We start from the raw sequence: 57671 nt of genomic DNA on the forward strand, positions 1-57671 counted from the left end.
TTCAGAAACCTACAGCATATTATTCAAAGTTATTCGAATAATCAGGGATAATTTATATTAGTTCTTTACAGAATTTTTTATTATATAGATTACTAATTTCTTTAAAGAAAATGCAATACAAAGATTTTATATAGAGTAACACATCAAAATAAATTAATATTGTTATAAAAAAGAAAAAGGTAATCTCCTTTTCTTTCTATAAAATCATCAATACTCTTTAAAATTATCTTTGATCTAGCGAAATGTATTTACTACCTATGTCTACATTTGCATATGCTGGTCTTAAAATCTTCTTATCACTAACAATTTGCTCTATTCTGTGTGCACACCATCCAGGTACTCTTGCAGCAGCAAAAATAGGTGTGTAAAGTTCCTCTGGAATATTTAGCATCTCGTATACAAATCCAGAATATAAATCTACATTGGCACATATAATAGCATCTTGTCCCTTTAATTCCTTAAATATTTCAATGGTCAAATCCTCAATATTTTTATATAGATTAAATTCATCAACTGCATCCTTTTCAATAGCAAGCTCCTCGGCTTTTTTCTTTAAAAGTACAGCCCTTGGATCAGATTTCGTATACACAGCATGACCCATACCATAAATCAAGCCTTCTTTATTAAATGCTTCTTTTCTTAGTATCTTTAATAAATAGTCCTTGAGTATACCTCTTTCTTTCCAGTTTGTAGCATTCTCTTTTATATCTTGAATCATTTCCCTTACTTTAATATTTGCACCTCCATGCTTTGGTCCCTTCAAGGCTCCAACAGCTGATGCAACAGCAGAATAAGTATCTGTTCCTGAGGAAGATACAACATGAGTAGCAAACGCAGAGTTATTACCCCCACCATGTTCTGCATGAATAACTAAACATAAATCTAGTGTTTCCGCCTCTACTTTTGTATATTTATTGTCCTGCCTAATCATAAATAATATATTTTCAGCTGTACCTATACCTTTTTGAGGAGAATGTATAAATAAGCTTTTTTTATCAAAATAATGAACTTTTGCTTGATACCCATATGATATTATTGTTGGAAATCTTGCTATAAGTTTTATGCTTTGTAGTAAGAGGTTTTTTACACTAGTATCATCCGGTTTATCATCATGAGAATATAGTACTAATATACTTCTCTGTAATTTATTCATGATATCCTTACTAGGAATTTTAAGAATCATATTTTCTGTATACCCCTCAGGTAGCATTCTCCATTCATCAAGTAATTCATTGAACTCATCAAGTTTAGTCTGTGTTGGGAGCTCTCCAAAAAGCAGTAAATATACACATTCTTCAAATCCATATCGTCTTTTCTCTTGAAATCCCTTAACTAAATCCGTAACCTTTATACCCCTATAAAATAACTCACCATCCATTGGAATTTTTTTATTATCTTCAAATTTATATCCCTGTACATTGCCAACTTTAGTCAACCCCACCTTAACACCAGTTCCATTACTATTTCTTAATCCTCTTTTAATATTAAACATATTATATAACTCCGGTTTTATTAAATTATTCTTCTCGGCTATTATGGTTAACTCATCAAATAATTTTGTAAAGGAGTCTTTAGTCAATTTTTTTACCCCCTTATTTAAAACAAATACGTGTTAACGTATTTGTTTTATGCTAGTTTCATTTTTAAATTCATCTTAAGTTTTCAATGATAGCATCAGTCATATCTGTAGTAGAAGCTGTTCCTCCTAAATCTTTTGTAAGATATTTACCTTCACTTATTGTTTTATGAACAGCATTTATTATCAAATTCGATTTTTCTTTTTCGCCTATATAATTTAGCATCATTGCACCAGAAAGAATTACTGCTATAGAATTTGCTAGATTTTTGCCCGCAATATCTGGTGCACTTCCATGAACTGCTTCAAATATGGCAATATCATTTCCAATGTTTGCTCCAGGTACAAGTCCTAAACCACCAATAAGTCCAGCACATAAATCAGATAAAATATCCCCATATAAATTTGTAGTTACAATCACTTCATATTTTGATGGATTCATCACTAATTGCATACACATATTATCAACAATAACTTCTTGTAATTCAATCTCAGGAAAGTCTATAGAAACCTCTCTTACACAATCCAAAAACAGTCCATCTGTAAGCTTCATAATATTAGCCTTATGAACTACAGCTACTTTACACTTATTGTTATTTTTTGCATATATAAAAGCTTCTCTTGCAATTCTCATAGATGCTTTTCTAGTTATTATTTTTATTGCCTCAGCAGTGTCGTTGTCCCTTTGATTTTCCACACCACTATAAAGTCCTTCAGTATTCTCTCTAAATATAACCAAATCTATATCATTAAACGGTGTAACTAATCCATTTATTTTTTTAACAGGTCTAATGTTAGCAAATAAGTCATATTTCTTTCTAAGCATTACATTAATGCTTCTAAATCCGCATCCAATAGGTGTAGTAATAGGTCCTTTTAGAACTATTTTATTTTTTTCTATGCTGCTATAAACTTCATCTGGGACTAGTACACCCCTCTTTTCATATACACTTGCTCCAGCATTTACAACATCCCATTTTATATTTACACCAGTTGCATCTATAATTTTCCTTGCTGAATCCGTAACCTCAGGTCCTATTCCATCTCCAGGTATGAGTGTTATATTATACATTTAATCACCTTCTTAGTTAGTTATTTAATCCTTTTGCATAATTTAAATATCCACCGCACTTTAAAATCTCTATATCTCTATCTGAACCTTTAAATATTAACTTGGTAGTAATTTTTTTAGTGTTATTAATTAAATTTAATTCTTCTTTATTATTAAGTGCTTCTATTATATTTTCTAGTTCTAAATCATCAAATTCATCAAATCTATCGTAGTCTTCTTTATCTTTAAAAACTAAAGGAATTATTCCCGAATTTATCAAATTAGCTTTATGAATTCTAGCAAACGACTTTGCTATCACTGCTTTTACACCAAGATAAAGAGGAACAAGTGCTGCATGTTCTCTACTTGAGCCTTGACCATAATTTTCACCACCAATGACAATTCCACCATCATTATTCTTTGCTCTTTCATCAAAATTATCTACAATAGTCCCAAAACAATGTTTAGATAGCTCAGGTATATTTGATCTAAAAGGTAGTAATTTAGCATTTGATGGCATTATATCGTCAGTGGTAATATTATCACCTGTTTTTAACAACACCTTTCCATTTATCATCTCGTTTAATCCTTGATTAACTGGGAATGGTTTAATATTTGGACCCATTATTACCTCTAAATTATCTCTATTTTCAGTTGGATATATAAAATAATTTTCATAAACATCAAATTTATCTGGTATATCAACCAAAGGCATTTGTCCAAAGTTAGATGGATCAGTTAAATATCCAGTTATAGCTGAAACAGCCGCTGTTTCAGGACTAACTAAGTAAACATCAGCATTTTTTGTACCACATCTACCTTTAAAATTTCTATTAAATGTTCTAAGTGATATTGCATTTGTCTTTGGTGCCTGTCCCATTCCAATACATGGACCACAAGCTGCTTCAAGTATTCTTGCTCCTGCACAGATCAAATCACCTAAAGCTCCGTTATCTGACATCATTTTAATTATATTGCTTGAGCCCGGTGAAATAACTAAACTTACGTCAGGATGAACTTTTTTACCCTTTAAAATTTTAGCAACCTTCATTAAATCAGTATATGAAGAATTAGTACAACTTCCAATTGCAACCTGATCAACTTTTAATTCATTTATGTCTTTTACACAAACAACATTATCAGGACTATGTGGCTTAGCAGTCATTGGTTTTATATCTTCTAAATTAATTATTATTTTTTTATCATATACTGCATTTTCATCTGCATATATTTCAGTAAAATCAGCTTCTCTATTTTGCTTTATTAAGAAATCTTTAGTTACAGCATCACTTGGAAAAATTGAAGTCGTTGCACCAAGTTCCGCTCCCATATTTGTAATTGTTGCTCTATCCGTTACTGATAGTTCTTTTACACCTTCACCAGAATATTCAACTATATATCCTACTCCACCTTTGACGCTTAATTCCTTTAATACATATAATATTACATCTTTTGCAGATACCCATGAATTCAATTTCCCTTTTAATTCAATGTTAAGTATCTTTGGAACCTTCAAATAGTAATACCCTTTTGCCATTGCTATTGCAACATCTAGCCCTCCTGATCCTATGCTTAGCATTCCAAGACCACCACACGTAGGAGTATGACTATCTGAACCAATTAACACATCTCCCGGTTTACCAAATCTCTCTAGGTGCAATTGGTGACATATGCCATTTCCCGGCTTAGAGAATACAATCCCATATTTTGCAGCCGCTGATTTAATAAATTCATGATCATCAGCATTCTCAAATCCAGATTGAAGTGTATTATGATCTATATATGCTACAGATAAATCAGTTTTGATGTTTTTTATCCCCATAGATTCTAATTGTAAATAAACCATTGTTCCTGTTGAGTCCTGTGTTAATGTCTGATTAACTTTAATTGAGACTTCTTTTCCTTCTTTCAATAATCCCTCTAATAGGTTTTTTTCTAGTATTTTATATACTAAGCTTTTTTTCATACAAACCTTCCTTTCATTTATTTGAACCCTTCCTTTGGTTATATTTTCCATTGTTATGAATTGTTTTTAATTTGTTACGTCATTTTAATTAGTTATTGTATACAATTATACTTGTATACTTATAGTATGTCAAGAGATTTTATTCATTAAATGACATGTGAAAATAACTATATTTTATATAGTAGAATATTAAATTATGCTTCAATATTTTTGCTATTATTTGTATAATATTATATAGATTTAATATTTTTTATTATCCTATAACAAAATTGTTTTAGTTACATATTAGCATTATTTATTAGTTTCATGAACTTTATAATTTTCATTTTCAGTTAGTCCTTTATAAAGAATAAAATTTAGTAACATAACTTTTTCCAAGTCACGTTGACGTAATTTATATATAATGAATTTAATTTTTGATATAGTATTATGATTTTGCATTTTATTAATCCCGTTATATTATTACTATTAATTTTTAGATATAAAATAGTGATATGCAACACGTTTTCTATTTCTTGCATCATAATCAGGTGCTTTTATGTTACTATATAATACAAAATATTAGACTATCAAATTATTAATAACTTAAAGAATAATACATGTTTAGCCATATATATTTATAATTTTTATATATGAAACTCCTACCCACTTTTATTCCTAGGAGTAGCAATACACACAAAATAAATTTGGATTCTCAGCTTAAAAAAAGCCCTAATTTAGAATTATTCTAAAATTAAGGGACTTTAAAGTTTATTCTTTAATTAAGGACTAAAAAATGCATAAGAATTAAGTCATGTTTATTATTTAAGTAGTTAGTAATTTTGACAAAATTAAGATCAAAATTAAAGATTGTATTTCTTAATTTTTCTGTACAATGTTGCTATTCCTATATCTAGCTTTTCAGCCACTATATATTTTCCATTCTTACTATCTTCATACTGCATTAAAGCGTTTTCTAATATTTCTTTTTCATATTCATCAAATTTCTTGATCTTTACTGTTTTTTTATTTCTACTAAATATATTAAGTGTCTTCTTAATCAGTGTTTCACTAATAATATTTTCATTTGTCTGATACACAATTCTCTCAATTATCTTCTTCAGTTCTTTTATATTGCTTTTCCACTGATACTTAAATAGTATTTCTAATCCATCTTCATTAATTTCTATATCTTTCTTATTTAAAAGATTTATAAATACATTAATATAATGTTTTACAAGCATATCAAAATCTTCTCTGCTTCTATCCTTGAGAGGTGGAATTGAAATATTCGTTGAATTTAATCTATAAAATAATTCTTCATTGAACTCTCTATTTAATGCTAATTTCTCTATATTTTTACTAGTCGTAGCAATAATTCTAACATCTATATCTTTTACAATAACACCTTTTTCTAATTCAATTTGTCCTGTATTTAAATAATTAAGTAAATCATTTTGTATATTTAAAGGCAACTCACATATTTCATCAAATACTATTGTGCCATTATTCGCCAACTGAAATTTTCCAATATTTTTTCCATTTTTGCTTATACCAAAAAGTTCTAGCAGATAATTGTCTCTAGATATTTCATTACAGTTCAAAACAAAGAAGTAATTATCTTTTCTGCTGCTAAAATTATGAATTGCATTTGCAAACATTTTCTTTCCAGTACCAATTTCACCTTTTATTAATATATTATTATCTGTAATTGCAATTTTTTTTGCTTCTCTTATTATGTTTTTTATTGTTTCGTCTTTACAAATAATTTCATCAAATGTAGCAAGAGATTTATTGTTAGACAATTCATTTATAACTTTGTATGCTACTTCTATTTTTTTTAATATTATTAGAGTTCCAAAAACATCATCATTCACTTTTGTATTAACACATGTAATTAACCCTTTGAATTCTACGTTATATTTATCTATTGTAATTATTTTATTAAATATATTTTTTCTGTTATATAAAAATCTTTCTATAACATTATGAGGTACTATATCTGTTATTTTTTTATTAATTATTGATGAATCTACATTAAAATATTCCTTGAATACATTATTCGAATATATAATCTTACCTTCATTATCTATAAAAGCTATTCCATCTGTAATAGTTTCAATAATTAACTCTTTTTCTTTATTTATTAATTCGATTTTCTTATAATCTTCGATATTTTTGAGCTTACTACTAATTAAATCTGCCATTTTTTCTAAAAAAGATACTATTCCATCTATATTTAATTTTATTCTCTCTTGAACATTTTTATCTTTAATAATAGTACCTATTGATCCAATAACTACATTTTCATAATAAATAGGTACTGCTATCATTCCTTGAATAATACAATCATTTAAATATTGACATTCACGACACTGCAACGACTGATTTATATCTATATATGAAGCAGCTTTCCCTGTAGCAATAACTTGTCCCACTACAGATTTTTCATCAACTATTATTTCACTGCTAACCATATGCTTATATGTGTTACCAATAATGTTACACTCATGATCAACTATAATAACATCTATGTCTAAAACATTCGCTATAGCTTCTGCTATACTTACAACAGTATCCTGTATCAATTCAAGTTTCATATCAACATACTTCCTTTCGATTTACTCAAGGCACTAAAATTAGCTAAGAGTTGATAATAGAAAATTCTACTTCTCAATATCAAAATTAGTATATATTTATGATAGAGCATAAACATATGCTCTATCATATCACATCAAAATATATTGGGCAAGTTCTTCTAATTGATAGTACATTGTTACAGCACCTGGATCTATATGACCAACACCTTTATCATTTCTGTAGAATGCTCTACCCTTTGCAGCTTCCATATCTTTCGTACTCTTCATTCCTTCTTCAGCTGATTTTACCATTTTGTTTATTGCAGTTTCAAATTTCTCTTTATTATCTAGAGATTCTTTATATGCTTTTACGCCGTGATACAACGTGTCTATCATAGTTTTATCTCCAGGTTTAGCATTTCCTCTTTCCATCATAGCATTTAAACCACTATTTAAAACCTCATAGATTTTTAGCTCATCTATTTCATCTACATCAATTAAGCTTTTATGAGCTGTTATAAACGCTACGCCATATAACACACCTGATGACCCTCCTATAGTTGACATAAGAGTCATACCAATTTTTTTTAATAAATCAGCCAAGTTTAATTTTAAAAGCTCATCTTCAATAGAAACTATTTTTTGATAGCCCATATTCATATTAGCCCAATGATCTCCGTCTCCCAATATTGCATCTAATTCAGTTATATAGTCTTTATTTTCTTCTATACGTTTAGCAATTCTTTTCAAAACTTCAACTACGTCTTTCGTATTTAATCCCTTTTTCATATTTACACCCTCAATCCCGGAGCTTTTGATTCAAAATCTAATAATTCTTTCAGTTCGTCATCAAGTTTAAGAAATGTTATCGAGCATCCACTCATTTCTAATGATGTCATGAAGTTTCCTACAAATGTTTTATAAAGCTTTATTCCTTTATCTTCAAGTATTTTGGTAACCTCATAATTTAGAATATACAATTCCATTAAAGGAGTTGCTCCTAAGCCGTTAATCATTAATGCAATTTCTGAACCTGAATAATCATAATCAGCTAATATTTTTTCAACCATAATTTCTGCATATTCTTTAGCTGTTTTTAAATTTGTTCTATCAACTCCAGGTTCACCATGAATACCCATTCCAATTTCAACTTCATTGTGATCTAAATTAAAACCCGGTTTGCCTATAGCAGGTAGAATACATGGAGTCATTGCCATTCCAATACTTCTAACATTTTTTATGGTTTTTTGAGCTGTTTCTTTTACTTCTTTTAATGAAGCTCCTTTTTCAGCTTTAGCCCCAGCTATTTTGTGCACAAAGACAGTTCCTGCAATTCCTCTTCTTCCTGTTGAATAAGTGCTATCTTCAACAGCAACATCATCTTTCACTACTACTGTTTCTACTTTTAAACCTTCCATTTCAGCTAAATCTTTAGCCATTGAAAAATTCATGATGTCTCCAGAATAATTTTTAATAACAAGAAGTACTCCTGCACCTGTATCAGCTTCTTGAATTCCTTTTAAAACTCTGTCAGGACTTGGAGATGCAAATACATTTCCACTAACAGCAGCATCAAGCATTCCATATCCAACATATCCTGCATGAGCGGGTTCATGACCACTTCCTCCACCTGAAACCAAACCTACTTTGTTAGTCTTTTTTTCTTTTCTTGCTATTACTTCAACTTCACTAAAATACACCACATCAGGATTAGATTTTTCTAAACCCATCAGCATTTCAGAAACAACATTGTCCGGATGGTTAATAATTTTTTTCATCATAAACACCTCTAGTAATAGATTATTTTTTTGTTATAATCATTCTACAGCATTTTCCACCTTTACTTAACAGCTCATCAAATTCAAGATTAAGATCAGGAGAAACACTTGCTAAACCGAAATCACCACATGAAGCATAATCACATAATGTACCTATTTCCTCTTCTGAACATCCCAACTTTTTCCATTGGTCAACTAATGGACAACTTGAAAATTCCATAACACTTTTGTCTTCGCCTTCTTCGATTATTTCCATTGAAAATGCTCCTATTGCAGGTCCACTGTGTATTTTATTTAATAATTCATCAGCAGTTTTACAGTTAGGACCAAATTTATTTCCTTTGTCTACACCAAAATCCCAAATTGCTTTTTCTGCTATTTTTTTTACATCTGCTCCCTCTTCTTTTGCATATTTAAGAACTAAATAAAACCACTTTGCTCTATCTTCTATTGCTGCACTTAAAATATCTATTACTTCTTGTTTAGTATATGTTTCTTTCATTGTTTCTTTCATTATCTTTTCCTCCATTCTTTTATTTTATTTATAAGCTTCCTAAATAAGCTTTTTTGATGTTTTCATCATTGAGCATATCTTTAGCATTACCTTTAATTGTTACTTTACCAGTTTCAATAACATATCCTCTATCAGCAATAGATAATGCCATATTTGCGTTTTGTTCTACCAATAGAACCGTCGTACCCTGCTCACTTATTGATTTGATTAAATCAAATATCATTAAAACAAGATTTGGTGAAAGTCCTAGTGACGGCTCATCTAACATAAGCAGTTTTGGTTCCGCCATTAAGGATCTGCCAATAGCAAGCATCTGCTGTTCTCCACCACTTAGTGTTTTTGCAGTTTGCTTTTTTCTCTCAAAGAGCCTTGGAAATAAATCGTAAACTCTATCAAAAGATTGTTTTATTCCTTCTTTATCATTTCTTATAAATGCTCCCAATTTTAAATTCTGTTCTACTGATAATTGCGGAAAAACCTCTCTACCTTCAGGCGATAAGCTTATTCCCATTTTAACAATATCAGAAGGAGTTTTGTTTGTTATATCATTATCTTCGTAAATAACTTTTCCCTTTGTTGACTTCAATAGTCCTGTTATAGAAGCTAAAGTAGTAGTTTTTCCTGCACCGTTACTACCAATCAAAGTAACAATTTCGCCTTGATTTACTTCTAAATCAATTCCCTTCAAAGCATGAATATTCCCATAATAAGTGTGTAAATTCTCAATCTTAAGCATCTAATTACACCTCTTTTCCTAGATATGCTTCAACAACCTTTGGATTGTTTGCAATATCTTGTGGCAAACCTTCAGCAATTTTCTTACCATAATCTATTACATATATTCTGTCGGAAATATTCATAACAACCTTCATATCATGCTCGATTAGAATAATCGTATATCCCTTATCTCTAAGTTCTTTAATGAAATTTAGCAAATTTTCAGATTCTTGTGGATTCATGCCTGCTGCTGGCTCATCGAGTAATATAATTTTTGCATTCGTTGCAATAGCTCTTGCTATTTCCAATCTTCTTTGATCTCCATATGGCAAATTCATAGCATAGTTGTTAATTTTATCTCCTAAACCTATAGATTTTAGTATTCTTATTGCCTCAATGGTTTTTTCAACTTCTTGTTTTTTATATTTCTTTGTCCTTAGTAAAATATCAAGAAAATTATAATTTGTTTTAATATGCATACCTATCAAAACATTTTCTATTACTCTTAACTCTTTAAATAATCTAATGTTTTGAAATGTCCTTGCAATACCATGACCTACAATTTCTTGCGGAGTTAAATCTTGAATTTCTTTATTATCAAAGATGATTTTTCCTGAAGTTGTTTTATAAACACCAGTTAGTAAGTTGAAAATCGTCGTTTTACCTGCTCCATTAGGGCCTATAATACTTATTATTTCACCTTTCTCTACTTTAAAGCTTACTGAATCAACAGCTTTTAAGCCACCGAAATGTTTTGATAAATCTTTTACTTCTAACAACGCCATATTATCAACCCTCTTTCATTATGCTATCTAAGTTAACACCTTCAGGCATTTTGTAATCTCTTTTACTTTGACCACCTAAAATTCCTTGAGGTCTGTACCTAATCATTAACACTAATATCAATCCAAACACTACAAATCTATATTCCTGTAAAAATCTTAGTGCTTCTGGGAAAGAAATCAGTAAAGCCGATCCTAAAAACATACCTCTAATTGTACCCATACCTCCAAAGATTACTATACTTATAATCATAATAGAAGTATCAAAAGTAAAAGTATTCGGATCAATGTATCTAATCATATGAGCATAAAAGCTACCACCTAATCCAGCAAAGAATGCTGATATAATAAATGCATATACTTTAAGATTAGTTGTTTTTATACCCATGAGTGTTGCAACCAATTCATCTTCTCTGATTGCCATCAAAGCTCTGCCCATTTTTGACCTAATTATTCTGTATATAATTACAGTTGTTATAAAAACTAATACCCATACTAGATAAAATAATCCTCCATTGAGCGACGTTAACTCAATTCCGAAAAATACCGGTCTTTGTATTTTTGTTATTCCTAAAGGTCCATTAGTTAAGCTTTCCCAGTTGAGTATGACCATTCTTATAACTTCTCCAAATCCTAATGTTGCAATTGTTAAATAAGTTCCAGATAACCTAAGAGTCGGGAGCCCTAATAATAGACCAAATATACCTGCTACCAGAGCACCTAATAAAGCTGTTATAAAAAAGTTAAGCCCAAAATTCAAGCTGATAAGCGCAGATGTATATGCACCAATAGCACAGAAACCAGCATGTCCAATTGAAACTTGACCAGTATAGCCTGTAATTAAATTCAAACTTAATGAAAGAATTACATACATACCAATCATGGTTAAAATTCTTACCATAAACATTGGAAGACCAATTTTGGGAATCAGAAACATTATTAGCAATGCTGCAGCATATACAGAATATTTTACTGTTTTTTTCTTTTCTATTACATTTATTAAACTATTTATATTTCCTATGATTTTATTCTTCATATTGCGCCCCTTTACTTATACTTTAGTAATATCTTTTTTACCAAATATACCTTTTGGTCTAATAATTAGAACCAAAATAAGGATTACGAACGCTACTGCATCTCTATATCCACCGCCAAAATATGATACTGCAAAACTTTCAGATAGTCCTACTACAAGCCCTCCAATAACAGAACCATATAATACTCCTATTCCTCCTAAAACAGCAGCCGAAAACGCTTTCAATCCTGCAATGAAACCCATATTTGGATAAACAACTTGATAATATCCACTGATCAGAGTTCCAGCAATTGCAGCTGATGCACCACCTAAGAAGAAAGTAAAAGAAACTATATAATTTACGTTTATCCCCATTAGATGAGCAGCTTTTGGATTTTGTTCTACAGCTCTCATAGCTAATCCTACTTTAGTCTTTTGTATTATAACTGTTAGAATAATTAGTAATAATAGAGAAACAAGAAAAATAAATAATTGAGTTGAATTCACACTGATACTTCCCAACTTTATAATTCCATAATTAAATATTTTAGGGAACCATTTACTTTGACTTCCAAATATTATCATCAATAAATTTTGTATTATATACGAAACACCAATAGTCGTTATTAACGCTGCAATTGGTTTTGATTTTTTTTCTCTTAAAGGCTTTAAACTAAGTTTGTCAATTAGTATTCCAAGAAAGCCAGTCGCAATTATACTAATTAGTAATGCAGGAAATATTCCCCATTGCATTGAAACTGCAACTACAAGAGCTATATGGGCACCAAATGCATAAACTGAGCCATGAGAAAAATTTACCAATCTTAATATACCGAAAACTAGTGAGTATCCTACAGCTATTAGTGCATAAACCATTCCCAAAGTTAATCCGTCAAATATCTGTTGAAACAGCAAAGTATCCCCACCCTTCGGTTTTTTCAATCATCCTATTTTGATACCTCAACGAAAGCACCGTTTTCAACTTTTAACCAAGCAAATGTTTTTTGTGCATCTCCTTTTTCATTAAATGTTGTTTGACCTGTTACTCCCGGATATGAAATTTTATATAATTCATCTTTAATAGCAGATCTATCTATTGAGCTAGTATTCTCAATTGCAGATAAGATAATGCCAGCTGAATCATATGCTTGAGCTGTTAAACTACTAGGTGCTGAACCATATTTAGCTTCATAAGCTTCAACAAAATTCTTAATGTTTTCATTTTCACTACCATGGAAGAATATTGCTGGTAAATAAACACCTTCAACATATTCTTTACCAAGATTAATTAATTCTTGACTATAAGCATTTGAAAATCCAACAAAGTTTATTTCAGGATTTACCGCTTTGTACTGAGTTGCAAAAGGAGCAAGAACATTATACATTCCAACCACTATTACAACATCCGGCTTAGCTTCATTAAATGCAGTAACAACTGGACTGAAATCAACTGTTCCATCAATTATTTCTTGATGCTCAACTACTTTTACACCTTCGTAATCATTTGCAATTTCCTTAACTATACCTGCAGTTGCTGTTCCCCAGTCAGTTTTTACTGATAATATACCAATATTTTTAGCATTTAGTGCTTTTACTGCAATTTCAATTGCTTCTTTAGCTTCTACATTTATTACTGTATTATTTCTGAAGATATAATCGCCTTCACTTGAATAATCCGGATGTGAAGCAGATGGAGATATTTCTACTATACCAGCTTCTTGATAAGTTGGAGAAGCCGCCATACAAACACCACTCGCAAAGTGACCAACAACTCCTGCTATATCAGAATCCCCAATGATTTTCTCTGCTATTGTAGCTGCTTCTTCACCATTGTTTTTGTCATCGTATACTACTACTTCAACTTTTTTATCAAGTACTCCACCTTTCGAATTCCATTGTTCAACCATTAATTCAACAGCATTTTTAAATCCAGTACCATATTCAGCAAAATCTCCTGTTAAAGGTGCAGCTATTGCTAATTTAACTACTTCACTTTCTTTTGGTGTACACCCGCTAAACAAAGATACTACCATTAAGACTGTAAGCAAAACAACAATTATTTTCTTCAAACTTCTCAGCTCCTTTTTAGATTTTTATTGGTATCTTATAGTATTTAATGAATATATATCAATACTACCATGATGATAACTAAATATATTTAATACTATAGTATCATTTTGATAATTTCGATATATTTTTATCTCATTTTAATAATATCATTAGATATTAGTCCTTGTAAAGGTTTTCTTGCTATCATTTTGATAATTTTTTCTTTAGATAATCTGTAATAATTATACTTATATTTTAATTTTAAATTTATTTATACAATATTCATTCCCTTATTATTGAAAAATATTTATATGAATTTCTATCTAAAGCTCTGTATTTGAGGAAACAAAATCTTCAATTATAAATATATTCAATGTATATTTTGCCCTCAACATAATGAAAATTATATTTATTCACTATTTTAAAGTTAATGATTTCCTATTATATAAAAAGGGGGTGTCTCAAAAAACATTTTGAAACAACCCCTCTCAAATTTCTTTTAATATTCTATCCAGATTATTTAGCGCATAAAGACCCCCACTTTTATAAGCTGACTTCTAATCAAGTGAAGTACATTCCCCTATGCTTTGCATAAAGCTAAGCATCAATGGCAAAAGAAACAACATAATATAACATTCCTTCTCAAAAGCGTCGAAGTAATTATATATTTTTTAAAATAAAGTCTTTTAGCATTTGCAATTGACACAATTCCAACAACCCAAAGGTAAGAATTATTAAATATTTTACATCAAACAGGTATGACATAATAACTAATATAGTCACACTAAACCACAATAAAATTTCATTATAATTCATCACAAATTTATTTTTCATAACAACTATTCACTTTCTAGAATAACATTATCCTTTACCATCTCAGCAATAAAATTACTAACATCCTTCTTTATAACTTCTTTATCTTCATCATATTGTTCTAATATTTTATTTGATAATTCATCAATAGTAATTTCTCCGTTTAAACTATTCCAAACTAATAATGCCAATTCATTCAATTCAAAACATTGATTACCTCCAAATAAAATGTTTCGTTTATTTATCGTTCTTACTCTATAAACAATATTTCGTTTATATAAAATATTTTTCATTTTACATCTCCCCATCTTGTCCAATTTTGTTTATTATTTCATTTGAAAAATCAATTATTTTTTCAGCATTAATTCTAAGACTCTTTTCATTGTCTAGCTTTTCTTCAAAATATAAATTTTTAAACTTTCTATATACTTTACAAGCTTCTTCATCATGCTCTGCCAAATTTTTGAGTTTTATTGGAATCCATTTATCTCTATCAAGAGACGTTTTCATATAAAAGATATATGCTTTCATTGTTTCAAGTAATATACTTCTTGCTACGTTAACAGCAACTTCAAATTGTTTATTTTCAATATTACCTATCACATCTTCATAATTTATGTCAACATTATTAATTGATATCCTGGTCATAAGCTTAAAATAATTTTTTTGATTAAAACCAGTTTTAACTTCATTAAATCCATCTTCATTCCAAATAGGAATACCATTTAAAAATCTATGTATAAATGAAGTGAATTTGAATAAATCAAAGCCTTTAGGCATTTTTAAAATATTAAATGTTCTTATATTATCACTAAAATTATATATATTAAGTTGATTCATTAAATCCAATACAACTGGTTTTGAATATATTTCAATATCGATGCTTACTCCATATAGTCTTTTAAATTGAGTTTTTATATGAGCTCTATCATAGTCTAATAGTGATTTATTAATTTCATTTATATTACCTGATAATATAAATACATCTATATCTGATAATTTGTTGCCCATTCCTTTTGAAAGCTTATTATTCATCCCTTCTATTAATGACCCGCTCAAAAAAATAATATCTTCCTTTTTATAATTTAATATTTTTAAAATATCTTTTTTCTCAATTGTAATATTTCTTTGTTTGATTTCAATAATATCCTCCATAAAATCACCTCTTTTTTTGATATTTCAAGAACAGACAAACAATAAAGTTTGTCTGTTCAAAATAAAAGTTACCTCATAATGCATACGTCTGATGCTAAAGCTGCTGGAAGCGTTATTCTTTGAGCTTTTGGAGCTTCATATTTTTTCATAATTTCACCTCCTCATTTATATTGTATTATCAAAGATATTAATAATCTTTGATGCTACCCATTTACTAATTTCAGTATATAAAATTTACTCTCTTATGCTGCATATAAATCTAATCATTACTTATACTTTGACATTGTAATGATAGCTGTTCACAATAAGGATATGGTGATAATATATCTCCGCCAATAGAAGCAGATATTGATCTGCATGAACCTCTGCATTTTTCCCAGAATTCACAGGTTGAACAAATTCCTTTGAATTGTTCTTGTTTTAATTCTCTAATAGTTATAAAGTGTTTACTGTTCCATAACTCCTCTAAAGAATTTTCTTTAATGTTTCCTGCAATAAAATCTCTTCTAGCAAATGTAAGTGGAGCACAAGAAGTAACATCTCCATTTGGCATTATTTCACATCTTGATACTCCCCAACCACAACCTTTTTGGTATTTTCCTGAAAGCCTAGGAGGTAACTCTATTGTAAGATGTGAGTATTTTTGAAGTAATCTCTCCTTAAGTTTAAGTAGTTCATCAACCTTAAACAGCGGTAATTCTTTTGCGTTTCCTGTCCTACTATGTCCTAAAAATACACGGTTAATTATACCTAGGCTTTGAGTAAAATCAAAAATTTGTTCTACATTACCAACATTAATTTGTGTAATTACAGTTTGAGCTTTTACTTTGAAACCATGCTTAACTAATAGTTTAAGCTTATCTTTTACTATGTCTGCACTCAGATTATCACGCATTTTTTCTCCATCATAACTAACCTTAAAAGATATTTTATCAGGTTTAGGAATCTTTATAAGCATATTTTCATCTATTAATGTCCCATTAGTTTCTATTGACACTTTCAAATCAAGTTCCATACAAAATGCAATTAAATCATATATATTTTCATGAACTAATGGCTCTCCTCCAGTAAAAGTAACTATTTCACATCCTAAATCTACAGCTTGAGTAATAATTGATTTTACTGTTTGAAAATCCAGCTCATATTTTTCAGTAAACCAATCTGCTGCATAACAATGGAGACAATTCAAATTGCACCTAGAAGTTAAACGAACATGCAAATCTTTAATTTCATACAATATTATTTCCCCCTCTTTTATCTCCATCGGTTTGGAGATATTTTTTGGCTTTCAGCATCAATAAGTTTATTAGTAATTTCCTCAAGCTTATCTTCTAAATAAAGATCTGCTATTTTAATCATTGCTTTTTCTGCTATTTTATATCTTGTATTGCAGTATTCATCATTAATAAATATTTCATTATTATTATAAAACGCAGCACTTCCCTTACATCCTCCTGCGCAAAGTCCTAATATCCAGCAACTTTTACAAGGTTCATAATTTGCTTTACTTGATTCAATGCACTTATTTATTAATTCTTTATCAATATTTTCTTTATATATATTGCCTATCTTATACTGCTCGTTATAAACAAAGTGTGTACAAGGGTATATATCACCTTCTGGAGTAATTGATGCAAACCTACCAAAATCGCAGAAATTTTTCTTTACCTTTCTTTGAATAAGATTTAGGAGCATTTCACTGAAGAATTTACTTTCTATCCTCATATCACCAAACTTCTTCTCAACAAAATAATCAAAACAATCACATAATGTGCTAATTGCTATATTTTCAGATTCTTCATCTATTTTATACTCCAAATTATCTGTCATTACAGGTCTATACGAAATATCTTCAATACCTAATTCTTCATATATATATTTAAAAATTTTGAACAAATCTATATTTTTCTTTGTGTAAACAATCCTTGCACATAAATAATTAGCTGATTTTTTAAACTTTGGAATGTTTGATAAAACTGTTTCGAAGCTTCCTGTTCCATCTGGGTAGGTTCTTTGAAGATCGTGATAATCTTTTGGACCATCTATAGTTACCATCACGTGAAATTTATGTTTTTTTAACATATTTTCTATCTCATCATTCATTATAGTTGCATTAGTAACACAACCATATTCAAAATTAATATTTGGGAATTCTTCTTCTATATAGTTAATCATACTTTCAATTGTCTTATAATTTAAAAATGGCTCTCCACCAAAGAATTCAATGGTTAATTTCTTTATTTCTGGGTCTAAGCTCAAAACATATTCTATAGCTTTAACAGCAGTCTCAAAGGACATTAATTGTGATTTACCACCATAATTTCCTCCCTCTGCATAACAATAACCACACCTTAAATTGCAATCATGTGATATATGGAGAAATATTTTGCGTAATTTATTATTACTAGAATCTTGTTTACATGCTTGGCTGCTCTCACTTTTATAGATTATTAATCCATTGTTCAATAAGCTAGCTAATTGCTCCAAAGGTATATTATAATTTTTATCATTCTTCAACTGTTCTAAAATACTCAAGGTTTTTTGATCAACTAAAAGCAACTTTAAAGAATCCTTTTGAAAAATTATTTTCATGTCTGATTTGTAATCAATAACACTAAATTCAGGCACTGATATATCTGAATTTACATTTATTTCATCACGTTCTTTTCCAATAAAATTAATTGGTTTAATATACAAATTATTCATAATATCACATTCCCCATTCAAATTTGTTTAGCAATTCTTTCCCAACTAAAAGCATCCATGTGTCCAAAGTGCCCCTTTATAACTGTGTCAGCATATATTGGCTTCTTTAATTGAAGTTCTTTTATCACACTATATATTCTAAGATCAAAATTGTTTTTAACTATCTCAATCATTTTTGTTATTGGAATTTTCTCAGTTCCAAAACAGTTGATAGAAATGTCTATTGGTCTTGATACCCCAATTGCATATAATATTTCTACTTCACATTCTTGTGCGTAGCCAAAGTGAACCAAATGCTTTGCTATCCATCGACATAAATATGCACCTGAACGGTCACATTTACTTGGATCTTTTCCAGAAAAAGCACCACCACCATGTCTTGCACGTCCACCATATGTGTCAACCATCAACTTACGTCCTGTTAGTCCTGTATCTGCCATTGGACCTCCTATAGAAAACCTGCCTGATGGATTAATAAAAATTTTAGTATCTGGAGTAATTAAATAGCTGTATTCATTTTCATTTATTACTAAATTCAATATTTCTTTTTCTATTTGTTCATTAGATACAGTTTCTATATGTTGAACTGATAAAACTATCTGTTCAATGCTTTTTGGTTTGCCATTTTCATATAATAATGTAACTAAAGATTTTGCTACTGGACGTAAATATTGTAAGATATTTTTATCGTGCAAATACTCAATCCTATTAATTAAACTTCTAGCTATCATATGTGCCAAAGGTATAAGCTCTTTAGTTTCATTGCAAGCATATCCAATTACTATCCCTTGATCTCCAGCACCAATCATATCTGCTTCTTCCTTTGCGTTTCCATTTCTAAATTCATAACTGTTTTTTATTGAGTTATCAATATCTCTTGATTGTTTATTCAAATTAAATATAATTTTAGAATCTTCTAAATTAAAACCTGATTCATCCCTGTCATATCCACATATCTTTAATGCATTTTTAATAGAACCCTCATAAGAAATTTGATTTGCTGATGAATTTATCTCTCCTGCTACAACTATTAGATTGTTACTTATAAGTGTCTCACATGCAATATGACAATTTGCATCAACTTTTATGAATTCATCAAGAAGGGTATCCGAAATTAAATCTGCAAGCTTGTCCGGATGTCCTTTAGATACATATTCAGCTGAATATAATCGCCTCATTACCTAACTCCTTTCCATTTATCTCAATAACTAAAAATCAAATGTTCACCAAAGGTATTATATTTTTGCAATGGAAGCTTTAAATTATCTTCATCTATATTTCCGTAAATAAGTTTTCTCATCTTCTTATCTGGTTTAAAATATGTTTGTTTTTCTAAGATATTTGCTCCTCTCGTGTACTCAAAGAGCTTCCATATACACCACTCTAGTGCATATTTACTGTGAAAACAAATTCTATAATCAGGAGCCATTATTTCATCATTTTGAAGAAAGGCATTATATACACAACCTCCACCACAAAGACTAATAGCCTCGCAATTAGAACATTGATTAAAACTAAACTGCGTCCTATGACTCCATTGATTAAATATATCTTTACTATTAATATCTTCATTTATATAAGTCTTATAATCTATGCAATATTCATTAACCGCGACAAAGTGTGAACAAGTCCCTATTCTTCCATTTGGATATACTCTTAAAGCACCTCCACATGTAGGACATTCCTTCAAACGATGTTTTTGCTCAACAAAAGGTCTAATCCTTCTCATTACTTGTGGAAGAGAAATTCCTTTTTGGCGTGCAACTTCAAAGGCTTTTAAACCTTGTTCAATATACTTGTTAAAAAAAATTTCCTTTGAATATTTATCATTAATTTCAAGTGGGTTTAATCCAACATTCAAGGGATCAAATTCCTCTATAAAGAAATCTATAATTTCTGGCAAATAATCAACATTATGTTCTCCTACAGCAGTAGAAATACCAAATTTTATTCCTTCATTCTTTAATAATTCACAGTTTTTCCTTATTTTCTTGTATGTTCCTTTTCCTGCTTTATTTACTCTGGCTTTATCATGTATTTCCTCCCATCCATCAATTGATATTATAGGAGTAATATCATATTGTTTTATAAACCTTACTACCCTATCGTTAATTAACGTACCATTTGTAAAAATTGTAATATCAGTCGGACTTAATTGGTTTTTCAAATCAATTTCTCGTATATATTTAGCCAGTTCTTCAACTAAATCTGAATTTTGTAGTACCTCTGTGCCAAATAACACAATAGTTTTACTTTCATTATCAATTTCACTTGTTAGAAATTTGTTTATGAGACCTTTACCAACAGTTTCATCCATTACTTGACCAACAAAATTCTTTGGAAGCTTATTAATATATCTACAATATTCACAAGCTAAATTACACTGTTCATTTATTATCATAAATAATGTTTTTATATTCGGCTTTAAATAGCTTTGTATTTTTTTTAATGCTTCTTTATAATAATCATTATTTGTTGTAAATTCTTTTGGAAGCTGCTTGCATATTTCCTCTGACGGTTTGTTACCTGATAACCAATTATTTTTTAAATATATCAAATCCATAGTTATTGAATTATACAAACAAGAATACTGACCTTTAGTAAAAATGTGAACATCCTTATTTATCATTTTGACACCTTCTAACCCTTTTAATTTTTCTATTAAAATTCTCAGCAATGACATTAAATTGTTTTACAATGTCATTATACTCAAACTGAAGATGGTTGTTTTTCATAAGCCATTCGCCCCCAACTACTACGTCTTTAATTGCTTGTGTACTACTGCTAAAAATTAAATTTTCAACTATATTAACCCTTGGCTGCAAATTTAATATATCACCATCAAATATTAAAAAATCAGCAAAATTACCTTCTTTAATACTTCCTATACTTTGATTTCCTAACACTGTAGCAGCATCTGTTGAAATTAAATCTAATAATTTTTGAGCGGATAAGCTATATTCATATTTTTGACGAACTAGAAAATAAGCAATTCTAGCATTTATAAGTAAGTCGTATGAATTATTTGTTGCTATCCCATCTGTCCCAATGCATATATCAATTTTATTTTCTAGCAACAATGGTATATTAGGTATATCAGAGCCAAGCTTAACATTAGATACAGGACAAACAACTACTTTTGATCCACGTTTAGCTATCAACTTTGCATCTGATTCATTTATATAAGTACAGTGAACTAATAAAGTTCTATCAGTTAATACACCATAATAATCCAATAATTCAATCGGTGTTTTTTGAGTTTTATTTTTGATCCATTGTACTTCTTCCTTACTTTCAGAAACATGTATTGTAAAAAGACATCTTGGGTAATCATTAAGTAACTTTTTAACTACATGTAATAGCTCCCAGTCAATCATATATAATGAATGTGCAAATATAACAGGATGAATGTAATCATAATCAGCTGTATTTAAAAGTTTTAATATTTTATCTACAAAACTCTTATACTCTTTTTTTAAACTCTTTGTTTTCATAGCTAATGACCCTGTATACAATCTCATCTTATATTTATGTGCATAACTGTCACAGCTAGATGCACAAACTGAGGTTATCCCTGAACTTATTATGTTTAAAAGGCCGTATTGTAAAGCAACAGCTTTGTCGTTTTTTAGTTCTTCTTGACTTCTACTATTTTTTATAATTTCATTACATTTTAAATATTCTTTTAGATTCATTCCCTCTATGCTTCCACGAAGAGTTGAAGCTTGTAGATGTGTATGACAGTTAATAAACCCTGGCAATACTATATCATTTTTTAAATCAATTACTTCAACGCTATCGCTGTTATTTATCTTTTTTTCTTTTCCAACATACGATATAATACTATCGTCAATTACCATCATACCTGGTTTATAAATCTCTCTTTTCTCATTTTGAGTTATAATACATCCATTTTTTAATATTTTTTTCATAAAATTAACCCTTATTTTAAATTCACATATCTTCTAATGCATCCTGGAACTAAATCTTCTTTATATTGACAGCGAGGGTCACAACCTTGAAAACTTCCAGTAATTAAATATGTCAAACCCTTGCATCCTCCCTCACAATTACTATTTTGACATCTCTTATTGCGTACTATATTATAGTTATTCCAAGCATCTTCATTATTCCAAATATCATATAGACTTTTTTCTCTAATATTTCCTAATTTATAAGGAGAATTAATAAAAAATACACAAGGATATACATTTCCATCTGCTAATATTAGACAATTATCACGCGCACTAATTCTACACTTATTTACTTCATGTTTTATATCAATAATTAAATTTTGAAATTTAATTTTATCAAAGCAATCCATTTGTTTTCCTATTGATTTTATTTTTGCTTCAATATCATCCCACTCACGTAAACTTAGCATTAAGTTTTTAATATTTTTCCCTCTGCCTCCGGGAGTTAAATAAAAAAATGAATGTTGATCAACTCCTAAATCTTTAGTTACTTTTAATAATCCTTCTATATCATTGATATTTCTTTTGTGTAAAACTGTATTTACTCTTGTATAAATGCCTGATTTAACACATACTTCTATAGCATGAATTGCTGCATTATATGAGTTTTCATTATTCCTAAGAAAATTATGGTTTGACTCTAAACCATCTAAACTAATTAGAATAGATTTTAATCCTTTAGACATTAAATTATCAATTGTAGTTTCATTTATTTTTATTCCATTAGTTTGCAATCTTACTTCTAAGCCATTTAAGCTTAATATCTCTATAATTTCTGCAATCCAAGGGTTTAATAGAGGTTCCCCTCCTGTAAGGTGAACCTCTGTAATTCCAAGTTTGTGAAAATCAGGAATTAATTTTTTTAACATTTTAGGAGTCATATCTTCCATTTCTATTTCATTAGACTCATATATGCAATGCATGCACAATAAGTTACATCTATTGGTTACATGTAAATCCAACTCCAAAATAATCCCTTCCTCTCTATCGGCGGTTAAATATTATACTAATATGCCATTTCTCTCAAAGTATCTCTTGCTGCACGACGAACATGGCAATTTTTATCATTTAACAGTGTCTCGATTTTTTCTTTATAATCTACTGCAATTTGATGATAGTACCTATTAATCACTCCGAAGATTCGTGCTAAGGTTTCTCTAACATCATCCTCAACATCATTATCTAATTCAACCATTTTACCAATAAGTTCTTTATTTATAATGTTATTAGTTCTACTCAAAACTCCGATACACAAGATAGCAAGCAGTCGAACATCAGGGTTAAAGTCTTTTAAGCCACTATCAAAATATTCAACAAATACTTTACTAAATGTTGGACATAATCTTGTTAATCTATGGAATTCCCAGAATATTTTACGTCTTACAACCACAGAATTAAAAAGCTTGTCTATACTAACAATTTTTTCTCTTAAAGCTTCTATAGCAATCATACAATCCTCATGCTTAGATACTCCCATTCTTCCCAAACATTCTACTACCCAATAACTAACGTGCTCATGGTTTATATCAATATTTTGAATTATCTCATCTAAATTATAAATACTAGAATTTTGCTGGCAATAAGTACCTAAGAAAAATAATAAAGCAGCTTTAAACTCATCTCTTGTTGGAGCTGTTGGGAGTAATAAATCTTCTTTAAGAGAATTCACAAAGTTTTCATTTATCAAAGCAGAATCAAATAAGCTAACCATTACAAAGAGTAGTAGTATCAACATCTTGCAATCTTTATTAACAGTCTTATATATTTCTTCTAGCTTTTGCAATAGTTTTTCTTGTAATAGTTCTCCTTTTCTAAGGTTTATTTCAGCAATTAAGAATCTTAAATTATCTTCTAAATTGTCTTTTTTATCTAAAATTTCGATTATCTCATCTAAGCTTAAACTTCTAAATTTGTCTAAATGTTCTATAGTTATATCTTTTTTACTTAAATAACTTTCAGGTATATAACATTCCTCATTCCAGTCAAGAGACATTATTTTTGCATTATATTTTTCTTCAATATTCTTTTCTTCAATAAGTTTAGAAAAATCTTCTAATTGATTTGTGAAATGATTTGTAATATATACAGAGCTCTTTAACTTGCTAATAAATTCTAAACCAAGTTCAGCACTAACACCTTTAGCTATCCCTATAGGAATAATACTTATATCTGTTCCTTTCGAAAGTTCTTCTATTTCTCTTGATAAAAGTGTGTCTATACAATGTAAAATACTAAAACCATACTCTAAGAAATCCAATCTAAATACAAGAGGTAACATATAATCACAATGTACAGATTTTGATGCAATTATTTTTACTCCTCTATATACCATTTCACTGCCTGGAATTAAAACATTAATGCTATCAATAAAATCAACATCATGTGCATAATACTGAGTCAAGTCAACGGCTACTGCTACACTACAAAATATTTTACAATTACGACGTTTTTGCAATCTATACACTTGAGTTGGGTCCATATGATCCATAGACTCATGAGAAATTAAAATAATATCAGGGTTTAATAATTTCAAGTCATTTGGAACAATCTTTGCCGGATCTACACATATTGACATATCATTAATCTTTATTTCTAAACCTGAATATATATTGTATCTCTTTATCGTTATATTTTTATTATTACTCATAACTATTCATCCTTTCTAATTTATTAATTTGATCTTTTATTTAACCAATTGTCTGATACCTTTAAAGCTTGCTTGTTCACTAGATTTTTTTGTAAAAATTTCATTAGGCAACTATAATCTGTATTAAAATTATAGTTTAAGTGTAATTTGTTTACATAATCACTAAAAACACTACGTGCCCTTTGGCTTTTAAAAATACATTCAGTTTTTATATATGGTACTTTTTTTTCTTTTAAATATTGATTTAACTTTGTACTTTCTATTGTAAGCAGTGGTAAAATCCAATGTAACAAGTTGTCAAAATTAGATTGTACATCAACAAAAAATCTAGATATTAAGCTTTCAAACCGTTTTGCTGTTGTTTCATCATTTATTGAACTTGAATCAAAAGTAAAATTTGAAATAAGCATCATTGTTACAAGATAATTTTGTAAATCTGTAAGATTAAATCCGCATGCAACGCTATTAGGTTTATATTTATCAATAGCAATTTTAATTTGCTCGTTCCTTAAATCTCTACACCTAGAACAAGGAAGGTTGTTTGCATCAACCTTATCTGATCTTTCCCAAAAAGTATCCTCATAGTCAAAATCAATAATGTTAATTTCATGTCCCATAGACTTCCAATGCTCAAGTATCATCATAACTTCATCTTTATTATCATATACATGCTGTGGAACACGAAATAATACAGGAATCAACTCAAAATCCATCTTCATCTTATACTGGCAGAGCAAATTCATTAACACACTTGCATCTTTACCTAAAGAGTGTAAAACTAATATGCGATCATTTTTTTTAATCAGTTTATTTTTTTCTATATTTTCGCTAAATAAATCATATAACACTATCTAATTCCTTCCTCCTCAGTTAACATCATTTTTAAGTCTTTTATTAACTTTTGCACATTTTGCAGTTGTAAATCCATTGGTAAACTACTATTTGATTCATAAACCTTAAAGCCTCTTTCGTTTAATTCATTAAACAAATTAGAATACTCGTTTAAACATGAATTAATTAATTCTATTGGAACATATTTGTTTAATTCTTTCTTATATCTCATTTTTACATCTTCTGTATCTGCATAACAATGTACAAATACTACATTGTGCTGCTTCAAGCAATCTTCAATCATTTTTATATGACTATCCGATAACCTTACATGATTACATACTATTTTTCCACAAACCAATTCTGTTAAATGAAATCGGTCTATAACAGTATTACTTTTTAAAATCTGTATTTGCTTAATTAAATCTTTATATAACTTACAATTGTAACTTGGCATATTATGCTTATAACGAAAGCCTAATTCTCTAGCTATATATTGGGCTAAACTTGTTTTTCCAGTCCTGTCGAATCCTTCGAAAATAACTAATATATCTAAACCACTCCCATCATTGAAAAATGTCATATAGAATTATTTAGCTAACTCTTTTATTACTTCAATGTTTTGTAATATACTTGCATGATATTCAGGGTTTATATCCATAAAATAATCCATTTTCTTACCTTTATATTCCTCACACGGAATAAATCCTTCATTAGTGTATCTTATGCCATGCAAACCATATATTATAGGTCTAGTTGTATCACAACTTCTAACAAACGGATGCTGTTTTTGATATACTAACTCAATTGGGTCTCCCAATCCCAGTAAATGTATATATTTTCCTTTTGGAATAAGATTTTTTTTAACTAATAATTCAACACACTTCATCCTATTACTTAAACAATCACTTTTATTTGTTATAGATGAAAAAACTCTCTTTACACTGTAAATTCCTATTCCAATAACTGAAACTTTATCCATTGTAATTAGTTCTTCAAAGCAATTTAACCATTCATCAACTGTAGTACCTTGTGCAATTCCCATTAAATTAAATTTATCTGATGTATTCATTTCCTTATATTGCTTTGAAACATATCTTGCACTTTCAATTGTTTTTTTTGCATTGTGAAGATAATCAGGTATAGCTATTTCATTAACCTTTAATCTCTGTGCAACTTGTACAATTTTTTCAAAGCTATATGGCTTACCTAATTCAATAACACCACTATCTAATATTTTGTATTTATTATTCCTTTGATAAAATCTATTGTATTCTTTACTTGAATCAGAAATATGTGGCAAAGCAAATAGCATATCACCTTTTAGTGAAAAAAGCTCAAGATACTTAATTGGTGCCATGATACATACTTGAATTGACATAATAAACCTCCTTGCACACTCCTGATTATTTCTTTGATATATACTTCATTGCATATGCTGGATATATTAGACCAATGTCTATGATCCTCCATGTACATTGCTTAATATTTTTATATATTTCAAGAACAATAACTTCATTCTTTACATCTAATTGTTCTAATATATTATTCTTATTCAATATATATTCTTTCCATGGTTCTTCGATATCTTTTAAAACAATATTTCCTTCGTCATTTTTACTCATTGTAAAATTAGATGTCAACACTTCATCTTCTTCTAGTATCTGTTTATCAAGATTACCTAACCAAAAGTTTTTATTAAATTTAATCATAGGAATATTTACAGTTTCTTTTAGCTTTGGTAGCATTGATGATAATCTTCTAGTTCTATACAACACTTCTTCAATTTTGGTAAAATCTATATTTAAATCATTTAATTCTTTTTCTTTACTCCACTTTACAAATTCTTTAATAAGATTAATAACACTTTTTATAGAATCATCAGTATAGTCAAGATATATACGAATAAATGTATAAACTAAGAATTTTACTATATAATCATTAGTAATTTGTTTAGCATATTCTAATTCTTCATGTACAATTAGATAATTTGTAAATGTATATAAATAATCTGTATTAATATCTTTTGACTTGCACAGATTTTCAAATTGAAATATTTCATTTATTAGTTGACGATTTAACACTGATATATCCTCCAAACTACTTTACAATATCTTTTAGTATTTGCTGCCAATTCCATTTTTTTATGTCCTCTAATATTCCAGGAGAAAAATTATAATTTATAATGTCATCATATGATATCCAAGCATATTCATCATGTTCTATTGAAAGCTCTATTTTTTTATCTTCACTCTTGCAAAGATATGTTATTCCTATTATTTCAGTGTGTTCATCCTTTAAGAAATTCCAAGCATTTATCGGATAAAGACAATCTACATTTTTTAGCCCCGTTTCTTCTATTATTTCTCGCTTTAAAGCTTCTTTCGGTGATTCACCAAATTCTAATCTTCCCCCAGGAAATTCCCAATGATAAAAATCTCCTCTTGCTTTATCAGTTCGTTTTATAATAAGAAAACGTTCTTCAAAAAATATTAATGCCTTTAGCGCAACAAAAAATTTATTTTCTAAGCTCATAATTTCACTCCTAAATCTTAACTTTCTAGGATTATAGTACATAAATATGAAGCATGCACTAAATCTTTTTTACCAGCTAATTCATAAGAAATGTTAATTTTATCCCCTCGAATAAATGGGCAATATTCATCTGGTTTTTGTAAATCATTGTATAAACGTCTTCCTTCACATCCTCCTGCACAAATTGAAACATGCTCACAATCTAAACACTCCTTAGGAATAATATGCATATAATCAAATGTAGATTCATTTAGAACATCTAAATTATTAATATTAACATCACTCTCGTTCCAATATACACATGGCATGATAGCTCCACTTGGTTTAATTCTTATACTTGTCCTTCCACATCCACATTCTAACCTTGGATGCTCAATTCCTAAAACAGCATTTACAATAGGCTCACTACAGGCTATTAGCTTCATTCTCGAAAAAATATTTTCTATCCCTTTCCAAAATTCTTCATACGTTAGGCAGTATTTTCGTGTATTAACAGGTTTATATGTATTAATACGTAGATTAATATCATATGCAGAAATTAATTTATCAAAATTTGGAATATCATTTACATTAATATTCATCATACAACATGCTATACTTGTTTCAATATCATGTTTCTTGCATCGTTCAATTGCTCCTATAGCCAAATCCCATGAACCTTTTCCTCTGAACTGAGACTGTTTTTCTTTGTTTGGAAATTCCAATGAAATATCAATATCATTAAAGAATTCTAAATATTCTTTTGGCAAATTCATTACAGTGTAACCATTGCTGGTAAGACTAGTTTTAATTCCTCTCTCCATAATTAAATCAAGTATTTTGATAAAATCTTTATTCAATAAATTCTCTCCAGTACCAAAATTTATTGAATCAACCTCTAATGAATCTAATATATGCTTAATTTGTTGATAACTTAGTTCAGCATCTTTTCGTTCTCTTGAATAACAATGTGGACAATTTAAATTGCATTTATTTGTACTACCTATACCAATAGACCAACTCATATCTGTAGCTCCTTTACATTATATTCTTTTGCTAATGTTACTAAACATCATCATTTATTAATAAAAAATTATATATTAAGCATTTTCCTAAATTTAATCTAACATGATTTAATTAGTGATATAACATTATTCCTAATATTGAAATCATTTTTAATAGTACCTCTTAATGCCACAGTTTCTGTTTTAGAACCCATTTTTTTTATACCTCTCATTGTCATACACAAATGTTCAGCCTCCATTATTACAGCTACCCCTTTTGGATTAATTACTTCACATATAAGATCAGCAACTTCATTAGTTAGCCTTTCTTGTAACTGCGGCTTTTTAGAAATAATATCCACTACTCTACCAAATTTGCTTAAACCTAAAATTCTGCCATCATCAGGGATGTATGCAACATGGATTTTACCGTGAAACGGTAACAAATGATGCTCACACATAGAATACACAGGTATATCCCTAACTAAAATTATTTCTTCTTGATTTTTTTCTTTGAAAATTTTCACTTCATCTATTGGATTTTTATGCAACCCTATAAAGATTTCTTCATACATATTTGCAACCCTAGCTGGTGTTTCAAGCAAACCATCTCTATCAGGATTTTCTCCAATTGCAATGAGTATTTCTCTTACTGCATTTCTAATTCTATCCTTATCAATCATACAATCATCTCTCACCCCGCTTATCCTTTAATTTTATTACATTAAATAAAATAAAATCTTCTTTTAAAGCATCCATTTTAGAGCTAATCCTATAACCTAAACTTATTCATCCCCCCCTTCACAATCATTTCTAAAATGGTCATATATAATTGGAGACTTAACTTACATTAACTTATAATTACATCCTCATTTATATTTGTAAGAAAAATATTATCATCTACATATTTTTAATTACTATACAACACATCATGCTTGTCCCCTTTTTCTTGTAACTAATTTTAAATCTCCCTTATATGCATCTAATTCAAAATATTCTCCATTTGTTTCCTTGACTTCCTGTCCTTCTAAAGATATTGCTGGTATTCCTACTTCTCGTAGTATCAAAGATAAATGACAAAGATTCGAAGCTTTCTTGAAAACAAAACCAGAAACAAATTTTTTAAATGGAGCTAAAAATAAATAAGGTCTTTCACAATAAAGTAGTATATCACCATCCTTTGACCACTTAATTAACTGCTCTTTTAGATTTAGAAAAACATCTATCTTATCTAAATCAAAATCTGAATTAGCTACTGAAATTGTATTAAATATGCTGAGTTTTTCTATTAAACTGTTTTCATAAGCAGGTAGCTTGAATAAATTTCCTTTGGCTTTGCCTTCAGAAATTATGAAATTGTTTTTATTTTGTAGTTCAGATTTTAAAAGTGAAGTATCACCAACATACGGTTCATCACCCCAAATCCACCATTCAACAGCTACTGAGCCAAGTTCATTATATAACTTTTGAGTTGCCATACATATTTTTGTTATGATTTCATTTGAGAGATCAATTTTTTGTTTATATCCAGACAGTACCATATTCAAAATGTCTTCCTCGTAATAATAAACATCTTGTTCTTCTATATAAACATCTGTAATATTACCGTTTTCATCTAATATATAACGTGTTGGTGCAACAGTTCCTGATTTAAGGCTATATATCCTACCACTTATACACTCAATCTGTACGCTTCCATCTCCTTTTATACACGATATAGCTGATCTTTCATTAGGTAAAATCTCTCGAAAGCTAACACAATAGAGATTATCATTATATGTATCTATAAATTTTTTGATTTTATCACGAACTTCACATATTTTATCACAGTAAACAGTATTTCCATTTATAGTATAAAAAACGAATTCTGATTCATAGTCTTCTAATAAACTACCAAAATTCAAAGTCGTAAAAAGTTCTTTGTTAAATACACATAATTTCCATTTATGAGTTTTAATTTTATTTTTTTCACACGCATGGAATAGTTTTGCTTTTTTTAACCATTTTGAATAACGCCGTTGTAAAAATCCTAAAAAAGGATATGTTTTTGGTCCCAACTCTGATATAGAAAATATTTTAACTTTATCAATAGTCGGCTTTGGTTGGATAGTTGTTATTGGTCTACACTGAAGAATATATACATTTGCATCTGAATAAGCCCATTCTATGTCTAATTGTTTTCCTAATATATTCTCTAAGTTAACAGCAACATTTCTAAGCTTGTTTATCATTGTATTCTTTTCTAAATCACCAATATTAGTATTTTCAAGCTTAGATATATAAGAAAACTCAGTTTCTACTAACCCTGAAACAATCTTATCGCCTAAGCCTTTAGCCATTTCCAACTGAATTTGTGAAGGATCCCCTGTAATAGGATCTGCTGTAAATAATACTCCACTCCACTCTGGATTAATCATCTCTTGAAATACTATTCCCATGTAATAAATTTCAGGATAAAATTCCTTACCCTGAGCTAATAATATGCATTTCTCATCATATAAAGAAGCTAATACTTCTCTCACTTTATCTACTATCACATCTTTGCTCACATTAAGTACGCTTTTATATAGTCCAGCTCCTGACTGTTTAGTACCATCCTCAATAGAAGCAGAAGATCGTATAGCTATCGGAAATTTAAGTCCTAAACAAACTTCATTAATTCTATCAATAATTTCTTGAGGAATGGGAGCCTCAAGAATTTTCTTCTTAATTACTTTAAATTTTTCTTCAATCCAAGCATTTTGAAGTGCTAATAATTGTGTAGTTTCTAATGTATCTACAGCTTTTAAAAAATCAATAAAAAAATCATATCCTAGCATAGAAAATTTAGGTACCAGTATATTATTTTTTTTCATTTCTATTAAATAATTGCATTTATTTCCATATTTCATGGAATATTCTCCTTTTTATTTTTAATAGATTTAAATTCAAAAATGTTTATTATTGTGTTCTGTATTATATTTTATACTTTTTATTTAAAATTTTACATATTTATTATTTTTATCTTATTTTACCATTATAGCATATATTATGGTAATTTTGTATTTTATTATTTATCTAGAGTAAACTTTCGTTCCCTATTATTTATTTTTTTATATTATATAAATGCAATTTTGGTATTTTTCTTTTTTATTTCGACTCATTTTGTCTGCATTTTTAAATCTAAAAATTACAAAAAGTAAATGCATAAACCTCAAAACTATAAAATTTAAGATTTATGCATTTACTTTTCATATTCGATTTGTATTGAGGCACATTTCTATATATGTCCTTCTAATCCCTTTATAATCATAATTTCTACATTTTCTATAATTCAAAATATAAATTTAATCTAATAGTTCTTCTATTTTAATATTTTTTGAGACAATCTAATAACCATCCTATTAAGGATGGTTATTAGTTGTTTTACTATATATACATATAATTAGCCTTGTAATATTTACTTTTGTTCTACCTTCTTTTTAAAGTTTGGTATTCCAAGAACTATTGCTAATATACCAAATACTATCATCAACATTGAATATATACTATAAGGAACTAACTCAACCGGTGATAATTGAGCTAACCCAGCTGCTACAAGTATTTGTCCACCATAAGGAACTATTCCTTGGAATGCAGATGAGAAAATATCTAGTAAGCTTGCAGTTCTTCTTGGATCTATATCATATTGTTTTGATATATCTCTAGCTAAAGGACCTGATGTTACTATAGCTATAGTGTTATTTGCTGTTGCTATATCAATTAAGCTGGCAAGTGCAGCAATTCCTCCTTCTGCACCTTTTTTAGTCTTAACATTAGCAGTTACTTTATCAAGTAAGAAACCGATTCCGCCATAATATTTCATTAATTCTACTATACCACCTATAACAATAGCTATTAAACAAAGATCTTGCATCCATCCAAAACCACGTTGTATGAAACCTAATAATTCAACAAAATTAAATGCTCCAAGTGATAATCCTAATACTGCTCCTGTTAAAATTCCTATTGCTAATACTACCATTACATTGAAGCCTACTAAAGCACATATAATTATTGATATATAAGGCAATACTTTTAATAATGAGTATGAACCAACTTCAAGTGTAGCACTTCCTATAGGAATTAATGCTAATATTATTAAAGTAACTATAACTGCTGGTAAAACTATTAAAACATTCATTTTAAATTTATCTTTAAGTTCAATCCCTTGTGTTCTTGTAGCTGCTATTGTAGTATCTGAAACAAATGATAGGTTATCACCAAACATTGCTCCACCTACTACCGTTGCAACAATTAGCGGTAGGGAAATGCCTGTTTGTTGAGACATACCAATTGCTATTGGTGTAAGAGCTGTAACTGTTCCCATTGAAGTACCCATAGCGAAAGATATTACACAACCAATAAGAAATATACCTGGTAAAATTGCTTTAGTTGGTAAAATACTTAATCCTAAATTTACAGTAGATTCAACCGCACCCATAGCATTTGCTACTGAGTAGAAAGCACCAGCTAATATAAATATTACTACCATAAGAATTATAGTAGATTCTCCGCCACCACGTGAAAAAATATCTACTTTTTTATCCAAAGGTAATTTTTCACCTTTTCTATTAAGACATAGAGAATATGCTAACACAATTATAAAAGCAACAAGTATAGGCATATTTGTAAAGCTTTTAGTAACTATCCCTGTTGTTAAGAATATAACCAAAAATACCAATAATGGAGTTAGTCCTAAAAAACTTTTATACTCATTCTCTTGATTTCTGTTCTCTTTTTTCATTAATATTCCTCCTAAAGTTGTATGATTTTTATAAAATCAAAAGATTTTATCATAAGTTCATTCATATATATATTTTTAACAATAGTGTAAAATTAAATTCTTGCCCAGTTTAATTTAAAATTGATAATAGCAAACGATTGCACGAATAACATTTAACTGCGTTGTTTTCTTATTAAAAGGCATAATTCACTCGCCTTTCTTTAGGTTAATAATGTCTGGACAATTTTCTCTATCAATAGTAATACATTTTGTTAATTTGTTATAATCATTTCACATTCTGCAAATCAAAGAAAAATCTATAATTTGAATACTCATAAGATTTGCCTATCCAATTAATCTTCCAGTTATATTCACAACTACACCTGTAAGATCATGCTAAAATATCATCACCTCCTTATAATATATTTTGAATAGTTAATGTGAAAAAATTTAAACATACAAGGATAAGAGTAGCCAATGTTAATTATTTGTTGCAGTTGCTATATTTTTTAATTGTTTCAACAAATTGCTTTCCTGTAGTATATTTGCTCCTATTTAGGATGAAGTCTTTTCCTGATAAAATTAATATTTTTTCAACTTCAGCTCTTTTCTTTTCATCTTCAATGCTAGTAATGTCTACCACTTTAGCAATTCCTACAATACGTCTTATCATCTCTAGTCCTACAGTTGATGATGTGTCTTCTAATACACTTTTAAGATACCAGTCATCAAAACCTTCACTTTTTGCCAGTAAATCAGTAGCTTCTTGTTTGAATTTTTTTATGAATTTACTTTTAAATAAATCGACAATATCTGTAATACATTTTTCTATCCATCCCAAATATTGTATTCTTTCATTTTCATCAACAATCGTTGTACATCCATGTGCCCATGCTAAAAACAGGTTTGCTATTACATTACCGACATCATATCCTATAGGACCATAGAATGTAAATTCAGGGTCAATCACCTTTATGGAAGTTTCATTAATAAAAATTGATCCAGTATGAAGATCTCCATGTAATAACGCTTGTGCATTGTTCATAAAATTAAACTTTAATTTTGCACACTCAAGCCTTAGTAAATTATCATCATATATATTTTCTTTAACAAAATCATTCATAGAATCAATTACTTCATTTTCATTGAGAAAATTGCCAAATGGCTCTGTAAAAACTAATTGTTCACTTATATCACATAAATCAGGATTTATATATTTTTTTACCATTTGCTTTTTTTCTTTGTGGTTTAGTACGACATCAGTTGTTGGTAGTAAAGTGTTTACCATAAATGTAGTTACGTTATCAGCAAAATGCGGGAATGTTTTATTCTGCAAAAGCGCAGTACGCATAATTGTATAATTTGATAAGTCTTCCATCGCATAGCAATTCATAACCTCATCATACATATATATTTCAGGAACAAATCCTGGACAATATTTATTCTGTAACTGTAATATCTTACATTCAACAATATTTCTATCCACATTTAATTTTCTACCTGATTTTGCTCTGGTATCTTCTCCAGAATGTTTCAAAATCACTGATTTTTTTGAATTTAAATCAACAATTTTAAATACATAGTTTAAATTTCCATCTCCTATCTCTTTACACTCTAAATTTGAAGTATCTTCAAAATAATTTAATTTTTCTTTTGCATATTCTACTGCATCGTTTTCCTCCATCAGAAAATATTCATCAAAACGTCCTTTTTTTTCTACCATAATAGTGCCTCCATATCAGATTAACATTATTTTTTATATTAAACCCAGATTATTCATAGAAAATTAAATACTCTACTGCATCCTTCTAATTAGAAGATGTCCATTAAATTCTCGACATACCAACTCGGTATGCCTTCGAATTCACTGAAATCTTCTAATTCAGAAACTTGCGGCATATTATTCAAAGTTATACGAATAATCAGGGTTAAAAATTACAAATTTATTGATGTTTTAATCAAGCTCACACACTAAAGAGTGAGCTTGACAGCATCCTAGAATAATCTTTAAACATATCTTATTCGTAGTATTTATTCAAATTGTAAGGAGAATAGATTCCCTTATCTGTTACAATTCCAGATATTAATTTAGGCGGTGTTATATCAAATGAAGGATAAAAGCCTTTGACTCCTTCCATCGTTGTCTTAACTCCCATTGCCTGTGTTACAAAATCAGCATCTCTTTCCTCAATTTTGACTGAACTAATATCTGAATGTTTTTTATTAGGAATGCCAGTTGTAAAGTAAGGTATTCCCCAATAATGAGCTGCTAAAGCCATTTGAAATGTTCCTATTTTATTTATAACATGTCCATCCATTGTGATAGCATCTGCTGCAGATGTAAATAAATCAACATTCTTTAATTTCATTACATAACCTGGCATATTGTCAGTTATAACAGTAACATCAATTCCCATGTCTTTTACAACACTTGCAGTTAAACGAGCTCCTTGAAAATATGGTCTAGTCTCAGCACAAATAACTTTAATATTATTGTCATTTTCCTTGCAAAGTCTCATTAACATTCCAATTACAGTTTCTCCAAAACACTGTGTCATAATTGTCCCATTTTTAGGTATTTTACTGTATAAATATTGTGCTACTTTTTCATATCTTTGATATTTTTTATTAGCTTCATCTATTGCAGCCTCAAGCACCAATTGAACTGCATTCTCTCGATTGTTAATAACCTCTAGTGCAGTTTTATGACATCTATCTACTGCTTTTAGCATATTTGCAACTGTAGTAGGTCTAGAATGACATAATGTATTCGCTGCATCATTAATATACTTGATATATTCATCATCTGGTAAATTTACTGCCTCATATACAGCTAATACCATTCCCATATTTACAGCAATATAAGGTCCTCCGCTTTGAGTTACCATATCCTTTAATGCTTTAGAAACTTCAACATGATTTTTACATTCTACAAATTTTATTTTTAAAGGGTAAATTCTCCTATCTAAAATACGTACCTTTCCATCCTCATACCATGCTACATTTTCATATCGTAATAAAAATGCTAATCCCTTGTCTGCTCTAAACATTTTTACACCTCTTTTTTTATCTACATATTATTATTTAATCACAATTACTATCAAAAATTAAATTAAATATATCTATATCTTTCATCATCTTATTTATAAAATTGATGAAACGCTAATTTTAGGAATTTTTCATTGCATTTATTTCCTTTTCGGAAAGTATTTTTACATTTCCTGCATTTTTTGCAATATGATATATTTTGGCAGAATCTTCAAGATATATTGAAGATGTCATAGCTTTATTAATAGTTTCCCCAATTGCTAAAGTTCCATGGTTACTCAATAAACAAGCTTTTCTATCCTTCAAAACTTTCAACGCTTCAATACCAATACTTTCTGAACCAGGCATTCCAAACTTTGCAACTGGAACATCTCCACCAATAAATGGAACCATTTCAATTAAAATCACTGGTATTGATTCTTGACATACAGCAAATCCTGTTGCATAAGGTGAATGTGTGTGTAAAACACATTTAATATCTTTTCTTTCATTAAATACCTTTGCATGCATTTTCCACTCAGAAGAAGGTTGGTTATATCCTTCAATTATTGTTCCATCAAGTTTTAACACAACTAAATCATCTGTTGTCATAGTATCATATGGAATACTAGATGGTGTTATAATCATAACATCAGCTTCAGTATCATAAACACTTACATTACCACTTGTTCCGGCTACAAGACCTAATTTATAAGAATCTTTTGCTGCTTGTAGTAATTCTTCTTTTAACTTTTTTAAACTCATTTGAACACTCCTAAACTATAATAATAAATTCATTTATTACTAATTAAATTGCTAATTTTAATATTTCAACTATATCTTCTATTTTTAATTGTTTAAATCTACCTATATGATCTGCGTCTCCTACTGCTTTACTTGCCATTTCTTCAAATCTATCAATTGGAACGTTTGCCTCAGTTAATGTTGTCTTTAGCCCTAGTGATTTAAAAAATTCTTCCAAACAATTTATTCCTTTTTCTATTACTTTTTCTTTATCAGTGTCGTCTGTAACTCCAAATACTCTTGTGGCTAATTGTACAAATCTTTTCATATTTTCATCTTTAACATATTTCATCCATGCTGGAAAAACTATAGCCATACCTCCGCCATGTGTTATGTCATATATTGCACTTATCTCATGTTCAATTCTATGTGATGCCCAATCCGAAACTCTCCCAGCATCTAACATACCATTATGCGAAACCGTTGCTAACCACATAATTTCTGAACAATAATCATAATTCTTTGGATCTTTTTTCATAAGAGGACCTACTTCTAAAACTGCCTTCATAGCACCTTCCAATAAGTGATCACTAAGCACTGAACTCTTTGTTGTTGTAAAATATCTTTCAAATAGATGTGATAAAATATCAGCTATTCCACATGACATTAAGTATGGTGGAATTGTATAGCACATTTCAGGATTTAAAATAGAAAACTCAGGTACAATTAATTCATTATCTATACCACATTTAAGGTTTTTGTCTTCATTAGTTATAATGCTACTTTCTGACATTTCAGAACCAGAGCCTGGAATTGTTAGTACCGTACCAACTTTCAAAGCTTTTTTAGGAGTCGCTTTTCCTGAATAAAAATCCCATACATCACCCTCATATACTGCTCCTAAAGCAATCGCTTTAGATGAATCTATAGCACTTCCTCCACCAATTGCTAATATAAAATCAATATTTTCTTGCTTACAAATCTTGATACCTTCATAGACTAAGGATAATCTTGGATTTGGTACAACGCCGTCTAAAATCACATATTCTACACCATTTTTTTTAAGTGATTCAGTAACTCTATCAAGTATTCCAAACTTTTTCAAATAATCTCCACCATAGTGAATCAGTACTTTGTGACTATGTTTTACAACATGTTCTCCTACAGTATTTTCTCCGCCTTTTCCAAAGATAATTTTAGTACCACTTTTAAAAATAAAATTTTCCATGTCTATTTCTCCTTTCTGTCAACACCAACAATAACTAGCTCTACATCATTATTTATTAAAATATCTTTATAATTTTTAGGTATTTTTCTGTCTGTTATAATCATATCTAAATCATTTAAATTACAGATTTTATTAACCGAAGGTGAATCAAATTTAGTATAATCTACTACCAAACATTTTTTTCTTGAATTCATCAACATAATTTTTCTTACCCTTGCACCTAATTCATGATTATCCGTTACTCCAAATTCGGAATTTATCGAAGAACAACTTACAAATGCTTTATCCGCAGATAGATTTTTTAAAGCATCAGTCGTCATATATCCAACAAATGAACTGGTACTTTTACGAAGCGTACCTCCTAAACAAATAACTTTAATGCTTTTGCTGTTTTCTAATTCACTTGTAATTTTCAAAGAGTTAGTAATAACAGTAACTTTTTTCTTACTGATATTTAAATTTTTAGCTATATATAGTGCAGTTGTACTACTATCAAGCATAATACAATCGCCTTCTTTAATCAGTTCAATACATTTCTTTCCGATCAATTGTTTTTCTTCTAAAAATATTTTTTCTCTTATTTGAATTGGAACTTCATTGTCTGATGTTTCAGGTAAATACGCTCCACCACGAACGCGTTTTAATTTGTTTTCTTTTTCAAGTTTCTCAAAATCTCTTCGAATCGTTTCTTCAGAAACGCATAGTAATTCACTTAAATTACTAATCATCACACTACCATTTTCATTTAATAATTCTTCTATTTTTTTTAACCTATCAACTGCTAACATTCTTTTTTCACCTCAATACTCTTGATATTATTGTTTTTTTATTGAATACTCTAATTGCTTATGTAAACGGAAAATAGTTTTAAAGAAAATTATATTCGACTTAACAGCCAGCTACTTTAAGCATTTTTTTAATCATTATGTAATTTACTATAATTAATAGTAGAAAAAATTTATAAATTTTTAAACAACCATCTTTCGTTAACAACATTTTACCACATTCCTCAACTTCGGTCAACATATTTCAAATATTTTTCACATTTTATCACATTTCATCACATTCTCTTTAGATTTAATTCGCAAAACCACAAATTTTCACTATTTTTCTGACATCCTGTTACATATACAAACAATCAATTTTTCTATCTAATGCGATACTTATAAAAGGGAACTTGTATTTAATACAAGTTCCCTTTTATTTATTAATCAATATTTAACTTAGAAATACTCTCCTGCATTTCTTTTGACATGTTTGCTAGCGCTTTACTTGCATTTCTTCCATAGACGCAATCTGTTCTTCAACAGCTGTAGAAGCTTTTTCTGTAGCAGCTGAATTTTCTTCAGATATTTTACTTTTTAAAATCTTCACCACTTTTGACAAATATAGTAGCAGCAACTCCCATTTTTACTTCATCGTATATTTCACTACTAATCATGAGTAGAGAACATAAATCTACGATTTGTTGTGTATCGCTTTCTCCTAGGAACGAAGTGAGTAAGAGTTTCAATATGAAATAGATAGCTTTAAACTTCACTCTGATACAACCCAAAGGGACTAAAGAACATTTCAATATCCCTTTTTAACTTCATTATAATAACAAAGCTTAGCAATTCCAGCATAAATATTTAAAACTAAAATACCCAAAGCCTTCTCAGGTAAATTATTCCATGTTTTTTACTAGCTTTCCATTTTCTATTAATGAAATTAACCTTTGTGTTAATCTTGTTACTTGATTGACATCAACATTATTTTCTGTATTATTCACAGTAACTGAAATCGTATAGATATCTCCTTCTTGATTCTTCTGAAGTAGCTGAGTATAATTAAGTACTCCAGGTTCTGATCCTCCTTTAAATCCTACAGTATTCCAATTCTCTTTTAAAACCAAACCTGGATTTATTTTTATCTCATCAGAATCTTTTAAATCGTAAATTACATCACACAGCTCTTCTGTTGTAAAAAACCATTCTAATTCTTTAATTAAAGTTGGTGAAGCCTGTATCTGTAAATCATCTAAACTTACTTTCTTTTTAATATTATTAATTACTTTTCTTTTTTCATAAAGACTTCCATTGATATATCTTTCCTGTGTCTTTGCATCAGCCCCGTATTTAATTCTAAATGCTTCACTCGTCTTCAAAAATGGCTTATTTTCTTTAGTCACATATTTTTCTATTCTACTTTTTCTTATGTAATCAATTAAATGATCAGTTGCAGTATTATCACTAATAGATATCATTAGATTGGCTAGTGTCTTGATTGTTACTGGCGTGTCTTCATTCCATTCTTGTAACATTCCACTTGGAAGAGACTTATTCTCATCTTTTATCTTTACTACATCATCCCATGTAGCTTTCTTGTTTTCAACAGCTTCATACAATGCTTTTAAAACATATAGTTTAAAAGTAGAACCAACAGCCATACGTGTATCATGATTAACCCCTACTAATAATTCATCGTAATTCTTTTTAATACAGATTGATAAATCTCCAGATATAGTTTTGAATTGTGATAAAACAGCCTCTAAGCTATCTGCATTCATTGTGCAATTTCCAAACCATATTCCCATTATTTTATTTTCATTAGATAAGAGTACCTTTGCTGGAGCATATCCCTTCTTAAATAAAAGTTTATAACCATCTTCAAAACTAATTACATCTTGAAATTCTCCTAGATTGTTTTTATAAGCTTCTATTATATTGACTAATTCATCTACAGAAACCTCTTCTAAAAAAGATGTATCCAATAAATCTTGAATATTACTATAATCACAGTTAAACAAAGTATTTAATACTTCTTTATTTTCATCCTTTTCAACATTGTTTTCAATAGAAAAAGCACTTCCAGTTAACAATAAACACAATACTATTGTAAGTGCAATTGTTTTTTTATACATTTCATCATCTCCCTTATTATTGGTATTTTTTTATTACGAATAAAATGTCTAATGTTTAAAAAATATAATATACATATATATATATTATATAAGGAAAATAACATAAAAACCATAAAATATATTGCAATCTCATGGTTTTTATATTTTTATAACTATTTTTTAATTAGATACTTTAATTAATTGTAAACATTTAAATTATTTAATTACATCTAATTAATTATATTTTGAAAATTCCCTTAGTACAATCTACTAATTTACTTCTATTTCAACAACAATCGTAGCAGCAGGTTCTTTTTTTGCTGGTGGATATAGTTCAAACATTACGGTTCCTTTTCCTTCTCTTACTGCTTTAAACTTCCAAATAATCATTCCCGAAACACCAACTGCATCAGTAGATGGGTGAAGAACTATGTTTTCAACCATCTCGTAAACTCCAGAATTATCTGGAATACAACTCCATGTATAACCAGTTGATGCATTGTAATCTCTCATAAACCATCCAAGTTCACCATCAATATTCATCTTGTTAATAAAATGCTCATTTAAGCAAATACCTTTATTCTCCATAATTAAATCCTCCTTGTTATATGTTTTGGCCCGGAACTGATTTTACTGGAGCGTCAGTTACTTCATGCCAATTACCTTCAGCATCAATATACTTGTAGTTAGCAGTACCAGATTTCCAATCTTCAGTTACAACCATCTTCAATTCAATGTTAGTAGGAAGTATAGGACCTACTCCACCATGTTTCGGCCACTTGATTATTGGATTACCTGTAGCAGTAATAAGAATGTGACATTTATCTGGCATTACACACATATAAGTGTACTGACCATGAATATCTGAGCCAATATTCAATGGAGGATTAGTAGCCTGTGTAATATGACCAATACCAGACATTGTTTCTTCTGGTGTGTATACACTAAAGTCGATTCTAAATAAAGGTGCACCAGGCTTGTCCCCACCTATTTCGTAACAAACTCGAAATAAACCCAATTCTTTTTTTGATTTTATTTTCATATTAATTCCCCCTAAAATTATATTTATATATTTAACAAATACATCATAACATACATAGTATTAAAATTTTGTTGTAATTTGTTTATATTTTTAATTTTTTACATATTTCCTAATACAAAATATTACTTTTTTATTTATAATTTTAAATATAAATAATACTCAAAGGGAAAATCTGAAAAAAACTTATTTGCGCTAAAACTAAATTAATAAAAACTTCGAAATTATTCCCAAAAAACTAAAAAATCGTGATAGTATACTAATCTTCTATCACAACTACATTAATCGAACGTGAAAGGGTCTTTTAAAAAGAAAATTGAATTTGAATCAAAGTTTTCCAATAAATTTTTATTTTTGACTTCTATTTTCTAAAAGCATAATAATTTGCAATAGCTATCTGTTTAAAATCCCATTATGAATTCTAACCATTTCCAGCTACATCATTTTATTAAAAATAAAACCATGAAATATATTTAATCTCATGGTTTATAGGTGTATTTACTTTATTGTAATCTCAAAATTAATATGGTTAAATAAATTTTTCCTTTCACTATTTTAACATATTGTTAATTTACACATTTATTTAATTCTGACACTACATCATTTAATCTCAATGTTAAATTTGATAATTCTTTTGATGACTCATTTATAGAAAGTATACTAGAATTAATTTCTTCCATTTCACCAGAAGTCTGTTCACTTATAACTGAAATATTATCTAATGTACTTTCCATTTCTGATTTATTATTTTCTACTGTATTTAACGATTTGTTTATCTCTATCGATTTTTCATTTATGATATCTACAGAATTGTGAATTTTATTAAATATTTGCTCTGAATCAATTATTATTGCAGTTTGCTCTTCATTACTACGTTTAAATAACTCCATCTTTGTTACTGTTTCTTCAGAAACTATTTGCATATCTTCTATTACTTTTTTAATTTCTCCTGTGAATTCTGCTGACTGTTCTGCAAGATTTCTAACTTCTTCTGCCACTACCGCAAAACCTTTCCCATGTTCTCCAGCCCTTGCTGCTTCAATGCTAGCATTTAAAGCCAAAAGGTTAGTTTGATCCGCAATAGAATTTATGGTATTTGATATCTCACTAATATTCGTAAATTTATTTTCTAAATCAACTAACTTCTGTGCCATTTCATCCATCAATTCGTTATTACGTTTATTTTTATTTGTTAATTTTGAGATTATTTCAAGTCCTTGTGCATTTAAATTCTCAGACTTTTCACATGTAGTATATATATTTTTTGAAGAATCTACGAGTTTTTTTATATTTTGTGAAAAATTATCCATAATACATACATTCGTTTGAGCGTCTTCAGCTTGACTTGATACACCTTCGGTAACTTCTTCTATAGCACTTGAAATTTCTATTATAGAATTGTTATTATTACTGCTAATTTTAGATATTTGATCACTTAATTCTATGAGCGAGTCTATAATACTTGAAATAGTTTCTTTTAATCTATTATTTTTTATTGTAGCATCTTCTATCATTTTATCTATTTTAATTTGTTTTTCCTCAGCCATAAATCTTCCATCATGTAAAATCATATCTCTAAATATATGTAAAAATACAAATACTGCAAGACCGTTCATTAATATCTGTTGTATTAACATAGTTCTATAAAGCATTAGTAAAGCTTCCATGAACGTTTTGCCTTCTATTGTACTTAATACCGGAACTATAGTAATATGTACTACTTCCCACAATCCACCAAAAATAGTCCAATAAAATATATTCTTAATAGTTATTTTTCGCAAATCAAAATCTTTTTTCCAAACTATAATAGATGCAATAGTTCCTACTAATACAGTTGCAACCGAACATGGTAATGCAGTCCAACCTCCTAATGAATATCTGTATATAGCACCTATAATTGAAACAAGCATACCAGCAACGGGGCCACCTATAACAGCTGACATTATAGCAAAAGCAGACCTAACATTAGTTTTTCCACCGCTTATTTCAATAGAATACTTTGAAGTTAAAATCATTGGAATTAAGAATAAAATTGTAGAAATAATAACTAACTTAATTTTGCTCTTATTATCTTTATTAAGTAATATCCTTGTTATTATTTTCGATCTAGTAAGTAAATAAACTATACTTATAGATACTAAAATAATTAGTGATAAATTAATTATGGCACTCATTATATACACGTCCTTTATAAAATTATTAGTTTTATAAATAATTATAGCATAGTTCTTTTAACTAAGTAAATCAAATATTTCTACATATATCATATAAATGTAATATTTTCATGATGAAATTAGTATCTTTTTCCGTTAATGGGCTTTCAAAACATCTTTATTTTCTACCAATTATTTTATATTCCTATTTATTAAAAAAAATTAAAATTTCAATTATTAATATTTATACATTTATATCCATTTTATAGAAAAACACTAAGATTCCTCTTAGTGTTTTTAATGTTTCGGTTACATTTAATATTTATTAAACTATATTTTTTTGACTTTTAAACCATAAAAATTCTCCTTGCTATTTCGACTGTATCCTTTGCATCCTTTGCAAAATAATCAGCCCCAATTTTCTTAGCATACTCATTTGTCAATACTGCTCCACCTACTACTATCTTTATTTCTATACCATTATTTCTTAATGCATTTATAGTCCGCTGCATATTTTCAACGGTTGAAGTCATAAGAGCACTTAAACCTACTAGTTTTGCTTTTTCTTCCTTTACTACTTCCACTACTTTTTCTATGGCTACGTTCTTACCAAGATCCATAACCTCAAACCCATAGTTCTCCAATAGTAATTTTACAATGTTTTTGCCAATATCATGGATATCTCCTTCAACTGTTGCTAAAATAATTTTACCCTTTGATATTTGCTGTTTCCCTTCCTCTATTAATTTATCCTTGATTGCATCGAATGCATTTTTCACTGTTTCAGCACTTCTAATAAGCTGGGGAAGATAAATTTCTTTTGCTTCATATTTCTGACCAACAAAATCCATAGCTGGTATTATATAAGAATCAACTATCTCCATTGGTTCTAGCTTCCTTAGTAATTCTTTCGTTTTCCGTGAAGCTTCTTCTTTTAATCCTTTTAATATAATATCCTTTAAAGTTCCATCTGAGCTCATTATTTTTACTTCATTTTCTTCTTTTTTGTTTCCATAAATATCTGTAAATTCCTCACAACCTTCATCTTGATTAGATAATACTTTAAAAGACCTTATAACATCCATCATCTGGCTTGTAGAGTCGATTATTGGTGCATCTACTCCATAGCTTAACCCCATTGCTAAATAAGTAGTATCTATGATTTTCCTGTTTGGTAGCCCAAAAGATATATTTCTTGTTCCTAAAACAGTTTTAACGTTGAACCTTGATTTAATAAGTGATATAACCTTCAAAGTCTCTAATGCTGTCTCTTGCTGTGTTGATGCAGAAAGCACTATGGGGTCTATTAAAATGCTTTCTTCAGGTATACCATATTTCTTAGCATTTAATATTATCTTTTCTGCTATTTTTAGCCTCTTTTGTGCAGTTTTAGGTATACCCTCTTCGTCAAGAGTAAGCCCTATAACTAATGCACCATACTTTTTAACAATAGGGAAAATTGCTTCCATACTCGATTGTTTCCCATTTACTGAGTTTATTATAGGTTTTCCATTATAAATTCTAACTGCAGTTTCTATTACATCTTTTTTCATACTATCGATTTGAAGAGGAGTATCTATTATTCCTTGAAGCTCACTAACAACCCTTTTCATCATTTCCTTTTCATCGATTTCAAGTAACCCCATATTTATATCCAATATATCTGATCCACTTTCCTTTTGCAATATAGCTTCTTTGATAATTAGGTCTATATTGTTTTCTTTTAAAGCTTCTTTAAATTTTATCTTTCCTGTAGGGTTAATTCTCTCTCCAATAACTTTTACTTCCTGCCCAATAACTACCGTTTTAGTTGAAGAACATGTACATGTTAATCTCTTTGGTGTAGGTCTATTAAGTGCCATAAATTTTAGTCTTGCTTTTACTTCTTTAATAAATTCAGGATTTGTGCCACAGCACCCCCCGCAAATTGAGACTCCCTTTTGAGCCATTTTTTCTATTTCATCAGCAAATTCATCTTTTGTTAAATCAAAAACAGTATTGCCATCTATAATTTTAGGAAGTCCTGCATTTGGTTGAACAATAACCGGAACTGATGCATATTTTAATATTTCATCTACAATGTTTTGAATCTCTTTTGGTCCTACAGAGCAATTTACACCTAAAGCATCTACTCCTAGCCCCTCTAGAACATTCACCATAGTAATAGGGTCAGTCCCTGTAAATGTTCTTTTATTATCACTGAAAGTCATAGTACAAAACACAGGCAGACTGCTGTTTTCCTTTGCTGCTAAAATAGCTGCCTTCGCTTCATACAAATCTGACATAGTTTCTATTAGTATTAAATCGACTCCGCACTTTTCTCCAATTACTACTTGTTCTTTAAATATGTCATACGCCTCTTCAAAACTCATTGTCCCTATGGGAGATAACATGGTTCCTATTGGTCCTATGTCCAGTGCAACATATTTACCACTTGCTGCTTTTTTAGCTATTGCTACTCCACTATTAATTATATCTTCGACAGTATATTTCGTTTTTTTTAGCTTATAGCTATTTGCACCAAATGTATTGGCAGTTATTATATCAGCCCCCGCTTCTATATATTGTTTATGAATATCATATATTATTTCAGCTCTTTCAATGTTGTAGGTTTCTGGATATTCCCCTGCCTTCAAACCAAATTCTTGAAGCATAGTTCCCATAGCACCATCAAACACTAAAAAACTATTTCTAAATTTTTCAAGCATGACATTCTTCTCCTCTCTTTGCATAGGTACAATTATTAAACATTTTACATTTTTTACATCCAAAATCACTTTTATCTTTAGATTTACTAAAGCCTATTATTGCAGTTACTGATTTTCTAGGTATTAAAATATTCTTTTCTGTTACTGTAAGACCGATTTGTGTCGGAGCTTTTAGAATTTCTAAAATTTCAAACTGACTATCAATTGGAAAATCGCCATATCCCGGGCTAAATCTTGTAGTAGTGTAATATCCGCTATCAAAAGCAATCCTTTTTATGATATTTTCGACACTGTCGCATAAGTTCTCTACTGCTACAGAAGCACATGCATCAAAAATAATACTCTTTGTAATATCAATATTACTGTAATATCTTATTTTTTTGTCGACCTCATTACCTAACGTTACAGCCATTATTGCACATTTATCTGAGGTTTTTAAATGGTTGAAAATATCATTTCCATTAAGTTTACATACACTTCCTGTTACATAAATATTGTGATTTAATTTCTTAATATCAAAAATATTAAATACATATTTAAATTCACATAGCTCTTTGATTTCCTTAATCGAAAATTCTATTATTCTTTTAGTAATTTCATCTATACTACAATTTTTATACCCTAGATAACGCAATACTTCCTTTTTTTCAATATCTAGCGATATTTTTTTGATTTTATTAGGATTAATAACCATTATATATATACTCCTCTTATTTCGAATGACATCATTTTAATTGTATCAGCTTTATTTTAAAGTCTAATATCAACTTATATATTGTATCATATTTAGTATCTATAGTAGAATTCATCAAAGTACTCCACCGTTTTAGTCATTAATAATTTTAATCATTATTACATTACTAATAGTAAATGATACTATTAAGTAAAAAAAACGTAAATCAACACTTAAATTTCCCTCTAAGAAACATTTTTAAAATCTAATGTGTAAAAAACCCCTTTTTTTAAGAAAAGGAGTCTCTTTATTGAAACTATTCTATAATAAAACTAACTTCAATTTATCTTTTCTAACCAACTTATAACTACTCTATTTCGACCATTTTGCTTTGCTTTATAAAGTGCAGTATCTGCCTTTAAAAAAAGTTGCTCAAAAGATAAATCTTCATCTACAGTTTCTGAAATTCCAATACTAACTGTAGCATTAATAATTTTGCCTTTATAAATAAATTCATACTTTTCTATATTCTTTCTAATACGCTCAGCTATTTCTACTGCAGTTTTTTTCTTACAGTTTCTAAGGAAAACTCCAAATTCTTCTCCACCTAATCTTCCAATCATATCTCCTTCTCTAATACATTTATTAATTAACTCAACCATGGTCTCTAGTACATAATCTCCTGCAATGTGCCCATTATCATCATTAATTTTCTTAAAATAATCAATGTCTAATACTAGCATAAATATTCCGGCATCATCTTTTTTAACATTACTAAGCCATATATTAACATTTTCAACAAAAGAAACTTTATTAAATACTTTTGTCAAACCATCTCTTTCTGCTTTAATTTTTAATATTTTATTTTTTCTTTTTTCGGTAGTGATATCTCTAATCATTGAAATGGTTCCCACCTCAGAATGTTTAATAGTATTTAATGTATGTACAGTAATATAATAATAATACTCTTCTCCATCTAAAGTAACAGTAATTTCAAAATTATCACTACGCATTTCTTGAATAGCTTTATGCCACTTTTCATACTTCTGCTCCAATAATTCTTTTGCCTTTTCCTTACTTCGTTTAGTCCACAGTTTTTTTGTCTTATCCAATTTATATACTTCGTCCTCTAGACAAGTATTTAATTCATGCTGTCTAAAAAATTTACACGCTGATGGGTTTATATCAACAACTGTCCCTTCAGGCGAACATACTACAATTCCTTCATCTACAACGTCAAATACCTTGTCCCTTGCAATAGGTGAGATAGAAAACAAATCATATTTAAACACTCCCCAAAGTAAACATAAGCACCCAGGAGTAAATAAAGCAGATATTGGCATAATAATACCCATTTCTTCTAACCATGCCGCCTTAAGAATACCAAAAATAACTGGTAACACAATTCCTAACATTACAAAAAAAACTTGAGTTTTATAAGATTTAGATGTTCTTCGCATAAAAAATGCCAGTTTAACCTCTGCTACAATCATAATAATATAATTTAATGATACCATCACTTTACCTAGTAAGGTTTGTTTAACATAAAGTGCAGAATCAATGCTATTCATTCTAATTTCAATTCCAGACCTCATTAAATGGTGATAGGAATCTGTTAATATAAGTAGAATAGCTGTCCATTGAATCAAAGCCAAAGTTAAAATAACCTTTTTACTAAAACCATTTCTATCTCCTGAATAAGCAAACACAAACGCTATTGAAGCAACCGGAGCCATAAAAACACCTATTTGTGTAATATTACGCCAAAAAACTTTAGTTTCAAAATTAATCGCTCCTATTTCTAAAAATGAACCAATAGCCCAGATTACTAAAAATGATAATAAATATACTAATTGTAAAGCTCCTTGTCTTTTTCTATTTTTTATTGAAAATATAATAACACTAATGAGTATAGCAATGGACGATAGATTTATAAATAAATTAGCAAAGCTAATCTCCATATTAAACACTCCTTCTATAGCTATAAAGTTATATCGAATTTATCAACAATATTAGTTTACTATAAAACTGTTTATTAAAGCAATACATACATGTTATTCAACATATTTAAGTAAAGTTCTACTATTTGTCTATTTAGTTAAAACTCCTATACAATTTTCATAGTTATCAATTAATTCAGTTTATATTTTCTATTCTAAATTTGTTTATTAATTCTTTAATAGCTGATACAATAACATCTGCATTCTTCTGCATAATAGAAATATGACTAGCATCTTTCACAATAATTTGTTTACTATTTGTTGATAGACTCAACAAACTTTGCTGAGATTCATCCCAAAATGGAAGTTCTTCTAAAGAACTATCAGCAGTTATTATAATGATTGGTATATTACCCAAATCTATTTTATTATACATCTTTTTAGCACTTTCAGTTACAGCATATCCTTCTTCCAAAATATCATCATTTAACATATTTTTGAATAGCATAAATTTTTCTATATTTTTGCTATCATCAGGCATAGCATTAATTCTATCATTTATTAATGGAACTAATTTAATTTCTGTTATTAGGCGTACAAGCCCAGTTCTATTAATAAAACGAAGAGCTTTAACACCTATTTCTGGAATTGAAGCTTCTGTATCCTTTATATGTTTTATTGGGCTAGTTCCATCTACTAAAACTATACCCTCAACCTCTTCTGGATATTTATTACTATATAGTAGCACCTCCATTGCTCCCATAGAATGAGCTACAAATAAGTAGGGTGGACTCTCTCCAGCTTTGTTTAATAGTCTTCTTAAATCTTCAACTATTTGCTCTGTATCTCTTGGTGTTTCTGAATGCTCGCTCCATCCATATCCAGGTCTTTCATATACACATGTACGCGTAATATTTGATACCTCAGGTTGTATAAGACGATAGTCTGTATAAGCACAAGGAGTACCACTACCACAAGTCATAACCACAGTAGGACTACCTTCAGAAGTACTATATATATGCATTTTATGTCCATCAATATCTATTAACTTTCCTGGTGCTTTATATTTTTTATCTTCTTCTTTAAGCATTACCATATTTAATAAAGTACTAATTATAAGAAATGCTGCTAAGATTATAATAATACGTTTTAATACCATTTTTTTATTTTTTTCAGCGTCTCGTTTGTAAATTGTTTTTGACATTTTTCTTTCCCTCACTTATGACATAAATATATGCAAATAAAAACTTAAGAAATCTGCATTCCTTTCTTTTCCACTGAGTATTTTTTTGAAACTTTGCTCTTTATAAATCTAATTAAATCTAATCTATTTTCCAAGAATTTTCTAGGTATTATAAAAGCTTTATTCTTTGTAATATATAAAGCAAGATAAAGCTTTGTTTCTTTAACAGCTATTAACTCTCTCCACTTATATTCATTTTCTCCATTGGTTGAAATAACTCTAAATCCTAAATCATCAATTATATATTTTAGAGGTCTTTTTATAAGCTTGTTTTTCTCAAAAGATTTTTTACTAATTTTATTTATAATTCTAGGATAAATAAACCAAGGGACAATAAATAAAATGAACACCATGAATAAAACGTATAATAAACTTGAAATAAAATCCCAACTCATAAAATCAATTTTACTAGTGCTTGTATTCTCAACTGGTTTGCATAATAATTTAATTCCAACAACGGCAACAGCAAATAGCGATATATAAACAACACCAATTGCTCTCCAAATTTTCAAAAACCATTTATTACTATGATGCTTTGTATACTCTTCAAACTCTTTGTATTCAACAATTACATTATTAATCTCAAAATTGTTGTTTTCTATTTCCATTGATTCTTTCCTCACCCCTTTTTCCCCCTGTTTTATAAAAAACGACATTTCTTTTCACATTCTAGTTTAATTACATATAGTACTTCTCCAATTATCATATATATCCTTTAATTTTATGTATTACCCTTTTTTATATATTCTTATGGCTCACGCTTCATAAGCCCAAAAACTAAAAATTTAAAATACTATTTGTATAAAATTAATAAAATGTCTACATTATTTATCTAATGTAGACATTCATTTGATTTTCAACTTATTTAAAAATTAATCTTTATTTATTAATTACTTATCTCTTGCATTTAAATATCTAGTATCTCTAATTAATTATACTAGATGCAAACAAATGCACATAATTAACTGCTTTAAATCATCTGCACACTGTCTATAGACTACTTTTTAAGTGCATCTTGTATTATAAATTCAATGCAATATCATTATCAATACAACTTTCATTTTTACCCAAATGTACTATTGAGCGCCACCTATTCTCTTTTTTTTCTCAACCAAATCATTAAATTCAGAATCTAATTTTTGATATTCAGGATCTTCTGGTGTATATTTACTCAATTCGCCTAATATATAAGCCATCCTAGTTTCTACAATTAGATTCTCATCAACTTTATCTTTATCATTATTTTCTTTTTTAGTTTTTTCTATATACTCCTTAAAACTACACTCTATTCTTTTGACTTCTTCATTTTCAAATACTAATAATTTATCACAGATCCTTTCTAACATATATCTATCATGAGATACAATTATAATAGTTCCATTATAATTCTCAAGTGCTTCTTCTAGTTTTTCTCTACAATTTAAATCTAAGTGATTTGTTGGCTCATCTAGAATAAGAATACTATTATTATTTAATATTAGTTGTGCTACTTTAACTCTAGTTCTTTCACCAAGGCTTAAATTTTTGACCTGTTTTTTTATCATAGATTCGGTAAATCCCAAGTTGGCTAATAATGTTTTTACCTTACTCGACTTTTCCCTTGATGTAATATCAAACAATTCTATAACCAAGCTATCTCCATCTAAATCCAATACATCCTGACTTATATATGATATTTTTGCCGATGAGCTTAAAAACATATGACCTTCATCTAATTTTTTCTCTCCAATTATAGCTTTTATTAAAGTTGTCTTACCACATCCATTTGCTCCATATAACCCAATTTTATCACCTCTCTGAATATAAAAACAGCTGTCTCTAAACAAAACTTTATCTCCATAAACCTTAGTTATATTTAAAGCTTCTATAACTCTTTTTCCTTTCTTCTCAGCATTATTAAATACAAAATCGATTTCTTTTTCTTCTTTTGGTTTTTTTATTCCTTCTAATTCGATTTTTTCAAGTCTTTTCAATTTCGACTTTACTTGCTTATCTTTTTTCTTTGCCTTTACTCTATAAAATTCTTTACCTCCAAATTTTCTACCTGCTTTTTCTGCTTTTTTACTTGCTCCTCTATGAGATTTATCTGACCAAGTTTTCAGCCTATCTATATCTTTTTCAATTTTCTTTATATATTTTTCCTGATTGATATAAGCCTTTAGTTGACTTTGATATCTACGTTTCTTTTCATCTCTATAGCAAGTATAATTACCTTTATAACTTGTAGTTACACCATCTTCAATTTCCAAAATTCTACCTACAGTCTCATCAAGAAAATATCTATCATGAGAAATAATAATAATTGTCCCATCATATTTTTTTATCTCATCAATTAACCAGCAAATTCCTTGAAAATCCAAATGATTAGTTGGTTCATCTAAAATCAGTAAATTGGGCTTTGCAGTCCATATATTGGCTAATGCTAATTTAGTTTTCTCCCCGCCACTTAACTCACCGAATTTTTCTTGATTCCAATCCTTTACCTTATCCATGCCTAACTGGCTTGTTGCTTGTAAAAAAGATGTTATACACTCTTTATCATTTGCATACATATCATTAATTGTTTTAGCTCTATAAAAGGTTGATTGTAGTAGATAGCCTATTTTCACTTCCTTATAACTCCACATAATATTTCCCTCATCCTGTTTTATATTACCATATATTATATTAGCTAATGTGGTTTTCCCAGCTCCATTATTTCCTACTAGACCTATTCTATCTCCTAATTTTATTTCAAAATTTATATCTTTTAAAACCTTTTGCTCTCCAAAATCTTTTTTTATACCAACACAATTCATTAAAATTGACATAATAATCACCTCATACCTTTCTTAATCAAAAAATAAAAAACTGTAAATGAACATTAATTCACCTACAGTTTTTATCTCAACAAACTACTCAATATCATAAAAAATCAAAATTTATTTAATTAAAAATAAATATATAGAATACACCTACAGATATCCAGCATTTTATTTAAAAGTATGCCTAAGCAGCATAGCTTTTATATCATATTATTATAGAAACTTAAGTAATGTTCTTAGTTTATAGATATGTCTAAAATCTACATCTATAAAAAAAGGCACACTCCACCTGTATCTATAGACATTTTCTTTTAAACATCAATATTTAATTAATATTATTTAACTAAGAACAAATACTTCATCTTTTTCTCCTTTTAAACATAATTTTACTATCTAATTTTATTATATTGTAGTAAATTATGGGTGTCAAGTACTTTTAATGAAACTACTAATAACCTCATGAATAATCAGTGTTAAGATTTTATCATCTAGTATTTTATTTTGTTTTTATTTTCTACTTTTTATTCATAACTAAAATTCAAAATGCATTTAGCAAAAATGGTACAAATTATTTCTTATATTAACTAACTATAAAGGTGCAATATAAAATACATTTTATACTAAACTATCCATTTAGTTAACAATATTATCTAGCAACCAATGTAGTTACTAGGAGACATGTAGGGTTTCTTTCTAAGGAACATTGGTGCGCATGTTTTTTCCTTCCACTTCAAATCAGAAAAAACATGTACACCACCGTGACGAGAAAGATTCCTGCATGGCTCCATCATCATATACAAGAGAGTTAAAACAAATTTAAATAATTTAATCTTTACTATAAAAAATTGTAAAGCATAGGCTAATTTAAATTGTAATATTTTTCTAGTGTTTTTGCACTATTATAGAACTAATATTTTTTATGCTAATATTATCTAGTTTATGATTTTATTATTTCATTAAAAATCAATAAGTTGTAAAATCGGTGCAACGTTTAAAAGCTTACACCGATTTTTACTCACATCATCAATTATTATAACATTTAAGGATACCTATAACACTATTTTTTCTCTTTGATATTAATACCTTCTTTTATATCTTCATTAGGAGAAATTATGACTATATCACCTTCATTTAACCCTGACTTAACCTCAATATAATCTTCGCCTTCTAATCCTATTTCAATCTTTTTTAATTTAGCCTTATCATCTTCTACTATAAAAACATATTTCGCGTCATTAAGCTCAAATACTGTATTATCTGGCACAAGTAATACATCATTCTTAGACCACAACCTAAATTTAGTATCTATATCGTAGCCTATACGAAGTTGTGATATGTTTTGTATATCTACATCTACCCTAACTCTCTTTTGCTGGATTCCTAAATCTGATATCTTACTAAAAGCCTTTGGATATATCTTATCAACTTTTCCACTTAATTCATCTATTCCAAGTTCATCACTATAAGCTATTACTATGCCATCCTTTTTAATTGAACTCACTTCGCTTGCTAAAACATCTACTTCTATATATAAATCATTTGTACCACTAATTTCTATGACGCTCATACCAGGTTGCAAATAAGACCCTTCTTTAATGAAAATGTCTGTTATAATTCCATCAATAGGAGATGTTATTACATAATTTTCTCTATTTTTCTCTAAAATTTCTTTTTTGTATACTAATGCTGCTATCTGTGCTTGATATTGATTTTTAATGTTACCTGATACTCCTTCTTTCAGCAACTTCAATTCATTTTCTGCTATTACTAATGCATTTTTTTGAAATGTTAGATTATTTTGTGCACTCTTGTATTCATTAAGACTCAAGGCACCATCTTCATAAAGCTTTTTACTACTATCAAAATTTCTTTTAGCTTCATCTACTTTAACCTTCATAGATTCTACATTTGCATTAGCCTTTTCTATCATTGATTTATCAACGGGTTTTACTGCTTCCTTGTATACTGCTCTTAAACCATCAATTTCGGCTTGCACTGAGTTTATTTCAAGATTTATTTTCTCAGCATCTATTTCTAATAATATATCTCCTTTTTTTACACGATCTCCTTCATCAATATTTATCCCTCTTGCTTCTCCCATAGCTTTTGTATAAATAGTTCTCTGTTTCTTTGATTTTACAGTACCAGTTTCTTCAATATACTCGGATATTTCTCCCTTATTTACCTTAAATGTTTCTACTGCTAGTGTATTATCATTTTGGATTTTAAAATACACACTAGCGGCGATTACTACAATTATTAATGCTATTACAATAGCTTTTTTCTTCAATCCTCACACCTCCTATGAAATTCTGCTCTTAAGAGCTTCCATGAAGTCAAGCTTATAGATTTTTTTCATCGTAAACAACTGTGCAGCTATTACAAAAAATACTGTAGATATAATAGAATAAATATATATATCAATACTTATAACTGCTCTGAGTGTATATAAATCATTACTGAGTGCATTTTCAACACCTCTAATAAAAACTATACCGATAGGAATTCCAACTAATATTCCAAAGCATGTCATTAATAAATTTTCTTTAACGATCATCCAAAAAATTTCTTTTCTTGAAAATCCCATAACCCTTAGTGAAGAAAACTCAAGTCTTCTCTCTGCTATACTCATTACTGTTGTGTTATATACTACTGCAAACCCTAATATACCTGAAAATATAATGAGAATACCAATAGATATATAAGTTAAGTTTAGAAACTGCTTAAATACATTTTCCATATCCTCAAGAGATTGTAAACTACTAATATTCTTTAGATTATTAAGTTTTTTCTTTACATTGTCATCTGAATTGAAATAAACTCCGGTTATTAATTCC

Annotated in this window: 47 protein-coding genes (1 of these 47 running past the window's edge); all 47 read right to left on the bottom strand. The window is 28.8% G+C overall.

Translation table 11 applies throughout. The features are described from left to right. Nucleotides 1-223 precede the first annotated feature (223 nt). Entirely contained in the window at nucleotides 224-1579 is a 1356-nt protein-coding gene (locus AYC61_RS10395) for a citrate/2-methylcitrate synthase (protein WP_066501359.1), read from the bottom strand. A gap of 70 nt (nucleotides 1580-1649) precedes the next feature. After that, nucleotides 1650-2648: an isocitrate/isopropylmalate dehydrogenase family protein gene (locus tag AYC61_RS10400; RefSeq protein ID WP_066501364.1), complete on the bottom strand. Its 999-nt coding sequence runs from the start codon at nucleotides 2646-2648 to the stop codon at nucleotides 1650-1652. Between the two features lie 16 nt (nucleotides 2649-2664). Continuing rightward, nucleotides 2665-4593: an aconitate hydratase gene (locus tag AYC61_RS10405; protein ID WP_066501367.1), complete on the bottom strand. Its 1929-nt coding sequence runs from the start codon at nucleotides 4591-4593 to the stop codon at nucleotides 2665-2667. 842 nt (nucleotides 4594-5435) lie between these two features. Further along, entirely contained in the window at nucleotides 5436-7172 is a 1737-nt protein-coding gene (locus tag AYC61_RS10410) for a sigma 54-interacting transcriptional regulator (protein ID WP_066501370.1), read from the bottom strand. Between the two features lie 129 nt (nucleotides 7173-7301). Next, nucleotides 7302-7940: a dihydroxyacetone kinase subunit DhaL gene (gene dhaL, locus AYC61_RS10415; RefSeq protein ID WP_066501372.1), complete on the bottom strand. Its 639-nt coding sequence runs from the start codon at nucleotides 7938-7940 to the stop codon at nucleotides 7302-7304. Between the two features lie 2 nt (nucleotides 7941-7942). After that, nucleotides 7943-8929, bottom strand: coding sequence for a dihydroxyacetone kinase subunit DhaK (dhaK, locus tag AYC61_RS10420; protein ID WP_066501377.1), 987 nt, complete (start codon nucleotides 8927-8929; stop codon nucleotides 7943-7945). A 22-nt stretch (nucleotides 8930-8951) separates the two neighbouring features. After that, nucleotides 8952-9443 carry an L-2-amino-thiazoline-4-carboxylic acid hydrolase gene (locus tag AYC61_RS10425; RefSeq protein WP_066501380.1) on the bottom strand — a complete coding sequence of 164 codons (492 nt, stop codon included), beginning with the start codon at nucleotides 9441-9443 and terminating at the stop codon, nucleotides 8952-8954. Nucleotides 9444-9471: 28 nt separating this feature from the next. Continuing rightward, the gene (locus AYC61_RS10430) at nucleotides 9472-10179 is read right to left on the bottom strand and encodes an ABC transporter ATP-binding protein (protein WP_066501383.1); all 708 of its coding nucleotides are present in this window, start codon (nucleotides 10177-10179) and stop codon (nucleotides 9472-9474) included. Nucleotides 10180-10183: 4 nt separating this feature from the next. Then, nucleotides 10184-10945, bottom strand: coding sequence for an ABC transporter ATP-binding protein (locus AYC61_RS10435; protein ID WP_066501389.1), 762 nt, complete (start codon nucleotides 10943-10945; stop codon nucleotides 10184-10186). Nucleotides 10946-10949: 4 nt separating this feature from the next. Then, nucleotides 10950-11978, bottom strand: a complete 1029-nt coding sequence (locus AYC61_RS10440) for a branched-chain amino acid ABC transporter permease (protein WP_066501396.1) — start codon at nucleotides 11976-11978, stop codon at nucleotides 10950-10952. Between the two features lie 15 nt (nucleotides 11979-11993). Next, entirely contained in the window at nucleotides 11994-12899 is a 906-nt protein-coding gene (locus AYC61_RS10445; protein ID WP_338026045.1) for a branched-chain amino acid ABC transporter permease, read from the bottom strand. Nucleotides 12900-12904: 5 nt separating this feature from the next. Continuing rightward, a complete protein-coding gene (locus AYC61_RS10450) occupies nucleotides 12905-14026 on the bottom strand; it encodes an ABC transporter substrate-binding protein (protein ID WP_066501400.1) in 1122 nt (373 codons plus the stop codon). A gap of 819 nt (nucleotides 14027-14845) precedes the next feature. After that, a complete protein-coding gene (locus AYC61_RS10455; protein ID WP_066501409.1) occupies nucleotides 14846-15112 on the bottom strand; it encodes a PqqD family protein in 267 nt (88 codons plus the stop codon). 1 nt (nucleotide 15113) lies between these two features. Continuing rightward, on the bottom strand, nucleotides 15114-15974 hold the full coding sequence (locus tag AYC61_RS10460; RefSeq protein ID WP_066501418.1) for a hypothetical protein: 861 nt from the start codon (nucleotides 15972-15974) through the stop codon (nucleotides 15114-15116). A gap of 259 nt (nucleotides 15975-16233) precedes the next feature. Next, nucleotides 16234-17211 (bottom strand): radical SAM/SPASM domain-containing protein, encoded by a 978-nt coding sequence (locus AYC61_RS10465; RefSeq protein WP_066501425.1) that lies wholly within the window; start codon nucleotides 17209-17211, stop codon nucleotides 16234-16236. A gap of 17 nt (nucleotides 17212-17228) precedes the next feature. Further along, nucleotides 17229-18680: a radical SAM/SPASM domain-containing protein gene (locus AYC61_RS10470; protein WP_066501428.1), complete on the bottom strand. Its 1452-nt coding sequence runs from the start codon at nucleotides 18678-18680 to the stop codon at nucleotides 17229-17231. A 17-nt stretch (nucleotides 18681-18697) separates the two neighbouring features. Beyond that, the gene (gene metK, locus AYC61_RS10475) at nucleotides 18698-19858 is read right to left on the bottom strand and encodes a methionine adenosyltransferase (RefSeq protein ID WP_066501431.1); all 1161 of its coding nucleotides are present in this window, start codon (nucleotides 19856-19858) and stop codon (nucleotides 18698-18700) included. Nucleotides 19859-19881: 23 nt separating this feature from the next. After that, entirely contained in the window at nucleotides 19882-21309 is a 1428-nt protein-coding gene (locus AYC61_RS10480; RefSeq protein ID WP_066501433.1) for a radical SAM/SPASM domain-containing protein, read from the bottom strand. Further along, a complete protein-coding gene (locus AYC61_RS10485) occupies nucleotides 21299-22612 on the bottom strand; it encodes an amidohydrolase family protein (RefSeq protein WP_066501434.1) in 1314 nt (437 codons plus the stop codon). Before AYC61_RS10485 ends, AYC61_RS10480 begins: the two co-directional genes overlap by 11 nt. Nucleotides 22613-22623: 11 nt before the next feature. Continuing rightward, on the bottom strand, nucleotides 22624-23622 hold the full coding sequence (locus AYC61_RS10490; protein ID WP_066501439.1) for a radical SAM/SPASM domain-containing protein: 999 nt from the start codon (nucleotides 23620-23622) through the stop codon (nucleotides 22624-22626). A 38-nt stretch (nucleotides 23623-23660) separates the two neighbouring features. After that, nucleotides 23661-25301, bottom strand: a complete 1641-nt coding sequence (locus AYC61_RS10495) for an MBL fold metallo-hydrolase (protein WP_066501443.1) — start codon at nucleotides 25299-25301, stop codon at nucleotides 23661-23663. Between the two features lie 23 nt (nucleotides 25302-25324). Beyond that, nucleotides 25325-26149: a tRNA lysidine(34) synthetase gene (locus AYC61_RS10500; protein WP_066501446.1), complete on the bottom strand. Its 825-nt coding sequence runs from the start codon at nucleotides 26147-26149 to the stop codon at nucleotides 25325-25327. Beyond that, nucleotides 26149-26715, bottom strand: coding sequence for a hypothetical protein (locus AYC61_RS10505; RefSeq protein ID WP_066501454.1), 567 nt, complete (start codon nucleotides 26713-26715; stop codon nucleotides 26149-26151). Before AYC61_RS10505 ends, AYC61_RS10500 begins: the two co-directional genes overlap by 1 nt. A 6-nt stretch (nucleotides 26716-26721) precedes the next feature. Next, nucleotides 26722-27513 carry a hypothetical protein gene (locus tag AYC61_RS10510; protein WP_066501460.1) on the bottom strand — a complete coding sequence of 264 codons (792 nt, stop codon included), beginning with the start codon at nucleotides 27511-27513 and terminating at the stop codon, nucleotides 26722-26724. A gap of 25 nt (nucleotides 27514-27538) precedes the next feature. Next, nucleotides 27539-28216, bottom strand: a complete 678-nt coding sequence (locus AYC61_RS10515) for a hypothetical protein (RefSeq protein ID WP_066501465.1) — start codon at nucleotides 28214-28216, stop codon at nucleotides 27539-27541. A gap of 16 nt (nucleotides 28217-28232) precedes the next feature. Then, complete coding sequence (locus AYC61_RS10520) at nucleotides 28233-28667, bottom strand: NUDIX hydrolase (RefSeq protein WP_066501472.1); 435 nt, start codon at nucleotides 28665-28667, stop codon at nucleotides 28233-28235. 17 nt (nucleotides 28668-28684) lie between these two features. Next, on the bottom strand, nucleotides 28685-29671 hold the full coding sequence (locus AYC61_RS10525) for a radical SAM/SPASM domain-containing protein (protein WP_066501475.1): 987 nt from the start codon (nucleotides 29669-29671) through the stop codon (nucleotides 28685-28687). A gap of 98 nt (nucleotides 29672-29769) precedes the next feature. Next, a complete protein-coding gene (folE, locus tag AYC61_RS10530) occupies nucleotides 29770-30333 on the bottom strand; it encodes a GTP cyclohydrolase I FolE (protein WP_066501706.1) in 564 nt (187 codons plus the stop codon). 246 nt (nucleotides 30334-30579) lie between these two features. After that, the gene (locus AYC61_RS10535; RefSeq protein WP_066501483.1) at nucleotides 30580-32541 is read right to left on the bottom strand and encodes a PEP/pyruvate-binding domain-containing protein; all 1962 of its coding nucleotides are present in this window, start codon (nucleotides 32539-32541) and stop codon (nucleotides 30580-30582) included. Nucleotides 32542-33089: 548 nt separating this feature from the next. Continuing rightward, on the bottom strand, nucleotides 33090-34415 hold the full coding sequence (locus AYC61_RS10540) for a Na+/H+ antiporter NhaC family protein (RefSeq protein WP_066501487.1): 1326 nt from the start codon (nucleotides 34413-34415) through the stop codon (nucleotides 33090-33092). 463 nt (nucleotides 34416-34878) lie between these two features. Beyond that, entirely contained in the window at nucleotides 34879-36117 is a 1239-nt protein-coding gene (mtnK, locus tag AYC61_RS10545; RefSeq protein ID WP_066501494.1) for an S-methyl-5-thioribose kinase, read from the bottom strand. 295 nt (nucleotides 36118-36412) lie between these two features. After that, entirely contained in the window at nucleotides 36413-37444 is a 1032-nt protein-coding gene (locus AYC61_RS10550; RefSeq protein WP_066501497.1) for an S-methyl-5-thioribose-1-phosphate isomerase, read from the bottom strand. A 118-nt stretch (nucleotides 37445-37562) separates the two neighbouring features. Next, on the bottom strand, nucleotides 37563-38186 hold the full coding sequence (locus AYC61_RS10555) for a class II aldolase/adducin family protein (RefSeq protein WP_066501499.1): 624 nt from the start codon (nucleotides 38184-38186) through the stop codon (nucleotides 37563-37565). A gap of 43 nt (nucleotides 38187-38229) precedes the next feature. Next, the gene (locus AYC61_RS10560; protein WP_066501503.1) at nucleotides 38230-39393 is read right to left on the bottom strand and encodes an iron-containing alcohol dehydrogenase; all 1164 of its coding nucleotides are present in this window, start codon (nucleotides 39391-39393) and stop codon (nucleotides 38230-38232) included. A 2-nt stretch (nucleotides 39394-39395) separates the two neighbouring features. Next, the gene (locus AYC61_RS10565; protein ID WP_066501506.1) at nucleotides 39396-40181 is read right to left on the bottom strand and encodes a DeoR/GlpR family DNA-binding transcription regulator; all 786 of its coding nucleotides are present in this window, start codon (nucleotides 40179-40181) and stop codon (nucleotides 39396-39398) included. Between the two features lie 878 nt (nucleotides 40182-41059). Next, entirely contained in the window at nucleotides 41060-42295 is a 1236-nt protein-coding gene (locus tag AYC61_RS10575; protein WP_066501517.1) for a serine hydrolase, read from the bottom strand. 249 nt (nucleotides 42296-42544) lie between these two features. After that, nucleotides 42545-42862: a protease inhibitor I42 family protein gene (locus tag AYC61_RS10580; protein WP_066501525.1), complete on the bottom strand. Its 318-nt coding sequence runs from the start codon at nucleotides 42860-42862 to the stop codon at nucleotides 42545-42547. A gap of 16 nt (nucleotides 42863-42878) precedes the next feature. Beyond that, on the bottom strand, nucleotides 42879-43316 hold the full coding sequence (locus tag AYC61_RS10585; RefSeq protein ID WP_066501527.1) for a DUF1842 domain-containing protein: 438 nt from the start codon (nucleotides 43314-43316) through the stop codon (nucleotides 42879-42881). Nucleotides 43317-43879: 563 nt separating this feature from the next. Then, nucleotides 43880-45487, bottom strand: coding sequence for a methyl-accepting chemotaxis protein (locus AYC61_RS10590; RefSeq protein ID WP_066501532.1), 1608 nt, complete (start codon nucleotides 45485-45487; stop codon nucleotides 43880-43882). 326 nt (nucleotides 45488-45813) lie between these two features. Beyond that, a complete protein-coding gene (locus tag AYC61_RS10595) occupies nucleotides 45814-48174 on the bottom strand; it encodes a homocysteine S-methyltransferase family protein (protein WP_066501535.1) in 2361 nt (786 codons plus the stop codon). After that, entirely contained in the window at nucleotides 48167-48868 is a 702-nt protein-coding gene (locus AYC61_RS10600; protein WP_066501541.1) for a vitamin B12 dependent-methionine synthase activation domain-containing protein, read from the bottom strand. Before AYC61_RS10600 ends, AYC61_RS10595 begins: the two co-directional genes overlap by 8 nt. 317 nt (nucleotides 48869-49185) lie before the next feature. After that, nucleotides 49186-50808, bottom strand: coding sequence for a histidine kinase N-terminal 7TM domain-containing diguanylate cyclase (locus tag AYC61_RS10605; RefSeq protein WP_066501544.1), 1623 nt, complete (start codon nucleotides 50806-50808; stop codon nucleotides 49186-49188). A gap of 175 nt (nucleotides 50809-50983) precedes the next feature. After that, on the bottom strand, nucleotides 50984-51991 hold the full coding sequence (locus AYC61_RS10610; protein ID WP_066501552.1) for an alpha/beta fold hydrolase: 1008 nt from the start codon (nucleotides 51989-51991) through the stop codon (nucleotides 50984-50986). 44 nt (nucleotides 51992-52035) lie between these two features. Further along, entirely contained in the window at nucleotides 52036-52653 is a 618-nt protein-coding gene (locus AYC61_RS10615) for a YcxB family protein (protein ID WP_066501556.1), read from the bottom strand. 453 nt (nucleotides 52654-53106) lie between these two features. Beyond that, nucleotides 53107-54840 carry a ribosomal protection-like ABC-F family protein gene (abc-f, locus tag AYC61_RS10620; RefSeq protein WP_066501560.1) on the bottom strand — a complete coding sequence of 578 codons (1734 nt, stop codon included), beginning with the start codon at nucleotides 54838-54840 and terminating at the stop codon, nucleotides 53107-53109. A gap of 1051 nt (nucleotides 54841-55891) precedes the next feature. Continuing rightward, a complete protein-coding gene (locus AYC61_RS10625; RefSeq protein WP_066501564.1) occupies nucleotides 55892-57124 on the bottom strand; it encodes an efflux RND transporter periplasmic adaptor subunit in 1233 nt (410 codons plus the stop codon). Nucleotides 57125-57136: 12 nt separating this feature from the next. Further along, nucleotides 57137-57671: the 3' end of an ABC transporter permease gene (locus AYC61_RS10630; protein ID WP_066501567.1), read on the bottom strand. It continues 1817 nt past the right edge of the window; only the last 535 of its 2352 coding nucleotides appear in the window; the start codon falls outside the window, past its right edge — the gene reads right to left on this strand; it ends in the stop codon at nucleotides 57137-57139.

Source organism: Abyssisolibacter fermentans, from assembly GCF_001559865.1.
GTDB classification, from domain to species: Bacteria; Bacillota; Clostridia; order Tissierellales; family MCWD3; genus Abyssisolibacter; species Abyssisolibacter fermentans.

What these genes read in the sequence shown, in the direction of transcription:
- AYC61_RS10400 (WP_066501364.1), bottom strand. Translation starts at nt 2,648, where the DNA reads ATGTATAATATAACACTCATACCTGGAGATGGAATAGGACCTGAGGTT.
- AYC61_RS10405 (WP_066501367.1), bottom strand. Translation starts at nt 4,593, where the DNA reads ATGAAAAAAAGCTTAGTATATAAAATACTAGAAAAAAACCTATTAGAG.
- AYC61_RS10410 (WP_066501370.1), bottom strand. Translation starts at nt 7,172, where the DNA reads ATGAAACTTGAATTGATACAGGATACTGTTGTAAGTATAGCAGAAGCT.
- dhaL (WP_066501372.1), bottom strand. Translation starts at nt 7,940, where the DNA reads ATGAAAAAGGGATTAAATACGAAAGACGTAGTTGAAGTTTTGAAAAGA.
- dhaK (WP_066501377.1), bottom strand. Translation starts at nt 8,929, where the DNA reads ATGAAAAAAATTATTAACCATCCGGACAATGTTGTTTCTGAAATGCTG.
- AYC61_RS10425 (WP_066501380.1), bottom strand. Translation starts at nt 9,443, where the DNA reads ATGAAAGAAACAATGAAAGAAACATATACTAAACAAGAAGTAATAGAT.
- AYC61_RS10430 (WP_066501383.1), bottom strand. Translation starts at nt 10,179, where the DNA reads ATGCTTAAGATTGAGAATTTACACACTTATTATGGGAATATTCATGCT.
- AYC61_RS10435 (WP_066501389.1), bottom strand. Translation starts at nt 10,945, where the DNA reads ATGGCGTTGTTAGAAGTAAAAGATTTATCAAAACATTTCGGTGGCTTA.
- AYC61_RS10440 (WP_066501396.1), bottom strand. Translation starts at nt 11,978, where the DNA reads ATGAAGAATAAAATCATAGGAAATATAAATAGTTTAATAAATGTAATA.
- AYC61_RS10455 (WP_066501409.1), bottom strand. Translation starts at nt 15,112, where the DNA reads ATGAAAAATATTTTATATAAACGAAATATTGTTTATAGAGTAAGAACG.
- AYC61_RS10460 (WP_066501418.1), bottom strand. Translation starts at nt 15,974, where the DNA reads ATGGAGGATATTATTGAAATCAAACAAAGAAATATTACAATTGAGAAA.
- AYC61_RS10470 (WP_066501428.1), bottom strand. Translation starts at nt 18,680, where the DNA reads ATGAATAATTTGTATATTAAACCAATTAATTTTATTGGAAAAGAACGT.
- metK (WP_066501431.1), bottom strand. Translation starts at nt 19,858, where the DNA reads ATGAGGCGATTATATTCAGCTGAATATGTATCTAAAGGACATCCGGAC.
- AYC61_RS10480 (WP_066501433.1), bottom strand. Translation starts at nt 21,309, where the DNA reads ATGATAAATAAGGATGTTCACATTTTTACTAAAGGTCAGTATTCTTGT.
- AYC61_RS10485 (WP_066501434.1), bottom strand. Translation starts at nt 22,612, where the DNA reads ATGAAAAAAATATTAAAAAATGGATGTATTATAACTCAAAATGAGAAA.
- AYC61_RS10495 (WP_066501443.1), bottom strand. Translation starts at nt 25,301, where the DNA reads ATGAGTAATAATAAAAATATAACGATAAAGAGATACAATATATATTCA.
- AYC61_RS10505 (WP_066501454.1), bottom strand. Translation starts at nt 26,715, where the DNA reads ATGACATTTTTCAATGATGGGAGTGGTTTAGATATATTAGTTATTTTC.
- AYC61_RS10510 (WP_066501460.1), bottom strand. Translation starts at nt 27,513, where the DNA reads ATGTCAATTCAAGTATGTATCATGGCACCAATTAAGTATCTTGAGCTT.
- AYC61_RS10520 (WP_066501472.1), bottom strand. Translation starts at nt 28,667, where the DNA reads ATGAGCTTAGAAAATAAATTTTTTGTTGCGCTAAAGGCATTAATATTT.
- AYC61_RS10525 (WP_066501475.1), bottom strand. Translation starts at nt 29,671, where the DNA reads ATGAGTTGGTCTATTGGTATAGGTAGTACAAATAAATGCAATTTAAAT.
- folE (WP_066501706.1), bottom strand. Translation starts at nt 30,333, where the DNA reads ATGATTGATAAGGATAGAATTAGAAATGCAGTAAGAGAAATACTCATT.
- AYC61_RS10535 (WP_066501483.1), bottom strand. Translation starts at nt 32,541, where the DNA reads ATGAAATATGGAAATAAATGCAATTATTTAATAGAAATGAAAAAAAAT.
- AYC61_RS10540 (WP_066501487.1), bottom strand. Translation starts at nt 34,415, where the DNA reads ATGAAAAAAGAGAACAGAAATCAAGAGAATGAGTATAAAAGTTTTTTA.
- mtnK (WP_066501494.1), bottom strand. Translation starts at nt 36,117, where the DNA reads ATGGTAGAAAAAAAAGGACGTTTTGATGAATATTTTCTGATGGAGGAA.
- AYC61_RS10550 (WP_066501497.1), bottom strand. Translation starts at nt 37,444, where the DNA reads ATGTTTAGAGCAGACAAGGGATTAGCATTTTTATTACGATATGAAAAT.
- AYC61_RS10555 (WP_066501499.1), bottom strand. Translation starts at nt 38,186, where the DNA reads ATGAGTTTAAAAAAGTTAAAAGAAGAATTACTACAAGCAGCAAAAGAT.
- AYC61_RS10560 (WP_066501503.1), bottom strand. Translation starts at nt 39,393, where the DNA reads ATGGAAAATTTTATTTTTAAAAGTGGTACTAAAATTATCTTTGGAAAA.
- AYC61_RS10565 (WP_066501506.1), bottom strand. Translation starts at nt 40,181, where the DNA reads ATGTTAGCAGTTGATAGGTTAAAAAAAATAGAAGAATTATTAAATGAA.
- AYC61_RS10575 (WP_066501517.1), bottom strand. Translation starts at nt 42,295, where the DNA reads ATGTATAAAAAAACAATTGCACTTACAATAGTATTGTGTTTATTGTTA.
- AYC61_RS10580 (WP_066501525.1), bottom strand. Translation starts at nt 42,862, where the DNA reads ATGGAGAATAAAGGTATTTGCTTAAATGAGCATTTTATTAACAAGATG.
- AYC61_RS10585 (WP_066501527.1), bottom strand. Translation starts at nt 43,316, where the DNA reads ATGAAAATAAAATCAAAAAAAGAATTGGGTTTATTTCGAGTTTGTTAC.
- AYC61_RS10590 (WP_066501532.1), bottom strand. Translation starts at nt 45,487, where the DNA reads ATGAGTGCCATAATTAATTTATCACTAATTATTTTAGTATCTATAAGT.
- AYC61_RS10595 (WP_066501535.1), bottom strand. Translation starts at nt 48,174, where the DNA reads ATGCTTGAAAAATTTAGAAATAGTTTTTTAGTGTTTGATGGTGCTATG.
- AYC61_RS10600 (WP_066501541.1), bottom strand. Translation starts at nt 48,868, where the DNA reads ATGGTTATTAATCCTAATAAAATCAAAAAAATATCGCTAGATATTGAA.
- AYC61_RS10605 (WP_066501544.1), bottom strand. Translation starts at nt 50,808, where the DNA reads ATGGAGATTAGCTTTGCTAATTTATTTATAAATCTATCGTCCATTGCT.
- AYC61_RS10610 (WP_066501552.1), bottom strand. Translation starts at nt 51,991, where the DNA reads ATGTCAAAAACAATTTACAAACGAGACGCTGAAAAAAATAAAAAAATG.
- abc-f (WP_066501560.1), bottom strand. Translation starts at nt 54,840, where the DNA reads ATGTCAATTTTAATGAATTGTGTTGGTATAAAAAAAGATTTTGGAGAG.